General features: G+C 51.9%; 49 protein-coding genes (2 of these 49 only partly in view). 19 read left to right on the top strand and 30 right to left on the bottom strand.

The window, feature by feature from the left end; translation table 11 throughout:
• The 10 genes from AZF00_RS16165 to AZF00_RS16120 form a co-directional block, all read right to left on the bottom strand.
• Positions 1-1041 carry the beginning of an AMP-binding protein gene (locus tag AZF00_RS16165; protein WP_008252184.1) on the bottom strand. 1929 nt of this gene lie to the left of the window's left edge, so 1041 of the gene's 2970 nt are visible here — the first part of the coding sequence; it begins with the start codon at positions 1039-1041; the stop codon falls past the left edge of the window.
• 210 nt (positions 1042-1251) lie between these two features.
• Complete coding sequence (locus tag AZF00_RS16160) at positions 1252-1995, bottom strand: 4'-phosphopantetheinyl transferase family protein (protein ID WP_008252181.1); 744 nt, start codon at positions 1993-1995, stop codon at positions 1252-1254.
• A gap of 4 nt (positions 1996-1999) precedes the next feature.
• The gene (gene arsH / locus AZF00_RS16155; protein ID WP_008252179.1) at positions 2000-2707 is read right to left on the bottom strand and encodes an arsenical resistance protein ArsH; all 708 of its coding nucleotides are present in this window, start codon (positions 2705-2707) and stop codon (positions 2000-2002) included.
• Between the two features lie 87 nt (positions 2708-2794).
• Complete coding sequence (locus AZF00_RS16150) at positions 2795-3508, bottom strand: cupredoxin domain-containing protein (protein ID WP_008252160.1); 714 nt, start codon at positions 3506-3508, stop codon at positions 2795-2797.
• A 34-nt stretch (positions 3509-3542) separates the two neighbouring features.
• Entirely contained in the window at positions 3543-4439 is an 897-nt protein-coding gene (locus AZF00_RS16145; protein WP_008252158.1) for a PepSY domain-containing protein, read from the bottom strand.
• A 23-nt stretch (positions 4440-4462) separates the two neighbouring features.
• A complete protein-coding gene (locus AZF00_RS16140) occupies positions 4463-5065 on the bottom strand; it encodes an FMN-binding protein (protein WP_008252156.1) in 603 nt (200 codons plus the stop codon).
• A 22-nt stretch (positions 5066-5087) separates the two neighbouring features.
• Positions 5088-5549: a group I truncated hemoglobin gene (locus tag AZF00_RS16135; RefSeq protein WP_008252155.1), complete on the bottom strand. Its 462-nt coding sequence runs from the start codon at positions 5547-5549 to the stop codon at positions 5088-5090.
• Positions 5550-5590: 41 nt separating this feature from the next.
• Entirely contained in the window at positions 5591-6640 is a 1050-nt protein-coding gene (locus AZF00_RS16130; protein WP_008252154.1) for a DUF3034 family protein, read from the bottom strand.
• Positions 6641-7520: 880 nt separating this feature from the next.
• Complete coding sequence (locus tag AZF00_RS16125) at positions 7521-8567, bottom strand: DUF7802 domain-containing protein (protein ID WP_008252153.1); 1047 nt, start codon at positions 8565-8567, stop codon at positions 7521-7523.
• A 27-nt stretch (positions 8568-8594) separates the two neighbouring features.
• Positions 8595-9407: a sterol desaturase family protein gene (locus tag AZF00_RS16120; RefSeq protein ID WP_008252152.1), complete on the bottom strand. Its 813-nt coding sequence runs from the start codon at positions 9405-9407 to the stop codon at positions 8595-8597.
• A gap of 132 nt (positions 9408-9539) precedes the next feature.
• On the opposite strand from AZF00_RS16120, the gene AZF00_RS16115 reads away from it, so the two are divergent.
• The 7 genes from AZF00_RS16115 (at position 9540) to AZF00_RS16085 (ending at position 19954) form a co-directional block, all read left to right on the top strand.
• Positions 9540-10226, top strand: a complete 687-nt coding sequence (locus AZF00_RS16115; RefSeq protein ID WP_008252151.1) for a TetR/AcrR family transcriptional regulator — start codon at positions 9540-9542, stop codon at positions 10224-10226.
• A 35-nt stretch (positions 10227-10261) separates the two neighbouring features.
• Positions 10262-11281 (top strand): DUF2804 domain-containing protein, encoded by a 1020-nt coding sequence (locus tag AZF00_RS16110; protein ID WP_008252150.1) that lies wholly within the window; start codon positions 10262-10264, stop codon positions 11279-11281.
• Between the two features lie 287 nt (positions 11282-11568).
• A complete protein-coding gene (locus tag AZF00_RS16105) occupies positions 11569-13383 on the top strand; it encodes a S8 family serine peptidase (RefSeq protein WP_197465673.1) in 1815 nt (604 codons plus the stop codon).
• A 957-nt stretch (positions 13384-14340) separates the two neighbouring features.
• Positions 14341-15018 carry a c-type cytochrome gene (locus AZF00_RS16100; protein WP_008252148.1) on the top strand — a complete coding sequence of 226 codons (678 nt, stop codon included), beginning with the start codon at positions 14341-14343 and terminating at the stop codon, positions 15016-15018.
• Between the two features lie 15 nt (positions 15019-15033).
• A complete protein-coding gene (locus AZF00_RS16095) occupies positions 15034-16176 on the top strand; it encodes a cytochrome-c peroxidase (RefSeq protein ID WP_062384202.1) in 1143 nt (380 codons plus the stop codon).
• A 34-nt stretch (positions 16177-16210) separates the two neighbouring features.
• Positions 16211-17605 (top strand): parallel beta-helix domain-containing protein, encoded by a 1395-nt coding sequence (locus AZF00_RS16090; protein WP_008252146.1) that lies wholly within the window; start codon positions 16211-16213, stop codon positions 17603-17605.
• A gap of 78 nt (positions 17606-17683) precedes the next feature.
• Complete coding sequence (locus AZF00_RS16085) at positions 17684-19954, top strand: TonB-dependent receptor (RefSeq protein ID WP_008252145.1); 2271 nt, start codon at positions 17684-17686, stop codon at positions 19952-19954.
• A gap of 34 nt (positions 19955-19988) precedes the next feature.
• On the opposite strand, the gene AZF00_RS16080 is transcribed toward AZF00_RS16085, so the two are convergent.
• Together AZF00_RS16080 and AZF00_RS16075 are read right to left on the bottom strand one after the other, a co-directional pair.
• On the bottom strand, positions 19989-22565 hold the full coding sequence (locus AZF00_RS16080) for a PAS domain S-box protein (RefSeq protein WP_008252144.1): 2577 nt from the start codon (positions 22563-22565) through the stop codon (positions 19989-19991).
• Between the two features lie 21 nt (positions 22566-22586).
• Positions 22587-23183, bottom strand: coding sequence for a cysteine hydrolase family protein (locus AZF00_RS16075; protein ID WP_008252143.1), 597 nt, complete (start codon positions 23181-23183; stop codon positions 22587-22589).
• A gap of 298 nt (positions 23184-23481) precedes the next feature.
• Between AZF00_RS16075 and AZF00_RS16070 the strand changes: the two genes are divergently transcribed.
• From AZF00_RS16070 to AZF00_RS16060, 3 genes are read left to right on the top strand one after another with little or no spacing between them, the layout of a single operon-like run.
• Entirely contained in the window at positions 23482-24648 is a 1167-nt protein-coding gene (locus AZF00_RS16070) for a 1-acyl-sn-glycerol-3-phosphate acyltransferase (protein WP_008252140.1), read from the top strand.
• On the top strand, positions 24649-26772 hold the full coding sequence (gene dinG / locus AZF00_RS16065; protein ID WP_008252138.1) for an ATP-dependent DNA helicase DinG: 2124 nt from the start codon (positions 24649-24651) through the stop codon (positions 26770-26772).
• A gap of 5 nt (positions 26773-26777) precedes the next feature.
• A complete protein-coding gene (locus AZF00_RS16060) occupies positions 26778-27104 on the top strand; it encodes a YqcC family protein (RefSeq protein ID WP_008252137.1) in 327 nt (108 codons plus the stop codon).
• Here AZF00_RS16060 and AZF00_RS16055 read toward each other — a convergent pair.
• On the bottom strand, positions 27101-27718 hold the full coding sequence (locus AZF00_RS16055; protein WP_008252135.1) for a response regulator transcription factor: 618 nt from the start codon (positions 27716-27718) through the stop codon (positions 27101-27103). The two genes, AZF00_RS16060 and AZF00_RS16055, sit on opposite strands and share 4 nt — an antisense overlap.
• A 193-nt stretch (positions 27719-27911) precedes the next feature.
• Here AZF00_RS16055 and AZF00_RS16050 point away from each other — a divergent pair, with 193 nt between their 5' ends.
• The 4 genes from AZF00_RS16050 to AZF00_RS16035 all read left to right on the top strand — a co-directional run bounded on the left by AZF00_RS16050 (position 27912) and on the right by AZF00_RS16035 (position 33748).
• Complete coding sequence (locus tag AZF00_RS16050) at positions 27912-30971, top strand: cache domain-containing protein (protein ID WP_008252133.1); 3060 nt, start codon at positions 27912-27914, stop codon at positions 30969-30971.
• Positions 30961-32475 (top strand): response regulator, encoded by a 1515-nt coding sequence (locus AZF00_RS16045; protein ID WP_008252131.1) that lies wholly within the window; start codon positions 30961-30963, stop codon positions 32473-32475. The genes AZF00_RS16050 and AZF00_RS16045 overlap by 11 nt, the downstream gene beginning before the upstream one ends.
• 27 nt (positions 32476-32502) lie before the next feature.
• Positions 32503-33270: a M48 family metallopeptidase gene (locus AZF00_RS16040; protein ID WP_008252121.1), complete on the top strand. Its 768-nt coding sequence runs from the start codon at positions 32503-32505 to the stop codon at positions 33268-33270.
• A 124-nt stretch (positions 33271-33394) separates the two neighbouring features.
• Complete coding sequence (locus AZF00_RS16035; RefSeq protein ID WP_008252118.1) at positions 33395-33748, top strand: YkgJ family cysteine cluster protein; 354 nt, start codon at positions 33395-33397, stop codon at positions 33746-33748.
• An 86-nt stretch (positions 33749-33834) separates the two neighbouring features.
• Here the strand turns inward: AZF00_RS16035 and pip are convergent, their stop codons facing one another.
• Positions 33835-34818 (bottom strand): prolyl aminopeptidase, encoded by a 984-nt coding sequence (gene pip / locus AZF00_RS16030; RefSeq protein ID WP_008252116.1) that lies wholly within the window; start codon positions 34816-34818, stop codon positions 33835-33837.
• 85 nt (positions 34819-34903) lie between these two features.
• On the bottom strand, positions 34904-35551 hold the full coding sequence (locus tag AZF00_RS16025; RefSeq protein WP_008252114.1) for a TetR/AcrR family transcriptional regulator: 648 nt from the start codon (positions 35549-35551) through the stop codon (positions 34904-34906).
• A gap of 100 nt (positions 35552-35651) precedes the next feature.
• On the opposite strand from AZF00_RS16025, the gene AZF00_RS16020 reads away from it, so the two are divergent.
• On the top strand, positions 35652-37274 hold the full coding sequence (locus AZF00_RS16020; RefSeq protein ID WP_008252113.1) for a cholesterol oxidase: 1623 nt from the start codon (positions 35652-35654) through the stop codon (positions 37272-37274).
• Positions 37275-37276: 2 nt separating this feature from the next.
• Here the strand turns inward: AZF00_RS16020 and traF are convergent, their stop codons facing one another.
• Entirely contained in the window at positions 37277-38407 is a 1131-nt protein-coding gene (gene traF / locus AZF00_RS16015) for a conjugal transfer protein TraF (RefSeq protein ID WP_008252111.1), read from the bottom strand.
• A 187-nt stretch (positions 38408-38594) separates the two neighbouring features.
• Between traF and AZF00_RS16010 the strand changes: the two genes are divergently transcribed.
• On the top strand, positions 38595-39218 hold the full coding sequence (locus tag AZF00_RS16010) for a 1-acyl-sn-glycerol-3-phosphate acyltransferase (RefSeq protein WP_008252109.1): 624 nt from the start codon (positions 38595-38597) through the stop codon (positions 39216-39218).
• A gap of 224 nt (positions 39219-39442) precedes the next feature.
• Entirely contained in the window at positions 39443-40678 is a 1236-nt protein-coding gene (locus AZF00_RS16005) for a sensor histidine kinase (RefSeq protein WP_008252107.1), read from the top strand.
• A gap of 6 nt (positions 40679-40684) precedes the next feature.
• Here AZF00_RS16005 and AZF00_RS16000 read toward each other — a convergent pair whose 3' ends face one another.
• The 3 genes from AZF00_RS16000 to AZF00_RS15990 form a co-directional block, all read right to left on the bottom strand.
• Positions 40685-40945, bottom strand: a complete 261-nt coding sequence (locus tag AZF00_RS16000; protein WP_040803989.1) for an anti-sigma factor family protein — start codon at positions 40943-40945, stop codon at positions 40685-40687.
• Positions 40939-41553: an RNA polymerase sigma factor gene (locus tag AZF00_RS15995; RefSeq protein WP_008252106.1), complete on the bottom strand. Its 615-nt coding sequence runs from the start codon at positions 41551-41553 to the stop codon at positions 40939-40941. The genes AZF00_RS16000 and AZF00_RS15995 overlap by 7 nt, the downstream gene beginning before the upstream one ends.
• A gap of 104 nt (positions 41554-41657) precedes the next feature.
• A complete protein-coding gene (locus AZF00_RS15990; RefSeq protein WP_008252105.1) occupies positions 41658-42275 on the bottom strand; it encodes an HvfX family Cu-binding RiPP maturation protein in 618 nt (205 codons plus the stop codon).
• Positions 42276-42476: 201 nt separating this feature from the next.
• On the opposite strand from AZF00_RS15990, the gene AZF00_RS15985 reads away from it, so the two are divergent.
• Together AZF00_RS15985 and AZF00_RS15980 are read left to right on the top strand one after the other, a co-directional pair.
• On the top strand, positions 42477-42803 hold the full coding sequence (locus AZF00_RS15985) for an HvfA family oxazolone/thioamide-modified RiPP metallophore (protein ID WP_040804246.1): 327 nt from the start codon (positions 42477-42479) through the stop codon (positions 42801-42803).
• Between the two features lie 129 nt (positions 42804-42932).
• The gene (locus AZF00_RS15980) at positions 42933-43835 is read left to right on the top strand and encodes a DMT family transporter (RefSeq protein ID WP_008252103.1); all 903 of its coding nucleotides are present in this window, start codon (positions 42933-42935) and stop codon (positions 43833-43835) included.
• Here AZF00_RS15980 and AZF00_RS15975 read toward each other — a convergent pair.
• The 11 genes from AZF00_RS15975 to AZF00_RS15925 all read right to left on the bottom strand — a co-directional run.
• Positions 43798-45588 (bottom strand): BatD family protein, encoded by a 1791-nt coding sequence (locus tag AZF00_RS15975; protein ID WP_008252102.1) that lies wholly within the window; start codon positions 45586-45588, stop codon positions 43798-43800. The two genes, AZF00_RS15980 and AZF00_RS15975, sit on opposite strands and share 38 nt — an antisense overlap.
• Positions 45575-47542: a vWA domain-containing protein gene (locus tag AZF00_RS15970; protein ID WP_008252101.1), complete on the bottom strand. Its 1968-nt coding sequence runs from the start codon at positions 47540-47542 to the stop codon at positions 45575-45577. The genes AZF00_RS15975 and AZF00_RS15970 overlap by 14 nt, the downstream gene beginning before the upstream one ends.
• Positions 47539-48588 (bottom strand): VWA domain-containing protein, encoded by a 1050-nt coding sequence (locus AZF00_RS15965; RefSeq protein WP_008252099.1) that lies wholly within the window; start codon positions 48586-48588, stop codon positions 47539-47541. The genes AZF00_RS15970 and AZF00_RS15965 overlap by 4 nt, the downstream gene beginning before the upstream one ends.
• Entirely contained in the window at positions 48581-49099 is a 519-nt protein-coding gene (locus AZF00_RS15960) for a DUF4381 domain-containing protein (RefSeq protein ID WP_008252096.1), read from the bottom strand. Before AZF00_RS15960 ends, AZF00_RS15965 begins: the two co-directional genes overlap by 8 nt.
• Positions 49096-50052 (bottom strand): DUF58 domain-containing protein, encoded by a 957-nt coding sequence (locus tag AZF00_RS15955; RefSeq protein WP_008252095.1) that lies wholly within the window; start codon positions 50050-50052, stop codon positions 49096-49098. The genes AZF00_RS15960 and AZF00_RS15955 overlap by 4 nt, the downstream gene beginning before the upstream one ends.
• Entirely contained in the window at positions 50049-51005 is a 957-nt protein-coding gene (locus AZF00_RS15950; RefSeq protein ID WP_008252093.1) for an AAA family ATPase, read from the bottom strand. Before AZF00_RS15950 ends, AZF00_RS15955 begins: the two co-directional genes overlap by 4 nt.
• 92 nt (positions 51006-51097) lie before the next feature.
• A complete protein-coding gene (locus AZF00_RS15945; RefSeq protein ID WP_008252091.1) occupies positions 51098-52525 on the bottom strand; it encodes a wax ester/triacylglycerol synthase family O-acyltransferase in 1428 nt (475 codons plus the stop codon).
• Between the two features lie 180 nt (positions 52526-52705).
• Positions 52706-53566, bottom strand: a complete 861-nt coding sequence (locus tag AZF00_RS15940) for a putative RNA methyltransferase (RefSeq protein WP_008252089.1) — start codon at positions 53564-53566, stop codon at positions 52706-52708.
• 105 nt (positions 53567-53671) lie between these two features.
• Complete coding sequence (locus AZF00_RS15935) at positions 53672-55141, bottom strand: AAA family ATPase (RefSeq protein ID WP_008252088.1); 1470 nt, start codon at positions 55139-55141, stop codon at positions 53672-53674.
• A gap of 20 nt (positions 55142-55161) precedes the next feature.
• Positions 55162-56622 (bottom strand): WS/DGAT/MGAT family O-acyltransferase, encoded by a 1461-nt coding sequence (locus AZF00_RS15930; RefSeq protein ID WP_008252074.1) that lies wholly within the window; start codon positions 56620-56622, stop codon positions 55162-55164.
• A 58-nt stretch (positions 56623-56680) separates the two neighbouring features.
• On the bottom strand, positions 56681-57671 hold the 3' portion of the coding sequence (locus tag AZF00_RS15925) for an ABCB family ABC transporter ATP-binding protein/permease (protein ID WP_008252071.1). Its footprint extends 812 nt past the window's final position; 991 of the gene's 1803 nt are visible here — the last part of the coding sequence; its start codon lies off the right edge, out of view; the stop codon is at positions 56681-56683.

The following is a 57671-nucleotide window of genomic DNA, read 5'->3' as shown; positions in this document are numbered from 1 at the left end:
AATTTCCACGCCGGCACAACGGCCAACACTGCCCTTGCGCTGCGATTTCGATGTTAGTGGATTACTGCAAATAAGACCAGCGGCTTCGCTCATGCCGTAAATTTCGACGACGGGGATATTAAACAGAGATTCAAACTGAAGATGGGTAGCTTCGGGTAATGGCGCGGACACCGAACGACAAAAACGCAGGCTGGAGCTGAGGTCTGATTGCGCCATAAAGCGCGCTTCGCGGCACAGCTCGGCGAGCATAGTGGGTACACCTTGATACCACGTTGCTTGGAACTGTTTAAGACAATTAAAAAAAGTCGAAGCGCTTAAGTCGCGAGCAATAATGACACTGCCGCCACTTAATAGTGGGGCGAGCAGCAAGTCGAGTAACGCGCCGATATGAAATTGCGGCATCATATTTAATACAGTATCACGCTGAGAAAGCGTGAGTGACTGGATCAGGTTGTGGCATGAAACCAGTAAGTTTTGGCGGCTCAAGGGTACTGGTTTTGGTCTTGCGGTGGTGCCGGATGTATGCAGTAGCAAGCAGGTATCGGATGCGGCGTGAGGAATTTTGGTAGGCATGGTTTTTTTGAGATGTGGGCTATTCTTAACAAGTGAAAACTCGCCAGCGGGGCCGGTAAGCTTAGGAATTAAGTGTAGACATTGCAGTTTATTTTGCTTAGCGACTACGCCACTTGGGCGTTGTTCTTGCGAGGTGATCAGCAGTGCGATATCGAGTGGCGCTATAAGCGTATGTAATTCAATTTCATTTAACTCAGGATTTAGCGGCACACAGCAACAGTATTCCATCAGTGCTAGGCAGAGGACCGCATTTTCTGGCCCTTGTGGCAGAATAACTGCAACGCGATCCTCGCGAGCGATGCCCGCGAGTTGAAGCTGCTTGTGGGTGTATTGGAGTTGCTGGGCTAAGGCGGCATAGCTGAGTGGGGCTTGGTCGAGTGCAAATACGGCGGGATGTACGGCCCGCGCCGAAAGATGATGGTGTTCAAGTAAAGATAGCTTAGCTAATTCGTGTTCTTGGGTATTCATCCGACAGCATCCATACTCCGTTCGCTTTTCCTTTCGCATTTTAAGCTTTAAACGTTAGTGTTAAGTTTTAGTTTTTAATGCTCGTTATAAGATTTTGATTCTAAAGTATAAATATAGATGAACCCATTTTATTTCACATTGCACAAGCAGGATGGCTGCCTTTTAAGGCGAGTTTGGCCCGCGAGTGCGCAGTCAATAATAAAGGGTGATTTAAATTGTAGCAGAATAAAACTGCTGAGGGGTAAGAGATAGGTAGCTAAGAATACGTTCGCTGCCGTTACGGTAATAAACCTTTAGGGTTTGTTTGATGCCAAGTGGCGCGGCCAGTTCTGGTGCGAAATCAAATTCTAAGTATTGCTGCTCGGGGTTTATTGCGCAGAGCTTGGCGGCGCTAAAGCCAAAGAATTTTCTGATAAAAGGGTAGAGCGCTTTATAGATACTTTCCTTGGCGGAAAAGCACAGACTTAATCCGTAGTTCAGCTCGAAGCTCGAAGCGGCGATGATGTTGAATTCGTCGCGGTCGATAATTTTGAGCCAAAGTTTTTCGGCCTTGGCTGGGCTGAGAATCGCTTGGCAATCTATGCCAAGCGCGCTTAGTTCGCTGCTGGGGGCAAGGGCGCAGGCGGCAAAGTCGTCGGTGTGGCTAATGCTGCCAATGAATCCTTTGGGCCACTGGGGGCAGCGCTTGTCGTCGGCGAGCACGTCAAAATGTTCCACACCGTAGTGACGCAGTGCTAGTGCGGCAAGATAGCGACCACAAAAATATTCCGCCTTGCGTTTGCTACTGGCCCTGCTGATCGTGTCTGGTAGGTGGATCGCAGCTTGGCTAAAAAACGCGTCGTCAAATAGCTCAAGCTTGAATGATCCCGACATTAAAACAGCGGGATTTAGGCGCTGGTCTACAGGTGCAATACGGATAAATTCCGCGAGTGCCTTTTGCGGCGTTTTGCTCATGCTCTTAGCTGCGCACACTAAGTCGCTGGCGCAGGGCTTCGGCAGACTCAACCCGCTCGGAGTAGCGGTCGACCAATATTTCTTTTTTGTTTCTGAGTAGCAGCGTGAATTTCACTAGCTCTTCTATAACGTCTACGACCCGATTGTAATAGGCCGAGGGTTTCATGCGGTCGTTGTCGTCAAACTCCAGCCACGCTTTGGCAACCGAGGATTGGTTGGGAATGGTAAACATCCGCATCCAGCGACCTAGTATGCGCATTTGATTGACCGCGTTAAAGGATTGCGAGCCGCCGTTGACTTGCATTACCGCCAAGGTTTTACACTGGGTTGGCCGCACTGCGCCGATGCTAAGGGGTATCCAGTCGATTTGCGCTTTCATAATGCCGGTCATGGCGCCGTGACGTTCCGGTGAGCACCACACCATTCCGTCGCACCACTGTGCGAGTTCGCGTAGCTCGGCGACCTTTGGGTGGTCATCGCCGCTATCGTCGGGTAGGGGTAGGCCAGAGGGGTTGTATATTTTGGTTTCTGCACCAAAGTAGCGCAACAGCCGCGCGCACTCTTGGGCAAGCAAGCGGCTGAACGAGCGCTTTCTTAGCGAACCATAGAGGATTAAAATTTTTATTGGGCTGTCATCGCTGACGGGCTGTAATAATTGATCTGTGTCGATGGGGCTTAGGGCGTCGGGGTCGCAATTGACGATATCAGTCATAGTCTAGGGCAGCGTTGCAGCAATAAAGGCCTAAGTTTGCCCTAGCCTAGAATGTGGATCAACCACCGTGTTAATTGCGGTGGCAATTTACTTTACGATAATTTTTCCCGACATTTTATTGCCGTGAATACCGCAGATATACGGATACTCCCCAGGCTTGTCAAAGCGGTAGGAAAAGCTCGCATTGTGGCGTAATCGTGGGCTGCGGATATTGCCAACTTGAATAATGTGATTAGAGCCGTCATGGTTATTCCAAGTGACCTCGGTACCGGCGGTCACGGTGAGTACCTCGGGTGAAAAGCGCATGAAATCAACGATGGACACGGTATCTTTGCCCGCTGCAATGTCGTTTTGAACGGCTTTGGGGCGCGGTTGTGGGGTGGAAGTAGATGACATAGCAGGCATAGACTTCTCCGTGACAGGACGAGGTTTAAGGCTTGTAGGTATTGATGGCGATGTATTTCCCGTGCCATTTTCCGTGATGATGATCGTGCCTTTCATCGCTGGATGAATGCCACATTGGTAGTGATATTCTCCCGACGCTGAAAAGGTGTAATGATATTCGCCGCCTTTTCTTAAGCGTGGGCTTTCGTGGCCGTCGATTAGAATACTGTGGCTGGCGCTGTCGTTGTTGATCCATACAATTTCTTTGCCTGGTTGGCTAGTGATCGTCTTGGGACCAAATGCATAGCTTTGAATTTTTACCGCACCGCCATTGCCTGTCATCATATCGGAAGAAATTGCTGCACCCGCAAACATGATTAGCGCGGCTAACGACGTAAATAATAAATAGACTTTCACTTTTACCTCCACATCGACTCTTGGGAATCGGCGATTACTTTTTTTGACGAGCGTTGCGCATACGATTAGTGCGCCATGTCATCCAGATACCGCTAATCGATAATAATACGGCGGCCGCGCCAACAAAATTAATCAGCGTTGAGCCAATAGAGCCAAACAACCGACCGCTGTGCAGGTCAATTAAGACTTGTTCTAGGGCAACGGTAGGGTGGGCATAGGGCTCAACGTCGGATTTTGCTTTTTCATCGAGCTGAGTGAGTGACGACCAGTTTACGGCTGCGGTATTGTCAAATTCCTGCCAGCTTAAGCCGTCGGCACTAATATAAGTTCCTTCACCTTGAAGTGCTAAAAATGACGTATCTTGTTGTTCTACGATGCCAATGCCGCGAATATGGCCAACGGGGAGCATATAGCCGCTGAGTTCTTCAATGAGCACACCGGTGGGCGATAACAAGGTGAGTTTGTCATTGGTCGCAACGAACAAGAGTTCGTCGCCCTTGTTTTTGATGTCGACAAAACCCAGGGGTGAGGGAATGTGTCGGTCGAGGGCAATATCGTCTAAAACGGTATTTTCTGTTGTAGTAACGAGCCAGTGCCCAGCAGAAAAATAGCCGTTTTCCGGAATTGTGGTATGCAAACCATAAAGTGACATCAGCGTGCTGGACCCGACGCGAATAGCGTCGAGTCCCATGCTCACACTTTGATTAAGTAAAATGCCACTGAAACCTAACCAGCCCATAAATACAAAGGCAAATATGCCTAGGCGTTGGTGCCACTGGCGCAATAGTAATGATGTATTGCGCTTTGGGGCGCTTGGCTTTTTTTGTGCAGACGAGACGGGTTTGATGGCGACCTTTTTAACCGTTGGTGTTTGTGATTCATTGTAGGTCGCCCGGTCTGCTTCGGCGCGAAGGGCATGTTGCGTGTTCATAGAGCCTCCCAGAAGGCCATTTGTTAGTGACTTAAAGTATCTAAGGTGAGAGCGGTTCGTGCCATGCGTTCCATCATTTGTACCGACAACGTAGCGCCGGTAATATTGTCCACCTTATTGCTTAGCTTGTTTCCAGCGGCCTTTGCTCCTTTTAATTGATTAAGGAAGGACGGTTCTGCAACTTGTTCACCGCGAGATTCCCGGTAGATAAGGACACGAGCAGTCTCGATAGCGCCGTTGCTCACAGCAAACCCTGAGGTGGTCGGCACATAGCCCTCTTTACCTATATCATCAAAAACCCACACGGTTTTATTCGCGTCTTTCCAGTAGCGCACTCGCTGAGATGGAAAAGGGCGATTAAATACCGCACGTATCTCACTTTGTGCTTTGGCGTCTAAATTAAGCACAGTGGGTGCGGGCACCTGGTTGTTAAACATTTCGGCGAGAAAGACATCCGGTGTCTGAAATGTTTTATACAGTTCAAAGGCTTTTGCATTTCCTGAATAGAGGCTGCTAATAATAAGAAAAAACAATAATAAAATTATTTTTTCTGCATCTAGTGGGCGCCGCGCAACGGCATCTGAAGTAGATGCCGTGCCGCCCATTTTTACAAATGGATTGAGCATGTGTTCTCCGTAGTGCTACTAATTAGCGAGTTACAATCACGCGTTCATACGGCGCCAGAGCAGCGATTAGCTGGTTGCAAGCTTCGTAGGTCACGTTGATGCGTTCGCAGGCGTTGTATGCTGCTTCAACAACTGCATTAAATTGCGTCACGGTAATACCAAGGTCAGCGTGGGCCGCTGCCATACTGGCGCCCTGGTAATTAACATTGCCACCTAATACAAGTTGTTCTAGCTGTGTGTTTAAGAAGATCTGGCGCTCGATGTTGCCAAACTCGCGGAAAACATGATTAATCCGGTTGTCTAGCATAATGTAGTAAAACAAGCTTTCTACCCAGTTGCGTACGCCTTCTTCTCCGCCCCATTGTTCTAGTACGTCGTCGTCGAGGCCTGGCAAGGTTGGCGTTTTACCTGTTTGCGCAAAGCTCGGCAGAGCGGCAGTGCCTGCGAGAATTGCTATGGCGATAGTGCGAAATATCGGTTTCATGATGCTCTCCTGAGATCTAGTAGACTTAGCTAATACCGTGTTTAGAAGCTGGCCTGGAGTGATAGATAAAACCCGTGCTGGTCAGGCGTGATGGTTATGTCGCCGAGCATTGCGTAGGCAAAGGTCATTGACAGGTTTTTGTTGGGGAAATATGCAATAAAGGCGTCGTACCAGTCACTTTCATTCTGGGTAAGTGTTCCGGCTAAATTGCCAAGGCCAAGAGCTCCTAAGGTTGGTTGTAGTTCAGTTAGGTCTATGCCCGCAACGTCTACACTTTGACCACTAACGTTGTCGCCGTGTTTTGCCCACTCAACACCAATTACAGTGTCTTTGCGTAGCAAGTAGGCTAGGGATATCTCTGGCCGAATTTCCTTGTCATCGCCGTCTGGTCCACCAAATCCCGTCAGGCCGGTTTGGTTGGCTGCACTGTAACGCGCAGTAATGTTAACGAGTGTGTTAATGGGGAAGAAAATTTTAGTAGCCGAAATATATGCTTCCCAATCTTTGGTCTTGGCTGCTTTTAATGTGGTTAGTAGTTCATCGTTTTTATTCTTTTTGTAAAAACCACCGATGGCAACCTGAGGAATAAGATTATCAGAATCGTAGATAGCTTCGCCGAAAACCCGAACCTTGGCGCCAACGATATCCATTTCAATAGTGGTGTTGAATGGTTCGATGCCCGTATCGACTGGTACACCCGCTGATTCGTCGGTAAGGCCTCCCACAGTGTCAAAAACTAAGCCGAGGGTGTTGAAGGTTGAGCCAGTAGTGAGGCTACTTTTTGTATACGAGAGCTCAAAACGATCCCAAAAGCCAACCGCTGCACCGATCGAATGTAAGGTATAATTTGCGAGTGGTGCGTATGTGTAATGCACGTTTCCGTTAATGCCGTCACGAGTTGCATAACCCGTGATAGTAGCCCAAGGAGTGATACCACCACCGCCTGCGCCGTCGATCATGCTAACGCCGCCGGTCGCGAGTACCTTGCCGGTGTTAAACATTTCGGCCTGAGTTATATTGCTCGCAAGAATTGCGGCAACGAGGGCTGCGCTTTTAAAAAGACGCAAGCCGTTTTTTTTTGCTTCTTCCATCTTGATGCTCCTAATCAATAGAAAACTACCGTGCTTGAGTAAAGCGCCCCGCGTTTTGCAGAAATGTCTAGTAGTAGTGCCGGTACAATGGATTTTCATAGGAGATTGCCTTTCGACAAGCACTTATGCGCTCCAAATTGTTGCCGTTCTAAAACACGCTATCCGTCTTCTTAAGGGTGCATTACACACTTAGCAATGGGTGTGCCAGATGCTAGTGGTGATATTTTCGCTGCTGAGACTGAGCGATGGATGCATTTTATTGGTGCGATTTTTTTTAGGCTCCGCAAAAATATTGCTATTAAAGAGGGCGAAAATTGGGGTTTAAATTAGCGACGATTTATTTTGGAACAGTTTTTTAAATTGATGAAAATTTTCGGGCATTTTTATTTTTTTATTATTAGATCTGTTTTTTGAGTTTTTGAGGATGCATTAAAATGGTGATTTCCGCTATTGCACAAAAATGTGGCCATTTTACGACATTGAATTTCTTATGCTTGGCACAATTTGGGGCGAAATATTTGTTTTTGCCTGTTAATAGCAATAATCAGTTGGTTTTATGCAAATGAAAGGGCGCCGTTAAGTGTGATGAGGATCACTATTTTGAAAATGAGCGGGGGATGCGCGCGATAAGGTGTTGGCGGCGAGGCGTAATTAAGTAGGGGTAGCGCCACACTTATTCGCGCTTTAGTCGAAAAGTCCGGTCGATACTCGCGAGCTATAGGCAGCGAGTGAATTAATGAAAACTTGTGGTGCACATTCTAACTTGATGATTACTGTCGACTCCCACCGTCGACAGTAATATATCCGTAGCCCGTGTATTGACGCTGGGTGCGCCGCTCGTTATTTAAAATATATACCCTAATTAGCAATACAGATGGCTTTATATATCAGGTTTGTCGCTGGGGAGTGGGTGGCTGAGGAGTACGATAGCCGTCGACGCTATGATGGCAACTACCGCTGCAATGGGATTGCCGATTGCCAGGCCCTCTTGCGTAAGTCCGGTGGGGCTCAGTGAGAAAAATAGATCGAATTTGGCGATATACATATAAAGGTGGCCTGCTAAGTAGAGCAGGGGGAATAGGATAAGCACATTGTCGCGGGATTCTGCTGGGCGCCGGTAATTGAACAGAAACACTAGGCCGGCAGCAAAGAACGCAAGCGCGTGAGTGAGGGAGGCCAGACCAAAGTTGGCAGCCCACGGCGCCATGTCCCACGGTGGCATGTTCTTGGAAAAAATATTGTAGGGAATAAATAGGATGGCGCCGAGGACGATCGTGGCGACGGGGATAGCGGTAATACCGAGATAAATTGCGGTAGTGGACTTGCCCTGTTGCGGCCAGTCCCAACAGATTTTACGCGCCAAGAACGCGAATGCACCGGTAAAGAGAAAGAACCAATGGTAGCTGGTCAGCGGCACACTGCTGACATAGGGCCATGTTGTGGGGTTGCTGCGATCCCAGATCCACCAGCCTAATTGTGGCCCTAGATTGTCGAAAATCAGATAGCTTAGGCCCGCAAAAAAGCCAACGCTAATGGCCTCGACGCTAGGTTTAAAATTGTAGCGCCTAATGGTCATATAGGCGTGGTACATAAACGTGGGGTAGAACAGCGCGATATACAGGGGAAGGCGGTTGTAGAGGAACATCACCGTGAACTCACCGTGCCAAAAGTTTTCGACGGTGTAGTAAGAGATGATGTCCATTACTAAGCCATATAAAAATGCCGCCACTAGGGTGTATATCGCGGCGGGGCTGGCCGTTTTTTTGCTATGACGAATGGCGTGGACAACGGTTAAGATGAAGCCAATCAGCAATATCGCTTCAATGGCGAGAAAGCTCCAATCTTTGAGTGCCGACGGCGGATTGAAGTAAATAAAGCTATTGGTCGCCAGCTCGTTGCGCATGGCGTAAGAAATATGTTCGTTCATAGTGCTCTCTTATTATGTGGCGTTGGCTCAGTATTTTAGTGCGGGCCCCATGGCGCGCTCACCCAATGCTTCGGGTTTACGCACAATGCCTTGGCCACCATTAAAGGTCAGCTCGTCGTAGTGATGTCCCTCGCGGCGAGCGGTATCGTGAATGCGGTCAAACAAACTGCAGGTGAAGCCAAAGTTTACATGGAAGTATTTGTGGTGATCATCGTGAAATCGATTGGAGCCATGCAGGGGAATACGCGGAAACTTGATGCCGCAATGGTCCCAATAGCCCAGAATAAAGGTCATTGCCACCACGCTCATGTACACCCCGATATGCATGGGGATGATAAAGGCGGGCAGTGCTATATAAGATGCATGAGCAATCCACTCCAGTGGGTGCATTGCGGAGATCGTCCAAAAAGTTGGCGTGCTATAACGGTGGTGTATGTAGTGAAATCGTTTGTAGAACCAGGGTAGGTGTCCGCCAGCATGCATGTAATAAGCTGCAGCCTCTATAAATAGCCAGCACAAGAACAGGCTCAGTACCGTGTAGTCCCAGCCGTATTCGGCAAAGTCAAAATACAGGCGAGACCAGCCGTGTTCAAATACGCCCCAGGCCAGTGTTGCCATTACAACGGTGGCAAGATTGTAGTTGAAAATTCCCAGCCACATTGCCTCGCGATCAAGGCGTTTTGATAAAAATCGCTCGGGCTGGATTTTCCAGCGTTGGCTGTTATCGCGATTGCGCACGTAATACCACCAGTGCACGATGCCGCCGAGGCCAATAAAGAGGGCGTTGCCGCCTATTAAACCAATTAATAGGTACTGCCACATAGCCATGCCGAGTTGCATAGAGCGCTCCACCAGATTGACTGGTTTGCCTTAGAAATTAAGTTACATTGTAGTAAGTTATTTGTCTGTAACTTAATGCAGTGCGCGGGTTTTGGCAAGTAAGTTACATTGATGTAATTTGTTGGGTATTATGTGGCTTTGAATTATCCTGCGAATATTATGGCGACGCCCAACAAGCCAGTGACTACGAGTACTAAGTCTGCGACCTTGGTTGGTCGGCCTCGTGGCAGTAGCAAAGAAGACACCATAGCGCGTCTGCTTCCAGCGGCGCGGCAGTTGTTTGCTGAAAAAGGTTACGCGCAAACCACGTTTAAAGATGTTGGCGCCGCCATTGGTATTAGCCATGCGGCGCTATACAGTTATTTCCCCGCGAAACTCGATTTGTATTTAGCAACCTTGGCGGACACCCAAGCGCTGCTGCTTCCCTACTATTTAGATGCTATCGCCAATGGTGGCTCATTGCGTGAGCGCATTGTCGGCGTGTTATTGGCGTCGGCAGACGCCCATGATCGAGATAGCTCGATAACGGGTTTGCTGGCTGCGGTGCCCATTGAAATTCGTCGACATCCAGAACTGAATGAAGCCTTGATCGGCCAAAATAATGACGTTATTGAGGCATTGAAGGGCATTTTCGCTGAAGCCAAGCAAACAGGTGAGATTCAAACGGAGGCGTCATTGGATAATTTGGTAACGGCATTCCTTGGCGGTGGCGTCGGCGTCGCATTATTCCAGTACGGCATGCAAAATAGTGATTCTCTTCGTGAAGCGATGGACGTTTATGTGACGATGATTGAAGGCCTTATTTTTCGCGCCGAATAGCGAGTATTTAAAATTATTTTTTTAAGAGAATGTTTATGTCAGTAAAGTCGCGATTGATTAATAGTGCGGGTCAGCCGGAGTTCGGGCTGTTCCCGAGTGGTGTAAGCGAAATTAATTACCTCGACTACGACTTGCGCAGTCCTATGGGTCGCAAATTAAGCGCTTGGTCTAAAAAGTTTAAATTTAATCAATTTCAATTTGTCGCCCTAGTGAGCCCAGAATTGATTGTGGGTATTGCGATTGTCGATTTAAAGCTGGTTAGCAATGCCTTTGTATATCTCTACCGGCCTGCAGATGGCGCGTTTGATGAGTTCAGTTTTGTGCAGCCATTGGCGCTGAGTACCTCGATAGGCCTGTACCCCAATAACAGTGAGGCCGTATTTAGGAAAGGCGATAACTCGATAGCGATTATTGCGGACGAAAGTGCAATGCAGCGCCGAGTTTGTGTTTCCTTGTCGGCGGGTGTCGAGATTGATGCTTTGATAGATGAGTCGCACTGCGCGCCTTTGGCGATGTGCTCGCGTGCGGGCTATCAGGGGTGGGTGTACACGCAAAAGACCGCAGCACTGCCTTGTTTGGGGCGCGTGATTTGGCAGGGAGAGACGCGTGATTTAGCGGCAATGAATACGCTCGCTTCAGTCGACTGGACTGCGGGCTATATGCGAGGGGAAACTTTTTGGAACTGGGCCAGCCTGTCGGCAACCCTTGCCGATGGTCGGCGCCTGGGTTTGAATTTGGCGGCGGGTGTGAATGAAACCGGTTTTACAGAAAATGCTCTTTGGCTAGATGACCAGCTAATTAAGGTCGATACCGTGGACTTTCAGTTCTCTCGGTATCAACCCGAAAGTGAGTGGCGAGTTCGCTCCGCAGATGGCATTGTCGATTTACGTTTTACGCCTGCAGGCCAGCGTAAAGAAAAGTTAAATGCCCTATTGATCGCGTCCAATTTTACTCAGCATTTTGGTGTTTTTCAGGGCCAGATTCGCCTGGAGAATGAAGTAATAGAAATACAGCAGCAGTGGGGCTTTGCGGAGGATCACTATGCTCGCTGGTAGCTGTTGTTGCTCGAAATTGTTTGGGTGAGTAATAGCGACTAACGAATGGCCTTCGGCGCGGAAAATGGTGCATGAGCTCGCTCTTTTTACTTGCTGAATTAGAGCTTGGTCACACTTCGGGCTATTACTCACTATAATCACTTTGGTTACACTGTCATTACTTCCTTATTTCGCTATAGTCGCCCTTGCTTTAGCCTTGACACTAGTCGGCAAAAATAATTAATCAAAAAGGGGATGACTCGCCAATGGGTATTAATCTAAATCGACAGCATTTAATGAGTGGGTTTATGCTTCTGTCACTAGCTGCTTGCGGTGGCGGTAGTGGCGTAGATGCACAGCAAGTAGTTAATGACGTGACGGCAAATGCGGGCGCCATCGAAGCCTCGGTTTCAGACGCGTTAAGTTCTGGCGAGTTAATTGATGGGCAGTACATCGTACTACTTAATAAATTGGATGTTGCGGGCTTAGTTCCAGCGCCCTTAGATGAGGTAGTTTCAAGCTTGCTGGAAAGTGTTGGCGGTAATTTGTTGACGACATTTCAGCACACTTTGCGTGGTTTTGTAGCTGAGCTAAGCCCCGAGGCGGCGGCGTTGTTGGCGCAAAACCCGCTCGTCAAATTAGTTGAGCAAGATCGCACAGTGGCAATCGCTGCAACTCAAAATGGCGCGACTTGGGGCCTAGATCGCGTGGATCAGCCAAGCCTGCCTCTCGATGGCAGCTACCAATACAATGGCAATGGCAGCGGCGCCCATATTTATATAGTTGACACGGGTATGCGTAAATCGCACAGCGAATTTAGCGGTAGAGTTGGCAACGGTCGCAACTTTGTTTCTAGTGGTGTGTTGTTTGGCAGTACTGATCCAGCGAATACCGAAGACTGTAACGGCCACGGCAGTCATGTAGCAGGAACAAGCGCGGGCACTACCTGGGGCGTGGCCAAGGGCGCAACCCTGCACCCGGTACGGGTGCTCGATTGTAATGGTTCGGGCAGTAATTCTGGCGTTATTGCCGGTATCGACTGGGTAGCGGGCAACCATATTAAGCCCGCTGTTGCGAATATGAGCTTGGGTGGTGGCAATAGCGAGGCTTTAGATACCGCTGTGCGCGCCGCGATAAGTGCGGGTGTGACTTTTGTGGTTGCCGCTGGCAATGATAATACTGATGCCTGTACTGGCTCGCCAAACCGTGTTGCAGAAGCTGTTACCGTAGGTTCTACCAGTTCAAATGATGCGCGGTCTTCGTTTTCAAACAAAGGCAGTTGCGTTGATATTTTTGCGCCCGGCTCGGCAATTACCTCGTCGTGGTATCAGAGCGATACCGACACCAACACCATCAGTGGTACCTCGATGGCCGCGCCTCATGTCGCTGGCGCTGCAGCATTACTATTAGCGCAAAACCCGTCGGCAAGTCCTGCATCAGTATTTGCGAGCTTAATAAGCGATGGCGTTAACGGCAAGCTAAGTAGTCTCGGTGCGGGATCACCGAATTTGCTGCTACAGGTCGCGGCGGGTGGTGGCGGCACACCTACTGATTTCCCGCCGAATGCAGACTTCACGTATAGCTGCAGCGATCTGGCGTGTAGCTTTGACGGCGCTGGCTCAACCGACGATAACGGCATTACCCAGTACCAGTGGGCTTTTGGTGACGGTAGTGTTGCTAGTGGTGTTACCGCTAGTCATAACTACGGCGCAGCAGGGAGCTATAGCGTTACGCTCACCGTTAACGACAACGCCGCTCAGCAAAACAGCGTAAGTCAAAACGTGGTAGTAGATCTGCCGGGTTCCGGGCCTTGCCCCGAGTGCGAGCAAACCAGTGGCACCTTGGCTTCTGGCGCGCAAACTTACACCCCAAACAGCAGTGGGTTTAGTAGTAATGGCGGCGAGTTCCGTGGCTTTTTGCAAGGCCCCGCAGGCACTGATTTTGATCTATACCTAGAAAAGCTCGGTGGCTTTTTAGTGCAAAGCTGGTCGGTGGTCGCCAGTGGTGAAACCGCGAGCTCTGACGAAACAGTAAGTTACTCGGGCAATTCAGGCACCTACCGCTGGCGGGTAAAATCCTATAGCGGGGCTGGGGAGTATATTTTGTATACCGATAATCCCTAAGCGAGTTTATCGATAAACAAAGAACGGGCGCTAATGGCGCCCGTTTTTATTTATAACTAATACGGTATACCGATTAATTTACTATGCAGACACCGTTTTTGCATGGGAGCTGAGAACCCTAGTTTGGTGTTCATCTGCCAGCCACAAATAAACACAGGGTAGTGCCAGCAAAGTGAACAAGGCGCCAATAATCATGTCGGCAACCAAAATAATACCGATGCTATTTCGTGGCTAATTGGCAAGCGCCATAACCAATACGCTGTTCTTGGCGAGGAGTCCAACAGCCAATCTGGGAGTAGATGTTGATGCTGGTTTAGCTTAAAGGTGTGATGGTTACCTTGGAAATGTGAACTACTCCGCCAATTCTGAAATTTATGAAGGGGAGTAGATGCGATATCGGCGCTATATATGCTTTTTTGCGCATTGCTGGTCCACTGCGCTGTTGTTATAAAATCGTGGAGTAGAGGCGCTAATATAGGGCATCTCCTTGGTGGCCTAGATAGTCTTATTTCAGTGCTTGCACCAAGATGAAAAAAGTGTGGTTTCGACTGCGCAGGCCTAGAAAAATAGTCCGTTTTGAAGGTGTCCTCGGCGCGGTGGTGTTTTTGTTGTGTGCTAATTTGGGTCGTTTCTCCCTGTGTCTAGATGGGGTGGTCCTCGGCGGGGTCGTAGCGGGGTTACTCATTTAGGGCAATTGCGTCTTGGTCGCCAAAATAGCTGAAATTCAGTAAATGGCGATGAAATCACCAGTTTTACGCCGGAAATTACCCCATTTGACGTATTGATGACGGTGTAAACATAGGCTAGTCTGAATTAATTCACACTTATCATGGCTTGAGTATTTGGGTGCTAATGCGCTGTCGGCGGATGCGCGCTATAAGTCTCATTGCGGTGGCCGGTCGTTAAGGTCGAGTATCGATTGTATTCGGAGTTTAGGTCTTCCAAGGAAAATAAAGCATGAAATTACCGATTTTGCTTCTTAGTGTCGTCATGGTGGCGTGCAGCAATGATCCGGCGCCCAGTGCAAATAGTGAGCAGGCCGCCAGCGCTGCGGTTGCAGCGCTTCAGGGCAGCGGTTCCGCCTCAGGGAAGGATTTGTATGCCGCGTGTTCAGCTTGTCACGGTGCTAACGGAGAAGGTAATAAAGCCCTTAATGCACCGTCTTTAACTAATCAGCAGAGTTGGTATCTGGAGCGTCAGCTCCTCGGCTTCCGCTCTGGCGTGCGGGGCAGTCATCCCGACGATGCTTTTGGCGCACAAATGCAGGGGATTGCAAAAACACTGCCCGATGACGCAGCGGTGAAATCAGTCGTAGCTTATATTGATGGCTTCAAGGCGAAGCCTGCCGCGGCGACGTTGACAGGCAATGCGAAGCGCGGCGCTGATTACTATTCTAATCTTTGCGGTGCATGCCACGGCCCCAATGCGGAGGGCAATGACAAGTTGCAGGCGCCAGCGCTGGCCGGGGTCGATGACTGGTATTTGTTGCAGCAATTCGATCACTTCAGCAAAGGAATTCGCGGCAGCGATGAGTCAGACCGCTATGGCTACCAAATGTTTATGATGGGTAAAACCTTACCGGACGCCGAGGTTGCCAAGGATGTAGTGGTGTATATACAGAGTTTGGCAGACTAAATGAGGCCAGCGACGATGCGCGCCCTTCTGAGTGGCCTATTGTTGCTGCCGGTATTAAGTTCGCTTGCGGCTGAATGGCGCTTGAGCGAGGTTTGCCCTGCGGGATTTCGGCCTGAGCAAGGTCGCTGCTATCTGCAAAGTCTTTATGGCGAGTACGCTTCACTGCAAGACTCCGGGGTGGGTGGTTTGAAAACAGGCCTGCCGCCATTGCGGGAGGGTTTTACGCCCCAGCAAATTGACTTGGGTCGCCTCATGTTTTTTGACCCGCTGTTGTCGGGTGACGGCACATTAGCCTGTTCCTCATGCCATCAGCCCAGTAAGGGCTTCGCTGATGGTCGTGGCCTCAGTGTCGGAATTAACGGCCAGCTAGCGCACCGCTCCGCCCCAAGTTTGTGGAATGTCGGCTTTTTAAAACGCTTGTTCTGGGACGCTAGAGCCAGTTCGCTTGAAGAGCAAATGGAAGGGCCGCTGTATTCTCCAATTGAAATGGGCAATAGCCGCGAACATTTGCTTAAGAGCCTGAACGAGAGTGCTGCGTACCCAGCTTTATTCAAACAAGCCTTTGGCGATAGCGCGATTAGCTTAGATCGAATTTATACCGCCATTACTGCCTTTGAGTCGTCGCTGGTGTCTTTGAATAGCCGTTATGATTTATACGCCAATGGCGTGCATGAAGTACTGAATAAAGACGAAATAGAAGGTATGAATGTATTTCGTTCCTTTGTCGCGCGCTGCGCGGAATGCCATACACCGCCGACATTTACCAACCAGCAAATAGCGATACTGGGCACTCCCGAACCGGATGGTCACGCGTTTGACAGTGGTGTGCAGGCGGTGACGGGTGACGCCTCCCAGCGCGGCGGTTTTAAAGTACCGACACTGCGCAATATCGAATTCAGTGCGCCCTATATGCATTCTGGCCGCTTTGAAACCCTGCGTGAGGCGGTGGCATTTTATACTGGTGGTCGCGGGCACGCGGTACCCGAAGGCGAGAAACTCAATTTGCATTGGCATATTTGGGAACCGAATTTAACTGATCGTGAAATCGATGTTTTGGTCGCCTTTTTAAAAACCCTAAGCGACGAAAGTTTTATGCCGCCGCTGCCGAGTGCAGTGCCGTCGGGCTTGCGTCCGGTTGTCGATGTGAAGCCGAATTAATTATTTTGGAGCCTGGAAATTGAGGAGTGCAATAATGAAAAACCCGATTAGATTGGGGCTGCTGTGTCTGGGCTTGCTGTGCAGTATGCCAAGTCTGTGGGCGGCAGACATTCCGGTAAAAGACGGTGAGTCGATTCAGGACGCGGTGAATAAAGCCAGTCCGGGCGATGTGGTACTCATTTATCCCGGCACTTATAAAGAAAGTGTTTATATCGACAAAGACAATATTACCCTGCGTGGCGTCGTTGAAGAGGGTAAGTGGCCGGTATTAGAGGGCGAGGGCAAGCGCAATGACGCGATCCTATACTCTGGCAATGACTTTACCGTGGAGTGGCTGACCATTACCCACTACAAGGGCAACGCCATTATGGGGCAGTCTGGTAATAACTTTACCATTCGCTACAACAAAGTCATCGACACTGGGGTGTACGGAATTTTTCCCCAATTTGGTAAGAACGGCTTGATTGAATACAACGTCTTGAGTGGCATTGAAGATGCGGCGATTTATGTTGGCATGTGCGATAACGTCGATGTTCGTCATAACGAAGTATTCGACAATGTTGCCGGTATCGAAATTGAAAACACCCGCCACGCCCTAGTTGAGAATAATTACGCTCACGACAATACCGCAGGTCTGCTCGTATTCATTACGCCAGGCTTGCCAATTAAAACGACTTTTGATGTGATTTTGCGCAATAACTTTGTGGTGAATAATAATACCCCAAACTTTGGTGCGCCGGGTTCGATTGTATCCAAAGTGCCGCAGGGGATTGGCATTGTGGTGATGGCGGCCGACGATGTGATTGTCGAAGGTAATATTGTCTCGGGCAATAAAACGGCGGGTATCGTAATTACCGATTTGGCCTTTATCACCGATATTTCCAGCGACCCAGAATCTGAACCCAACCCAGACCGTTTGGTGTTTCTCGACAATCTTATGTTCGATAACGGCGCAGACCCCGTTGCCGAAGTTAAAGCCCTTATGCTGACCCAATTCAGTCGCACCGGCCCGGATATTTTAGCAACGCCAGGTTCCGCTCAAGAGCAGGACAACTGCATTATTAACCGCGAGCGCTACACCAGCTTTGGTGTAAAGAAATGGTCTGAGTGCGAGCGCAGGAACACCGCTGATGTGTTGAGCTACCGCATTCCCGGTGGCGCGCCGAGTGAGCCAGTGACGGCTACCAATCGCACTAAGCTGCTGTACCAGGGTATTTGCGCCGGTTGTCACGCTTATAATATGCGTATGATTGGGCCGCCAACCCTCGCTGTGCAAGCGCTGTATCGCAATGACGCGCAAGGTATTGCCGACTACATTGCCGAGCCACATAAGGTGCGCCCTGACTACCCAGCTATGCCGTCACAGGGGCATTTGTCTCCAGAGTTACGAAAAGACGTGGCTGAGTATATGTTGAAAGTTACCAAATAGTGTTGCCTTGTATTTGATGTGAGCGCAGTGGGCACCGCAAGGGTGCTCGCCAGTATTGATAGCGAGAGAGGACGGTTTATGACATCCAAAAGTAGAAGTCGCATAGCCTGTGCCATCGGGCTGGCAGTACTGGGCGCGCCTTTGGCGCACGCCGCTAAGAATCTGGCGCTAGAGGAAGTGGTGGTTACGGCCCAAAAGCGCGAACAGAGTGCGATGACGGTGCCCGTCACGGTTGATACCTTTACCAACCAAGATTTGGAAAACACCGGCGCCTTAACTATGGAGGATATTCAGGCCTATATTCCCGGCCTGAAAGTGGGAGAAGACGTGCGTGGTGGGGGGATGACCCAGTCGTCTTTTATTATTCGTGGTATTGAAAGCTCGAATATCAGCACTGGCGGCGACCCTTCGGTAGCCACTTTTCTGGACGGCGTGTACTTACCTCGCGCGGCGATTACCGTGCCATTTTCAGACATGGAAAGAGTAGAAGTACTGAAGGGTCCGCAAGGCACACTGTTTGGCCGCAATGCCGCCGCTGGGGTAGTGAACTTTATTCCCAATGGGCCGAGTTTAGAAGAGCGCGAAGGCTTTGTGACCGCCAAGCTGGGTAGCTACGATTTGTTTCGCGTTGAGGGTATGAGCAATATTCCGCTCACCGACAGCCTCGCTCTGCGCATGAATGTGATGCACAACCAGCGCGGCGCGGTCCTCGACATGCTCGGTCCTGCCAAGCCGGACCCCGGCGAGCAGAATAATCAATTTGCGCGTATGGCGCTGCGCTGGGAAACCACCGACCGACTCACCCTGCAAATGGCCTATGATATTGACCGCGTCGACAACGGCCCCCAGGCGCGGCTCAGCACCAGTGAAGAATACGCAACCCACCCTGACCCGACGGAGCGTAAATTAGAAACTGACGCTATCAATGGTGGTGAAACACGAGATATGCAGGGCATCACCGGCAAGCTTTGGTACGACATCAGCGATGTCACTACCATGAGCCTGATTGCCAGTTACCGCGCGTTTGAAACCTATAATTTGCAAGATGAAGATGCGACGGCAGATGAGTCAGTTTACGTCGATACCAATAATATTGAAGATTCCGATATTGCCTATTTTGAAGCGCAATTTAATGTATCGCTCGATTGGGTTGACGCAGTATTTGGTGCTAACTACAGCAAAGAAGATACCTATCAGCAAACAGCGCTTACTTTTAGTTATGGCGCGGTGGTGGAATTAGCCTCGGCGATGACGGGCCTACCAGCAGGCGTTTTAAATACACTGATTGGTGGTCCTATCGCGGGCAACTATGTCACCGAAACAATGACCAACGAGGGCGATTTTGAAACGTATGGCATATTTTCCGACCTCGATTTCACCATTAACGATTGGTTGAATATTATTACCGGCCTGCGCTACAGCAACGATAAAAAGGCCTTTAGCTGGCATGCCCCGCTCACCGATTTTGTGCTGTCGCAAGCACAGGGCGAAAATTTCTTTTTTAACTCAGACGGTCTTGAACAGGGCAGTGCTAGCTGGGACAAAATCACTGGTCGTGTTGTTGCCAACGCACAAATTAGCGAAGGTGCTATGGCGTTCGTGAGTTATTCAACTGGCTATAAGTCGGGGGGCTACGACTCCTTGAACACCAGCTCCCGCGAAGTGCCGCTGGCGCCGGAAGTGGTAACAAACGTCGAGTTGGGCCTGAAGGGCGATTTACTCGAAGACAAAATACGTACGCAAATTGCCTTGTTTAAAATGGTTATTGATGACCGCCAAGAGTCGATAGAGTCTAAAGGGCCAGACGATAATGGCGCGGTACCAACGGTGATTAGTACTGACGAAGATATTCAGGGTATTGAACTGACGGCCGACTGGCTGGTTAATGATAATTTGCGCTTTGGTTTGATTTACACCTATCGTGAACAGGAGTCCAGCCGCGCGGCCTACTACGATAAAGACGGTAATTTCCAAGAGGCTAACCAGGTGAATGCCACGGCGCCTCAGGAATACACGTTGACGATGGATTGGTCGCCGGAGTTTGATTACGGCTTGCTATTGCTGCATGTTGATTATATTTATGAAGAAAATGTCGAGCAATCCAATGAGGATCATCTCGATAAGTTTAATCGCGTTAACGGTTACGGTGATGACACTAGTTTGCTTAATGGCCGCTTGGCGTGGACCACGCCAAGCGGGAGCTATGAGTTTGCGCTGTGGGGTAAAAACTTGTTGCGCAATGAGCGAGTGTCGCAGCCCGGCGGATTGACTGGCGGCGAGTTAGGCACCTACCATGTGGGCATAATTGCGCCGCTGACCTACGGTGTTGATTTGAAGTTTGTCTTTTAATTTTTGCGCGATAATGCGTCGCGCTTCATATGTCTTAGTTATTTAACTGCGCGCTGGTTTTTTCGAGCAGCGCTTGCAGTAATTCTCGGGTGAAGGGTTTGGGCAGCCAGTCGTCAAAGCCGGCATCGCTGGCTTCTTTGCGGGCATCGGTGGTGACATCGGCTGAGGCGGCAACAATCATCGGGGTCGCATTCTGCAAATTTTCGCGAATGGCCTTCGCGGCACTTAAGCCGTCCATAACCGGCATGTGAATATCTAACAGAATTAAATCGAAATTATTGCCGTTGGCGGCATCGACCGCGAGCTGGCCGTTGTCAACAATCACAACGTGTTTATAACCTAATTGCTTAAGCATCGCATCGACAACCATTTGATTGGGGATCGAGTCTTCGGCAATTAAAATTCGCAGCGCGGACTCGCGGGGATCGGTTTGCGGTATAGATGGTCGAACCGATTGTTTGTCCAGCGCTTGAAGTTTACGCAGCAGCCGGTTGGGTGTTAGCACCGCGTAGTTCTGAGGTGAATTTAGGCTCAGAATATTGCCGTCTGCGGATATCAGGCTGAGGCTGCTGTCGGTATTGTCGACGCGCGCGGCTTCATATTGATAAGCCATGCAGTGTGCCAGCGACTGGCTTACTCGTTGAGCGCGCTGATCGAGGTTTATTCCGCGCAATGTATTTTTGCTCTGCGGCGCCGCAAACGTAATGGTGTTAAGAGGTAGCTGGCAGCGAAAACTCGTGCCCTTGCCAACGGTACTCGTGATATTTATCTCGCCGCCCATTGCCGTGCAAATTTGCTGGCAAATTGCCAAGCCAAGACCGGTGCCGCCATAGCGGCGAGTTGTTGATGTGTCTGCTTGAGTGAAGGCATTAAATAAACTGGAAATCCGATCTTCGGGAATACCGACCCCAGTATCAATAATATCGAGATGTAATGTGCCGTAATGGCTACTCATTGCCTGCCAGTCGAGGGTAATGGTGATACCACCTTGGGCGGTAAACTTTACGGCGTTGCCGAGGAGGTTGATTAATAGCTGCCGCATGCGGTGAGGGTCGCCAATGATGATTTGCGGGACGCTGGGTGTGCAGTGCATCGTTAGCGTGAGGTTCTTCTCCTCAACCCGCGCTGCAATAATATCGACGGCTTCCTCGCATACCTCGCCGAGATTAAATTCGATATTCTCGAGTTGAATTTCATCAGAATCTAATTTGGATAAATCGAGTACATCGTTTATTAAGGCCAGCAAGGCCTTGCCGCCATTGCACAAGGTGTCTAAATACCCCCGTTGCTCCGGTGTTAGATCGGTTTCTTGGAGTACAGAGCCCATGCCGAGAATGGCATTGAGCGGGGTGCGGATTTCGTGTGACATATTCGCCACAAAGCGGGTTCGCGATTTAGACAGCTCTTCGGCAGCGGCTTTTGACTGTAAAATGGCTTGGGTTTGCTGCCAGCGTTCGTCGACGTCGAAGAGTGCGCCAGTGAGGTGTTGGGTGCGCCCGCCCTTCGAGTGCCCGTTGCTCGATAGCAGTAGTTCAACTCGACGCCAGTTCTGGCGGCTGTCGCACAAACGTACCTCTTGGCGACTTGGCGGTAACCCAGCACAAATGTGGTCCCGCGCCTGCTCTAGAAACGGGATATCTTCTGGGTGAATAAAGTCGTGAAGATTTCGCGGAGCATCACTATTAATCACTTTGCCCGTCAGCGCTTGCCAGGCCGGATTAGCAAAGTGAATTTGTAGACCGGTGTCGCAGTAAAAAATAGGCTCGCTTACCGTGTTTAAGATATTTCGATAGTGCTGCTCGCTGTCACGCAGGGCTTGTTCGGTTTGTTTGCGCTCGGTGATTTCCCGCTCTACGGCAATGAAATTGACCAGCTCACCGTGTTCATTGAGTACTGGCGAGCAGTCGATCGCCAGCCAGTACGGGGTGCCATTTTTATTGAAATTAATGATTTCAACATTAAACCCTTTGCCTTGAGCGAGACCGTCACGCATCTGTTCGACGGCTCGGTGATCTGTTTGCGGTCCTTGTAAAAAAGACCCCGGCGATCTGCCGCGCACCTCTTGGAGGCTGTAGCCGGTAATGAGGGTGAAACTCTCGTTAACCCATTCGATAAGCCCCTTAGCGTCGGAAATAATAACGAGATTGTCGGTGCGACTTGCAACCAGGGCGAGTTTTCTTGCTTGCTCGCGGCTTTCTTCTAAAGCCCCCATGGCCAGATGCAATTCGGTGACGTCGTAGAGCGAGCCGTACCACGTATCTCCGCTGCGGCGCGCGCGCATACTAAACGTTTTAATGTCGCCAAATCGACTGGCGATACGCAATTCGCTAATCAGCGGTTCGCTGTCGTTGAGATTGCTACTTAATTGCGTAACAGCCTCGCTGTCGTCGATAAACTCCACAAAGCGGCGACCAATACACTCGTTTACTGGCCAGCCAGTTTTGCGGGTCCAAGCGGAGTTGAGCAGGGTTAATTTCCCGCTGTCGTCACAGCGGAAAACTACCTCTTCCAGTAAATCCGTTAGGGTTTGGAATTCTTGGTGCTTAGCCGCCAGCTCTTCTACCATGCGGTGTTGGAGCAAAAGCTCGCGCTCGCTGTCGGTGGCGCTCATTTACAGCCCTCTGATTTTCTTTTATGCCACCTTCAGTGTAGATGAACTACAGACGCTGCCATAGAGAGGGAACACATTTTCGCAGTAGAAATCCTGTTCAAAAATTGTTCGGCTCGACGTGCAGTCCGACAGAATCGTCACTTTAAAGCCGAGATCGGCGGCGTGGCGGCCCGTCGAATCTATGCATATCGATGTTACGGTGCCGGCAAGCACGAGATGCTCAATGCCGTTTTCCCGTAGTAGGGATTCTAAATGCGTATTGGAAAAGGCGTTTAAGCCCCTTTTACCGGGTATCTCGGTGATAACGTCTTTGTAGGCATCGAATTCAGGGATTGTTTTCGATCCGAATTGGCCCGCCTTAAAGGCGCCAACATCTTTTATCGTGCGGAGTATGCCAACAGGATCGACTAATTCGCTATAGCCGTCGGTAAACAGAATAGGAGTCGATATAATAAGGTCAAATTGCTCGGCTGATTCCTCAAGTAACGTAAGGGTATTTTGCAACACCCCGCTAACCCGCGAGGACTCTTCTATTACCGAGTGCAAAATACCTTCGTTGGCAAAGTAATCGTTTTGAAAGCCGATAAGTAGCAATGCGGTGCGTGTTGGGGTTTTCATGGCGCCTCCCTTGGGCTAATGCTGAATGCCTTGATCGTGATGTTTGCTAAGTTGCATATGTAAAAGCAACTTGCATTCCAAGGGTGTTTTTATTTTTAAGTAATTGATTTTTAATGATTTAGTGGTTTTAGTGATGTTTTTTCTTGCGTGGGGGCTTACCGTTTTTGCAATTTGCTTCTTAAATTGCCTTGCCTAGTGAGAAGATTTGGCAAATTGCCAGTTTGCGGCGGCGGGGAGATGACGCCTGCGGCTGAATCCTTTATTGTACGCCCCTTTATATTTGTGAGAGCACAGAGCAATGGATACCTTCGCTGAAATACGGCCCTACCACGACGACGAAGTGGCGCCGGTATTGGCGAAACTATTGGTTGATCCTGAGATGCTCAATATCATTGCCAGCTTGCGGATGCCGTGCTTAAGCAAGGCCCTGCCATGGCTAGTTCGACCGCTGTTACGCTGGTATTTAGGGCGTGAGATGAAGGGTATTGCCAATGTTGCCGATTTTCAGTGGGTCGTCAAAGGCTATATGGATGCCATGATTGAAGGCAGCACCACAAGCTTTCAAGTTTCTGGTCTAGATAACCTCAATTCAGACCAAGCCTATTTATACATTAGTAATCACCGCGACATTGCCCTCGACCCCGCCTTTGTTAATTACGCGTTATATCATCATGACCGCGATACCGTGCGTATCGCGATTGGCGATAATTTGCTCTCCAAGCCTTTCGCCGCCGATTTAATGCGGCTGAATAAAAGCTTTATTGTGCGTCGCTCTGCTCGTGGACCTCGGCAGATGTTGGCTGCTTTTCGCCAGTTGGCCAGTTATATTCGCTTTTCACTGCTAGAAGAGCGCAGTTCAATTTGGATTGCCCAGCGTGAAGGTCGCGCTAAAGATGGCAACGACGCCACCGAGGCGGCCGTTATCAAAATGATTGGCATGGCGCAGAATAAGCCTGATGAGTGTTTTTCTGACTACGTTAATAAACTCAATATCGTGCCGGTGTCTATTTCCTACGAGTGGGATCCGCTGGATGCCGCCAAAGCTCAAGAGTTGGTGCATATCGCGCGCGATGGCGCCTATCAAAAGGCTGAGCATGAAGATTTAAAGAGCATTGCCTCGGGGATTGTGGGCGACAAAGGCAATGTTCATGTTGCCTTCGGCGCGCCATTAAAGGGCGAGTTTAGTGATGCCGCCGAGGTCGCGGCGGCATTGGATGAAATTATTATTGATCAGTATCGCCTGCACCCAAGCAATATTATCGCGTATCAGCGGATTTATAATGATGACAAGTGGATGAGTTTAGCGCGTGTGCCAAAGCTCACCCAAGCCGATCATGTCGCCTTTGATCGGCGTTTTAGCCAGATGTCGGCCGAGTATCGCGAAAAGGCCATGGAAATTTACGCCAACCCTGTTAAAAACCAATTGCGTAGCGCGGATCTGCGGATTGTTGACAAGGCGGTATAGGTGCTCACCGACGAGCTGAAAAAGACCATTCAGGAAGCGTATCGGCAGTTTTTGGATGTAAAAAACCTCAAAGCCCGCTACGGGCAGCGGCTAATGATTGCCCATATCGCCCGAACCTTGGGTGGCATTAAGCGCAATCAGGAACACCAGCGCGGCGGTGGCGACCATCTCTGTGTAATTGAGGCGGGCACTGGTACCGGAAAAACCTTGGCCTACGCCCTCGCGGCGGTGCCTATCGCTAAGGCCTGCGATAAAACCTTGGTGATCTCCACCGCCACCGTGGCTCTGCAAGAACAAATTATCTACCGCGACCTCCCAGATGTGCTGACCAATAGTGGTCTGCACTTCTCCATTAGCCTGTCTAAGGGGCGTCGCCGCTATATTTGTTTGTCTAAGCTAGATCAATTGCTGTCTGGCGCGGATGCCAAAGTGCTGCCCTTGTATATTGACGAGCATATGGCCGCACCAGATGCGGAGAGTTTGTCGCTGTACACTGATTTTGCCAAGCAGATGGCCACCGGCAAATGGGCGGGTGACCGAGATGATTGGAAGACCGTCATCGCCGATGATAAATGGGCGCGAGTCACCACTGACCACGCCCAGTGCACTGGCCGACGCTGTAGCCACGTCAAACAATGCAGTTTCTTTAAGGCCCGTGAATCTTTGACCCAGGCTGACGTGATTGTGGCCAATCACGATCTGGTGCTCGCCGACCTAGCGTTGGGCGGTGGCGCAATACTGCCGCCGCCGGAGGAGTGCATTTACGTCTTTGACGAGGCGCACCACCTGCCCGACAAAGTGATTAATCACTTTAGCGCTAACTTCCGGCTGGCGGCCACCGAGCGGTGGATGGAGCAAATAGAGCGGGCGCTGAGCGCCATGATTGCGCTGCCGGTCATGGATAATAATATCCGCAGTGAACTAGAAAGCTTGCTGAGCCAATTAATTGCGGTGCGGCGGGGGCTTATTCCGTTGCGGCCCGTCTTGGAAGACTTACTTGACGGTGCGCAGGAGCGCCAAGGTATAAAAAGTGTGCGCTTTGCTGACGGCATAGTGCCCGCTATTTTGACGGAGCACGCCAAAAGCTTGTTGGCGGGTTTTAGCGAGGTCATTAAGCAGTCCGAGAAAATCATCGATAGTCTGCAAGACGGCATGGACAATAATGAGCTGAGCGGTAACCGTGAGGCTAACGAACAGTGGTTAACCACGGTGTCGATGGCGCGTTTTCGGGCCGAATCGGCTGCGGCGCTGTGGCGATCTTATGCCAGCGACGCGACCAAGGAAAAACCGCCTAATGCCCGGTGGATGGCGCTAGTAGAAGCCGGGCAGGGGCTATTTGATGTTGAGCTAAACGCCAGCCCGATACTCGCGGCCAATGCGCTTAAATCGGCCTTGTGGTCGCGCTGCTACGGCGCCGTGCTGACCTCAGCTACGCTGACTGCGCTAGGCAGTTTCGATCGCTTTAGTATGCGCGCGGGTTTAGATACAGACGCGAGCTTTGAAGTGGTGCCCAGTCCCTTCCGTCACGCGGAAGCGGCGGAATTGTATATTCCGGCCATGGATTGCGATGCCGGTAATGCCGAAGCGCATACCGCCGCCATCATCGAGATGTTGCCGACCTTATTAGATGCTGATGCGGGGAGCTTGGTGTTGTTCTCCTCCCGGAAACAGTTGCGCGCGGTGCGAGAGGGCGTGTCGGCCGAGTGGCAGGGGCGCATTCTCGCGCAGGACGATTTACCCAAACACGAAATTCTCAGCCGCCATCGCGAGTGCTTGGATGAGGGCAGAGGCAGTGTGATCTTTGGGCTGGCCAGCTTTGCCGAGGGCGTTGATTTGCCTGGTAAATACTGTAGTCATGTGGTGATTGCCAAAATTCCGTTTGCCGTGCCAGAAGACCCGGTTGAAGAGGCCCTGGCTGAGTGGATCAGCCGCAACAAGGGCAATCCCTTTATGGATATCACCGTGCCAGACGCCGCGGTGCGTTTGATTCAAGCCAGTGGCCGACTGCTGCGCAATGAAGCCGACACGGGCCGCATTACTATTCTTGATCGACGAATGGTGAGCCGCCACTACGGTCGCAAAATGTTAGCCTCTATGCCACCTTACCGCCAAATTATCGAGTAGGCGTGATGAGCCATTACCACCAAGTTGCGGAAGTGTTAATTGATATTGAAGCGGAGATGCGTCAAATCGGCTGTTGGGATGCCGTTGCACCTGCGCCGCAGGCATTGCGCAGTGAGCAGCCGTTTGCGGTGGATACGCTGAGTTTTGCCCAGTGGTTGCAGTTTGTCTTTATTCCCAAGATGCATTTTCTCGTGGCGGAGCAGCAGGCGCTGCCAAATGCATGCGGAATTACGCCAATGGCGCAGGAATATTTTCGCGGTCAACAGCTGCCGGTGGCTGGGCTGCTGAACGCGTTGGTGCGGATGGACGAGCTGCTTGGCGGCAAGCGCTAGCTGTTGTTCTCTTCTGCTGCCATTACCATGCGGACGAGGTGGGCCAATGAGCGCACGCCCATTTTCTCCATAACGCGGGCGCGGTGGATTTCGACCGTGCGCTGGCTAATGTCGAGGTCGTAGGCGATGACTTTATTCGCCTTGCCTTCAATCATCAGCTCCATAACCTGGGTTTCACGTGGAGTTAAATCGGTCAATTTGGCGCGAATTTTGTGCTTTTCTTCAAGATCTGCACGATTTTCAATGTCGGCGGTAATGGCTTGTTGAATCTTGCCGAGCAGTTCTTCTTCGCGATACGGCTTTTGTACAAAATCGACGGCGCCGCGTTGCATCGCATCAACTGCCATGGGGACATCGCCGTGGCCGGTGACAAAAATAATGGGCAAAATAGAGTTGCGGGCATTGAGTTGGCGCTGTAACTCCATGCCATTCATGCCTGGCATGCGAATATCCAGTACCATACAGCCAGCCATATCAACGCTGTAGTCTTCTAAAAAGGCATCGGCCCGTGAATAGCTGGCGACCTTGTGGCCGACCGATTCCAGCACCATTTGTAGTGAATCTCTTACCGCGTCGTCGTCTTCAACGAGGTATACCGTGGCTTCTGCTGTCATGATTCCGTCCTGGCGGTTACCGTATTATCGTGAGCTTAGGCTATCATGAAATCCTAAGCTATTGCTGTGCTTAATTAATGTATTCACGTTTTAGGTGAATGGTACTGGCGATAAGTGTTAAGACTGGATAAGCTTTCGTCTCAATAAATCGCAAGAAACACTTGCGTTCGCTATATAACAACAAGGGTTGCGCATGCGTACTAAGCGCAGTTTAGTACAGATATATCTCATAAGCCTAGTCGCTTTATCAGCGATTCCCTTGGCGATTCTCGGCTACATCTGGATTGCCAAGGAGTACGAGCGCTATACCCAGCAGAGTGAGGCCTGGCGTGATAGCTATATCGAGTCGCGCCGCGAGCTTCTGCGTCGCGAAGTCGATAAGGCGATGGAGTACCTAGAATTTAAACGTACCCAGCTTAATCGCCAGCTGTACAACGATCTGCGTCAGCAGGTTGCGGTGGGTTTGTCGTTAATCGAAACCACTCGCAAGGAGTTTGTCGGCGAGAGCCGCGCGGCGCAAATTAGCCGGTTGCGGGCAACCATGAGCTCCCTGAGCTTTCTCGATAACAAAGGTTTTTTCTTTCTGTTTGATGGCGCGGGTAAGTCAATTTTGGCGCCGAAGTATCCCCAAGGCAGTCAGCGAATATCAGATCGCGACGCACTGAATGCATTTTCTAGTCAGATTAGGGATTCGATTAAAGACAAAAATTACGATTTTTTAGAATACCGTTTTACTGACAGCAAAAATCGCGCAACAGAGCGTAATTTTAGCTTTGTTTACTACTACAAACCTCTCGATCTCTATATGGGGGCCAGTGTTTATCTGCGCGACGAAGTGAGTCGCTTGAAGCGCGAAGTCGTTGAGCGAATTGCGGCGGTGCCCATCGATCCTGACAACTCCATTATGTTTGTGGTCGACAACGACGGGCGGCAGCTGGTAAATGCCTATGATCCAGCCAGTGTCGGAGCGCTGATGCCGAATATCGTGCAAAAGAGCACGCAAGTCAGTGGCGCTGACAGCAGTCTATTCACCGAACTGAGTTGGCTTGACCAAAATGGCGAGAATAAGCCAGTGATCTCCTATATTCGCCGCTTTGAGCCCTGGGGCTGGACTTTGGGTTCAGGGGTGTTCTTAGACGAGCTGAATATTAAGCTGGGACAAGAGCATGCCGCGTTGCAGCTGCGCGTAAAAGAGCATATTCAATTTATTGTGATAATTGCGTTTGCCCTAATGGTGTTCTCAACCTTGACGGCACGTTGGTTGGCGCGTCGAAGTAAGTCGGGTTTTACCATTTTTCAACAGTTTTTTGCCGATGCGAGTAAGCGTTCAACGGCGATTGATGTTAACCGCCTGCCCTTTGCTGAGTTTCAAAAATTAGCTGAAGAAGCTAATTTTATGGTGGAAAAACGCACTCAGACCGAGCGTGCTTTAAAACTGAGCGAGCGGCGTTTTCAGCTCGCCCTCGACGCCGCACATAACCATCTTTGGGATTTAGATTTGCAGACCGGTTTGGTTACGGTGGGTGAGAGTTTTTTCCGCATGCTGGGTTACGACGTGCCCGCTAAACCTTATCCCGTTGGTGCATTTCAAAATATTGCTAATGATGACGATATGCAAATTATTGCCTCGGCGGTGGACAGTTGGCTGGGCTTGGCAACGGGGAATAGTGTCGAATTTCGGGTTAAAGATCGTTCAGGCAACGATCACTGGATATACAGCCGTGGCGATGTAGTAGAAAACGATGCCAACGATAAGCCGATCCGCGCGATGGGTATTATGACCGATGTCACTGATCGCAAGCGCATAGAGCAAGAGCTGGTGAACGCGCGTATAGCGGCAGAGGATGCCCTGCATGCCAAGAGCCAGTTTTTGTCGAGTGTTAGTCATGAATTGCGCACCCCCTTAAATGGTGTTTTGGGCTATGCCCAGTTATTGCAGCGGGACGCCGGTGTGCCCAGTGGCAGTCAAGAATATTTGCGGGCTATTGAAAGTTGCGGCAAACATCTGCTGACCTTAATTAACGACGTGTTGGATTTGGCCAAAATTGAAAGCGGTAATATTGATATTGTTCACCGCGCCAATGACTTGAGCGAAATTGTGTCCAGTGTCAGTGATATTGTCGGCCATCGCGCTAAATCAAAGGGCCTGGACTTTGTCGTGAATGTCGCGGCCGACGTCCCACATATAGTGCAAGCCGACGAAGTTAAATTGCGTCAGGTGCTGGTTAATTTGCTTGATAATGCCGTTAAATTTACGGCTAAGGGTCGGGTTGAGCTCAAGCTCGACGTTGATCTGGATCGTCACATATTACTATTCAGTGTGCGGGATAGTGGCATGGGGATTCCCGACGAGAAACTGCGGGACGTCTTTGAGCCTTTCCGGCAAGTAAACCCCCAAGACGGCAAAGGCACGGGCTTGGGCTTGGCCATTTGTCGTCGCCTGGTTGAGGCAATGGGCGGCAATTTAAATCTCAGTAGCGAGTTCGGCAAGGGCAGCTGTTTCTATTTTGATATCCCACTACTCGATGTGCCTAAAGCCAGTGAGCCGGGCGAAAAAATCGAGCTTACTGCAGAACCTGAACCAGATGTATTGGCGAAAGTGGCCGATAACCCCGCAATCATTGTCGCTGATGATGTCGCAGTGAACCGTCATGTTTTACTCGGCATGCTCGAAGATGTCAGCGACGACATCCGCGAGGCCGCTAATGGCCTTGAGGTAATCGCGCTGTTAAAAGAGCGCACCGCGCAATTGGTGTTGATGGATCTGCGCATGCCTGAAATGGATGGCATGGAGGCGACTCGGATTATTAAACAAGAACTTAAAATGACGGGGGTGTCGATCATCATGGCTTCGGCTACAACCGACGAAGACATGATGGCCGAGGCCGTCGAGGTGGGTTGTGATGGGTTTTTACCCAAGCCCATTGGCATTGATGATCTATTAAAAGTCGTTGCAAGTACCTGCGGAAGCGAGGCCCTTGTCAACACCGCTGACGTGATTGTGCCGGATGTGGAGGCACCGCGCTCGAGCGTGGTATTGCCCCCCGATTGCGATTTGCAGGAGTTGTTAATGGCGGTAGACCTAGGCGACGTGACAGGAACTCGAGAACTGCTAGGCCAACTGCGCCGTAATCGGCCAGAGTGCCTTGGTTTTGTTGAAGAAGCAGAAGAGTTTTTAAGCGAGTTTGATTTTGAAAATTTGGCGCGCCTACTTCGTCAAGCATCTGGTGAGGCAAGTTTGAATGGCGCATGAACTGGGTAGCGAGCAGGTTTTACTGGTCGATGATAATCCGACTAATTTGCAGGTTCTATTTAAAACCTTAGAGGGTAGCGGTTACCGCTTATTGGCAGCACGAGACGGTGAATCGGCACTGTATACCGCTAAGCGCGCGCACCCAGCCCTGATCTTGCTAGATGTGATGATGCCGGGCATGGACGGTTTTGAAGTCTGTGAGCGGCTTAAAGCCGACCCCGACACCGCAGACATCGCCATTATCTTTTTGTCGGCGCTCACCGATAGTCAATCCAAGGTTCATGGCCTGGCCATTGGCGGTGTAGATTATATCGCGAAGCCTTTCCAGACCGACGAAGTCTTAGCGCGGGTGCGCACTCACGTTAAAATACAGCGTTTAGAGCGCGCGCTCGCCCGTCGCAACAGTGAGCTTGAAGACGAAAATCAACGTATTTTGAATGCGGTTGAAGAAGGTATTTTCGGTTTAGATGTGCAGGGTAGAGTAACCTCGATGAATGCACGAGCCGCGGTGTTAACCGGCTGCGCCGTTGCAGATACCGTCGGTGAGTTGTTTGCCCAGCTAAAACTTTTTCCAAATGATAACGGATTGAATCAGGCGCTAACCTTGCTGTGTGAAGGCGGGGTTAGTCTGCGTAAAGAGAGTGCCAAATTAACTGCGCGTAACGGTGATGTTGTGCATGTTGCGCTCAGTGCTTCGCCGCGCAAAGAAGGCGGCGCCGTTTTGGTATTGCGCGACATTAGCGAATGGTTGGCTAGTCAAGCGGCGCTGGATTCAGCGCGCGGCGAGTTAGACAGCCAGCGCCAGCACCTCGCCCATATTGAGCGCCTTAGTACCGGCGGTGAGATGGCGGCGGGTATCGCTCACGAAGTGAATCAGCCGCTGACCGCAGTGACAAACTACGCGCGCGTGGCCCAGCGCTTACTGGTGGATATTCCCGAAAACAAACGGGAAAAAATGCACGATGTCCTAGGCAAGATCGCGATTCAGGCCGAGCGTGCCGCGGCGGTTATCCAGCGGATGCGCAGCTATGTTAAAAAGCCGACCGGTGAGAGTGAAGTGCTGGGATTAAACAGTGTTCTGGAAGATGTGCTGGCACTGGCAGAGGTCGATTCTCGCGTGAACGCGATACCGGTGGTTTTACACGGCGGGGAGAACCTGCCAGATATCCAGGTCGATGAAGTGCAAGTGCAGCAGGTCGCATTGAACTTGATTCGCAACGCCATGGAGTCCACCGCTAATGCCGGAAATGAGAGCCCGGTTGAAGTGCGAACTTACGCCAAGGGGGCAATGGTGTGCTTCAGTGTGAGCGATCACGGGGCCGGCTTGGCGCCTGAAATCGAAGCGCAGTTGTTTAGTCCTTTTGTGAGTTCCAAAGAGGGCGGCATGGGGATTGGTCTGTCTGTTTGCCAGTCGATTATGCAGGCTCATGGCGGCGGTATTCGTCATGAACATAATCCCGATGGCGGCGCGATATTCCATTGTGAATTTCCCGCCCACTCGTGAGGCGATCTCCTTTATGAGTTGCGGCAAATGAGCGCTTCGCTAAAGGATTTATTGCGCGGAAATGCCGAAGAAAGGACGCAGCGCAGCGTTTGTATCGGCGGCGAGCGCCTCAATGTTACCCTAATTCGCAGTCGGCGCCGCCGTCGTAAATTAAGTTTGCAGCTTGACGCCGAAGGTGGCTTGGTCGTGCGCGCGCCCTTTGCGGCGCGGCGCGAGGAAATCGACGGACTGATCTTTCGCAATAGCGACTGGATTGTTCAGCGTCGACAAGAGTTGCAAGAGCAGCCCCGCCATATTGGCTTTCGTTTTATTGACGGCGAAGCCCATTTATTTTTAGGGCGCAGCTATGTATTGCGCATTGGCGCAGACGTGATGCCCAACAGTCAGAAAGTCGCAATTGTTGACAGCGAAATGCTAGTTCAAACCCGCTCGCCCGATGTCATTAGCCGCTTATTGCAAAAATGGTATTGCCAACAGGCACAGCAGCATTTTCAGCAACGACTGGCTATTTTTTCGGTTCAATTACCTTGGGTAAATACAGTGCCAGCATTGCGTTTGCGACGAATGCGCTCGCGCTGGGGTAGCTGCTCTAGCAGTGGTCGTCTGTGTTTAAATACCCATCTGATAAAAGCCAGCGAGCGCTGTATTGACTATGTAATAGTTCATGAACTCTGTCACTTGCAGGAGTTTAATCACAGTCCACGGTTTTATGCCTTAATGGACGCCGCAATGCCTGAGTGGCGGGAGTGTAAAGCCGAACTAGAAGCCTGCGGCGGAGTGATTATTCGAGAGTGATTGTTGCTATTGCAATAGTAAACAAATTTAGGTGATGGTCCATGCGGTAATTAGGGGTCATTGAGAATTGGTATGCACTAGCGTTGCTCAAATTTGTTGGAATTCGCTGATAAGGCAGAAATAAATGTACCAAAATCGAGATATCATCGCGCGGCTGCGCGAGCGTATTCCGTCGTTTGAATGTGTGTCGGGTTGTCACGATTGTTGCGGCCCTGTTACGACGTCTTCTGAAGAGATGTCGCGGCTGCCAGTAAAAACTGATGCTGAACACGAGGCCGCTCTAAGTGAGCTGAGCTGTGTACACCTCGGGCCTAAGGGCTGCACGGTGTACGGCGAACGGCCTTTGATTTGTCGTTTGTTTGGTACTACCCCGCGTATGCCCTGCCCAAATGATCGCCGCCCAGTCGAGATGGTCGATCCCGAGGTTGAGCGGCAGGTTCATTACTACATCGCTAATACCAGGCAAGTTTTGGTGTAGTTGATCATTAGTTTTTTGATCTTCCTTGAATAGGTATAAGTTTGTCCGCGTGGATCAATAATGGCCGCGCTGATTTGTGAGGGACGCTAATTTAATTTTCTGATAAAGCGATCTGTGGCATCCACCAAGGCGGCAATCATCTTGGCTTCTTCTATCAGGTGGCCGGTGTCGGCGAGCTGAATAAATTCGCTATTGGTAATGCCGGCGGCAAGGGCGCGGGAGGCGGTGGGCAAACAGGTTTTGTCCAATTCACCATGAATAATCGTTACCGGCACCTTGGGCAGCTGGTGAAGATTGTCGAGTATTTGGTTTTCGGCGATAAAATAGCGGTGCTGGGCGTAGTGGGTTTCTATTTTAACCTTGCGAACGAGGGCGGGATCGGCCTGCCGCCGGGCGTCGTTTGTAATGACGTCGTTATTTGAATGTTTGTCGGTACGCTGGCCTAAATTATAGGTAGCGACTTTGCCAGACCAGGCCGACCAAATAGCGGCGTATTTTAACTGGGTATCCTTGTCGCCGTGATGCAGGCGCTGGTAATAGGCGGCGACCAGATCGTGTCTTTCGTCTTGAGGAATGTCTTGGATAAATGCCTGCCACGCTTCTGGAAATTTCTCGCTCGCGCCGTGCTGGGCAAACCAAAATAAGTCCTGCTCTCTGGCCAAAAAACTGCCGCGCAGAATCATACCGCTCACCCGCTGAGGATGAGCTTGGGCATATAGCAGCCCTACACTCGCACCCCAAGAGCCACCAAATACCAGCCAGCGTGCAATATTAAGATGCTCCCGAATGCGTTCTATATCGGCGACAAGGTGCTGGCTGGTGTTGTCAGATAATTCGCCGTGGGGCGTAGATAGGCCGCAGCCGCGCTGATCGAAGCAGGTAATGAAATAGTGCTCGGGGTTAAAGTAGCGGCGGTGATTATTATTGCAGCTCGATCCCGGCCCGCCATGCAAAAACACCACGGGAATCCCCAGTGGGTTGCCACTGGTTTCAATATAGAGCTGATGAACCGACTCGGTATTGAGGGTGAACGAGGTGCTGGCGTAGGCTGGATATAAGGTCGTTGGCATTGTGAGAACGCGTCGCTAATAGTGCGCTTACCTTGACGCTTGGCGACGCTGAATACAAGCCGTGATTGGCTCGCTACGTGAAGACTTATTGCGTGGCTGGTGAGGCGTAATTCGCGGTTGCCACAAATAGAAAGAGGCTGCTGCCAATTACGGCGTCGACGCTGTCTTGATAGTCTGTGAGCGCCCAGCGGCGGGCAATTTGAATTACCGCTCCCACTAAGCCCGCGTAAATAATGTCTTGGTTGGGTGTGTGCGCGATATCGGCCAGTCCTAGCGAGCTGGCGAGTGAGCGGATCAAAACCGCAAAGTCTTCCATTACCTCATAGTAAAGCCTGTCGATGGTGTCGCTAACACCGAGAATCTCAAACAATAATAGCCGAGCAACCGCCGGGTTTTGATGCAGGGTGTCAAAAAAAGCGTGTAGTCCGGCGTGGGCAAAGGCTTCGCTATTGCGCTCGGCGCGGGTAAACGCAGCCAGCATATTGGCTTTTAAATAGTCTGTTTGCGCCTGATAGATTTCGGCCAGCAGCGCTTCTTTATTCGCAAATGACTCGTAAAAATAGCGTTCAGTTAATCCGGCTGCGGCGCAAATGCTGCGCACGCTGCAGGCTTGGTAGCCGACATCACCAATAACGCTGAGGCCAGCGTCCAGGAGTTGTTGGCAGCGCTCGGCGCGCCGTTGGTCGCCGCTGGCGCCGCGATACCGGCGAGGTTTGGTAGGGGAGTTGGTCATTTTTTGATTTTGACATGAGGTGCTGTCAGATGTAAAGTGACACGAAGGCATGTCAAATTTGTCGGCGCGCCAGCGGACAATGCGAGAGAGTGAATAAAACGTGGACTACGATTTTGATTATCTGGTGATCGGCACCGGCTTTGGCGGTTCTACGGCGGCTCATCGCCTGACCCAAAAAGGCTATAGCGTGGGCATGATGGAAATGGGCCGACGCTGGAGCGCCGAAACTTATCCGCGTTCTAACTGGCATTTTCATCGCTGGTTGTGGCGACCCATGCTGGGGATGAAGGGCTTTTTTAATTTACGCTGGTTTAAGCACGTATTGGTTTTGCACGGCAATGCCGTGGGCGGCGGTTCGATTACTTATGCCAATACCTTGCTGGTACCCAAGCAAGAAATTTGGCAGCAGGGCAGTTGGGCGGGCTTAAAAGACTGGCAAGCTGAGATGCCGGCCCATTACGCCAGTGCGCAGAAAATGCTCGGCGTGACCGAAAATCGTATTCTTGGTCCTGCGGACCATTTATTAAAAGAAGCCGCAGATGATTGGGGCTGTGGTGAAAGTTTTTACAAAACCCAGGTGGGTGTTTTTTTTGGTGATGAGGGTGCAGCACCGGGCAAGGTATACCCTGATCCTTACTTTAATGGTGAAGGTCCTGAACGTAATAGCTGTATTGCCTGTGGCGGCTGCATGGTTGGTTGTCGACACAACGCCAAGAATAGCCTAGATAAAAATTATCTGTATTTTGCCGAAAAGCAGGGTGCGCAGGTTTTTGCCGAAACCAAAGTGATTGATGTTGTACCGCTAAATGGCAAGGTCGACGGCGAAGACGGTTATGAAATTACCACGGTATCGAGCACGTCTTTGCTGCGCCGCCATAAGCGGCGCTGGCGGGCCAAGTCGCTGGTGTTTGCGGCGTCGTCACTTGGTACCCAAGACCTGTTGTTTAAACTTCGGGATAAGGGTTCGCTGCCGAATATTTCCCCGGAACTTGGCCGTAGAGTCAGAACCAATGCCGAGTCATTAATTGGCGTGCGCCTGCCCGGCGAGCAAAATATGGATGAGGGTATTGCGATTGGCTCGGGTATTTACCTCGACGACAAAACCCATATTGAAGCCACCCGCTACCCCCGTGGCTCCGATGCCATGGGCTTGTTGGTCACCGCCATGACCCGTGGCAAGCCAAACTGGCGCCGGGTGTTTGTGTGGTTGTACACCATGCTGAAATTGCTATTTAAGGCGCCTAAACAAGCTGTCGCCTCACTGATCCCCTTTGGTTTGGCGCGGCAGACGGTCATATTTCTGTGTATGCAAACCCTCGACGGTCATATTGATATGCAGTATCGCCGAGCCTGGTATTGGCCGTGGCGCAAGCGCATGGTCAGTGTTGGCGAACCGATTCCCGCGCATATTCCTGAAGCGAGTGAATTTGCACTGCGCACTGCCCGCCGCCTTGGCGGCATGGCTGGCAGCTTGATTACCGAGGTCTTGTTCAATATTCCTGCTACCGCGCATTGTATGGGTGGTGTCGGAATGGGCAAAAGTCGTGAAGAAGGTGTGATCGACAGCCAAAACCGGGTTTTCGGTTACCGCAATATGTTGGTGTGCGATGGGTCGATGCTGTCATCGAATCTTGGCGTGAACCCCTCGCTCACCATTACTGCACTAACAGAGCATGCAATGAGCTTTATTCCGCAAAAAAACCAGGTCGTTGATGTGGTGTAAATCTAGAGTGGCAGCTGGAGATTAATACTGCCGCCCAGTTCATTGTTGCTAACATAGCTAAACTCGACATTGATATGCAGTAGCTGGTCGAGGCTGTAATGCAGGCCAATTGACGGGCTGTCGTCACTGTAGGGGTTATCTAGCCAGCGGTAGCCTAACAAGAGTGCTATCCGTTGGCTGAGCGGAATAGCGCTCCTTAGCTTGTAAACGCGCTGGGCGGGCATTTCGCCGAAAGCGGCCCGTGGCGTGAGGTCGGCATCAAATCGCCATGTCGCCCAGCTTGCGTGGTAGTCAATGTTGGCATTAACACGGCTGCGCTGCTGGTAAACCGTGCCAATTGTGCTCTCCATTTCTTGCTGATAAATATCTTTTATCGCCAGCCCAAGTACCCAGCTGTTTAGTCGATGGCTTATGCCAAGGTCGGCATTGAGCTGAAGGGTATGATCTACATCGCGGCCCGAGTCGAATAATTTTTCTTCTTCGTATTCAGATATGAGAATGCTGCGCTCAATGAGACTGATATTTTGGATTTTTGGGGTGATACCGAATTGGGTGTTGCTAAAACCATCAATGTTAAAACGGTAATTCAGGCCTAGGTAATTTGACCACAGCGCCGAGACCTCCATAGACGACTGTAATTCACCAAAGCTGAATAAGCCGACCAGCGTGGCGAAACGCAGGCGATTGGCGTCGTCTTCATCATAATTAAAGCGTGCGCTCCCGCTAAATTCTGAACCGCCAACAATATGCCAGGCTGGCGATGAGGTGCTTAGGGTGAAGTGACCGCCGGCGGCAAAGCTATTGGTGTCGTCACTCATTGCTTCTAGGCGTTGTACTAGTTCGGCCTCATCGCCGGGTATCACCAAAATGCCCCTGGAGCGACCCTGCAAAGCGCGGCCTTCGTCGTTAGCCTTTTTAAGGCTGTAAATTAGCTCGTCACTGTCATCAATGAAAATATAGCCGTCCATCTGCATAACAGTATCGCTGATGTCGTCGCGAAGGCTGAGCGATGCGGGGTTTTGCTGCAGGGTGGCGAGTTGATACGGCACGGTAGCGGCATGCGCGGCCAAGGTGAGGGTCTGTAGGCTAACGACAAATAAGCCGGAATATAATTTGCGAAGTGATAATGGCAAAAGTGGGGCTCCATTCTTATTAGGGCTGCACGTGCCCGCGCTGCTATTGGCCTCGGATACTGAAGGGCAGAATAGTGGAGCGTATTCCCCCGAGCAAGCGTATTACGTTGATTTTGTGTAATATTCGACCGGGTGCTATCTCGCCATAAGGCGTGACTCCGGTGTGCGGTAGGTGAGGTTTAACGAAATGTTGGTGACGGAAGTGGCTAATGGCCAGCGTAAAACCATTTGCAGTTACCCATGGCTGTTAAATTTAGTGAGGCGCGTCAGTGGCAAAATACTGACCTTGCGAGGGTGGCAATTACCCCACGGCCCCGCGACACCCGCGAAATATGTGCTAATACTTGCTCCCCATACCAGCAATTGGGATTTCTTTATTATGGTGGGTGTGGCGAGTGCCTTGGGGCGACAAATTCGGTTTATGGGTAAGCATCAGTTGTTTGTTGGGCCGCTGGGGATGTTATTGCGCTGGCTTGGCGGGGTGGCGGTGGAGCGCAGTCGCCAGCATAATTTTGTTGCGCAAATGGCTGATGTGTTTGGCGACACCGATGGCATGGTGTTGATTATTGCCCCAGAAGGCACTCGCAGTAAGGTCGCCCGCTGGAAGGGCGGCTATTATCACATTGCTGCGGCAGCCGGGGTGCCTATTGTTGCGACGGCTCTGGATTACGCAAAAAAATCCATTTCATTGTCCGCGCCGTACTTCCCCAGCGGAAATTATGCGGAAGACCAACTCCAAATCCAGGAGTTTTATCGAAATATAACCGCGAAACACCCGCATTTGGATTGCAGTTGCCCGACTAAAATCTAGGCAAACTCTGGGAAAGCTCCCTAGCCGACGATGACTTTAAGCAATAATGCACTATTATTAAAATTGTGGGGAGCGGCACTGCGTTCAGGGTTCATCTAGGTGAATTCCCCGGTTACTTAGCTTAGGGCTCCCTTGCTATAAAGGCTTTGGAGGGGGTAATTTCCCAAGTTCGTAAATTGCGCAATTGCGCAATTGAGCGCGTCATACACAGGCTCGGTTATATTATGGCTAATGAGTTTTTGAACAAATTACTGGGGCCGGAAATGCCGCCCCATGGGCATTGCTATTTGTGGAATGAAGATCTGGTTCGTCTTCATGTTATCAGTGATGTGCTGATTAGCTTGTCTTACTTCACCATTCCTGTCGCCCTCGTGTATTTAGTGCGAAAGCGCGATGACCTCAAGTTTAACTACATATTTGTGATGTTTGCGATTTTCATCTTCGCCTGCGGTGCAACCCATCTCGTCAATATCTTTAATGTTTGGTATGGCGCCTATTGGCTTAGTGGTGGCGTCAAATTAATTACCGCTATTGCCTCGGTGGGCACGGCGATTGTGGTTTGGCCGCTGATTCCCAAGGCCCTAGCTATTCCGAGTAATGTGCAGCTTATTGCTTTAAATCAACAGCTTAGAGAAGAGGCTGACGAAAATAGGCGCCAAAAGCAGCAGGTTGAACACTTAACGAAAGACCTAGAGGAATTGGTCGCGCAGCGAACTCAAGAGCTGGCAGAAACCCGTGTAATGAAGACCTTGCTGGAAAAAAATCATGCCTCATTGGAACGCTCTAATATTGCATTGGAGGAGTACGCCAAGGTAACGGCTCATGACATCAAGGAGCCGCTGCGCTCTATTTCGGTATTTGGTCAACTATTGAATGAACGCTTAGGTGAAACCCTTCAAGAGGATGAGTCGAAGTGGCTGCAGACCATGGTTGGGGCGACCCAGCGCATGACCGAGATGATCGATGATTTACAGCAGTACTGCGCCCCTCAATCGCTGGTTCCAGCGACGCCATTGGCCTTAGATGAGTGTCTCGACCGCGCGGTTGTTGAGCATGGCGCCGCCATGAAAAAATACGCCACCGAGCTGCATCGAAAGCCTCTGGGTACGGTGAATATGTCGCCGACTCCGCTATACCAGCTGCTATCGAACCTGCTCGATAATGCGGTGAAATTTAGCCGCGATCAAAAGCCGCCGGTGGTGGAAATCGGCCCCGTGGACGATGCCGGCGAGGACGAGGTGGGGTTTTATATCCGCGATAATGGTATCGGCATTGCCAGTCATTATCAGTCCCGAGTATATGGCGTATTTGAACGCTTATACCGAGAGGGTGACTACGAGGGTACGGGCATCGGCTTGGCCATTTGTCGGCGCATTCTTGATGAGTGTGACGGCCGCATTGATATTATTAGTGAGTTGGATAAAGGCTGTGAGTTCCGGGTGTATTTGCCCGCGGCATAGCCGTCATTAAGGCGTGCCGTCCCCGGTATCTTGCTTTGCCGCGGGCTGAAGGCGGGAGAAAATGTGCTCGCTGGAGGCACCGTCGATTTGCCAGAGCGTTTTTGCAAGCTCGGCGCCCGTGCGGCGGCTGCGGTCAAGATGACGATTGAAGCGGCGGCAGTGGCGACAAATGAGCAAATGCAGGCGAATATCAATACGCTTCCAGCCGTGGTATTGGGCGTCGAGGTTATCGCTGGCGAGATCGGTAAACTGTTTGCAATTTAGCATTCGCCGGTCTCCTGGTAGTGGTTAATCGTCATCATTAACCGTAATCTAGCGCGGTGTAGCAGTACCCGCACATTGGCCTGGCTGATTGCCAGTGTGTCGGCAATTTCATTCAAATCGATTTGTTCAACATCGCGCAATAAAAACACCGCCTTCTGGTTTTCTGGTAACACTGTTAACGTGTGCTCTATACACTGGCGCAGCTGATCTTCCTGCAGCATTAACTCTGGGGTATTAATATCCCAATGCGCGGGCGGGTTGCTCCAATGCCCACTGCTGTCAAAAGCGTCGGGGTCAACACCCTGACCAATATCACTGACATCACCATAACTGCTGTGGCGTTTTTCTCGCCGAAGTCGTGATTTGGCTTCATTGCTCACAATTTGAATCATCCAGGTCGACAGGCTGGAGCGCCCTTCAAATTTACCAATGGCCTTGTAAATAGATGCCCAGGCTTCTTGGGTGACGTCCTCTGCAAACACGTCGCCAGCAATGGCCCGCGCGACGATCAGCAATTTGTTGTGGTAGCTGCTGATGAGCGATTTAAAGGCGCTATTGTCCCCAGACTGCAGGCGCGCAATAAATTCAGGATCATTGATAAGTTGTGACACGGAGGCTTCCAAACCCAGATTATGTTGCTAGTGTCACTGATCCCGAGGTGCTGGCGCAAGCAAGTCACCGCCTTTTCACTATAAAGTTGTGCTTGTCCCCATACTTATACCTTAGTTGCTTGCTCAAATTTGCGTTTCAACCAATAGTCCGCGCTGACATAGCGGCCGCCACCTAGGGCCATTAAGGCCAGTAACATGAATAAGTATGTTGCCGCGAACTCAATGCCGTTGTTGAGAATAACAATATTGCCACTGGATGTTAGCCAGTCGTAATTGCCGTGCGCGTCCAGTAGTGAGCGAGCGGCGGCGAGCTTGTCTACGGACTCGGCGACTCTTGCATTAGCAAAGGGCGCGCTGGCATCGGCAATCGCCTGCCAGCCAAATTGCCAGTGCACGCTTAAGGCGGCAACAATCATCGTGACGGCGAGCGGAATGGCGATCCAGCGACTTGCGAGACCAAGCAGCAATAGACCCGCGCCCAGTACCTCGGTTGCGGTGGCGAGAAATGCCAGCACATAGGGAATGGGCAGTCCCAGGCCCCAGTCGCTATTGCCAAACCATTCTGCCGTTGCTGAAAAATTGGCCATTTTACTGCTGCCTGCCATCCAAAAAACCGGCACCAAGTAGAGACGTAGGCCTAAAGCTGGAATACCATCAAGATGCGTCAGCGTCGCGCCGATTTTGTTGTGGGTGCGGTGGATATAGCGAAAAAAATCTATCATTAACAGAACTCCGTAGAAGAGGGCAATGCGGTACTCGCCGATCGATTGGCAATGAGACGCAGAGTACGCAAACTTGTTACAGGGTAGGCCGACAATTTATTAGCACTGGCTTTGTAACACTCGGTAACGAGATTTCTCTAATGGCGAGTGTCGTCATTGGACGGCCAATTTAAAACTTCATTTATTAAGGGTGACGACAATATGAAAAAAACTGCGATGACTGCTTTCAGCGCTGCGATGCTTGCTTCTTCAATGGCCTCTGTTGCGGTAGCCGATACCAACCCCTTTGCTGCCAAGGTAATGAGCAGTGGCTACCAGTTGGCCGACTACGCCAAAGACGCTGAGGGTAAGTGCGGCGAAGCCAAGTGCGGCGCTGACAAAGCGAGCAAAGAAGGCAAGTGTGGCGAAGCGAAATGCGGCGCTGACAAAGCGACCAAAGAAGGTAAATGTGGTGAAGCCAAATGCGGCGCTGACAAAGCGGCCAAAGAAGGCAAATGTGGCGAAGCGAAATGCGGCGCTAAAAAGTAATACCGTCCACTGAGTGCTCGCCCAGCTGCTTGGTTTTGGGCTGGGTGAGTGCTGTCTCGCATCGATCTCGCTGGCCAATGCATCAAGGCCTCTTTATAGTGTGGCAGCTGGCAATATTGAGATCTGTCCTTGATTACTGTTTCTACCCCCAAAAAACAACTGCTCACTGGTCTGGCGCTGTCCCTACTGACTGTGTTGCTGTCGAGCACCGTCGCGGCGGTAGGTAAACACGTCTCCCAAGAGGTCCATGTTTCCGCTATTGTTATGGTGCAGTACGGCCTGAGTTTCTTGTTTGCTCTACCGTCGATAATGCGGGCCGGGCGGGGAAGTTTGGTCACTCGTCGTCCTGGCTTGCACCTTGTGCGGGGAGTTAGTGGTTGCGCTTGTTTCTATTTGTTTTATCTCGCCCTAAGTCATATCTCCTTGGTGGAGGCGACCCTCTTGCGGGCTTCAGCCCCCTTAATGGTGCCAGTTGTTATTTTACTATGGTTTAAACAGCGGGTAGGTCGCCATGCTTGGCCGCCGTTGCTCATTGGTTTTATTGGGGTGGTACTGGTGTTAAAACCAGGCTTTGCCGGATTCAGTGTCTGGCATGTACTGGCCCTGCTGTCAGCCTTGGGTTTAGCCGTGTCGATGATCAGTACCCGAGAGTTAATGCAGGGTGAGCCGCAAAACCGAATACTGTTTTACTATTTTTTGATCTCCGTCATTGTGAGCTTGCCCTTCTTTTTGTTTCATTATCAGCCAATTCCCCTGTCGGCATGGCCGGGCTTGGTGTATATGGGCGTGGTCATTTATTTGGGTTTTGTTCTTTATACCTTGGCATACCGTTATATATCGGCCTCGGTATCGGCGCCGATAAGCTATTTTGCGGTGGTTTTCAGTGGCGTTATAGATTGGTTGATATGGGATCATATTCCCGACCACCTAACCTTGGTCGGGATAATTTGCGTGGTGCTGGGTGGGGTGTTGGTATTGCGCAGCCCGCCAGAGCCTACGTCGACGGATACAGCGGGGCTAAAGGCGCGCTAGCGGCATTTTTGTGGGGTTTTGTGGCGCGTAGTTTTTTTACCGCATCTAGCAGCGCCTTGGCGTCAATTTCTGCATCGCGACCAGCGAAAAGCTGGGCATCCAACGCTTGGCAATAGTGTTCAAGTTCCTTGGCGCGTGCGCCTAACTGGCTAAGGCTTAGGGCTTGTTGGTAATAGCATTGCCCCCAGTTTACTAGCGCGCCGCGCAGGCTGCTGGCGTCAGCATTTCCTTGGACGCATTTTTTGAGTTTGCTAAATGCGGCGGCCTCACTCTCGTTTTCCGGTTTTACTCTGACGTTATTTTTGGCGCTTGGCGTCCCGTTGCGGTTACGCAGCCATGCTAGAGCAAAACCAATATTACTTAGGCTCAGCGCCGCAATGACCATCCAAAGCAGGGCGTTGGTCGTTGCTTGTTCGGGGCTGCTGGTGGCTGCCGAGGTATTATCGGCTGGGTTTGTGCTCAGGGTTTGATTTGATGCTGAATTGCTTGTGCTGAGTGGCGTGGAATTTACATTGTCCATCATGCCGGGCGCAACGGTGATACGGCGCTCTGGCAGCACTGCCACTTCGGGCTTATTGGTGGTGGTATTCCACCAGGGAATGCGCACTTCGGGTAACACTAGCTCACCGGCCTCGGTCGGAATAATTGCGACGGACTCACTGCGTACGCCGCTCCATTCTGACTGCTCATCGCCTTGTTCAATTTTGGCTTGATCTGGGTAGAGCTTGGCCTTGTTTAGGGTATAAGTCGGGAGTGCAGGCAACTGCGAGCCGAGTAAACCCTTAGCCTGAATATTCACTGTGCGAGTAATGGAGTCGCCTATCTGGATGCTGTTGGGGTCTTTGCTCCAGCTTTCGGCCAGGACTAGCTTCTTGGCGGGCAACCACACCGCGCCCTTAAATTCTGCTGGTGGCGGCTTAATATTGAGGTGGTGCTCTTGGCTGCGTTTTACCACCAAGCGGCCGGGGTCGAGCATTGATGGGCGGTAGCCCTCTACCCGCGCCTGCAAGGTGAGTGCGGGAATGCTTAGCTCGCCGCTGGTTTGTGGGTAAATGGAATAGCGGCGCTCAATCACTTGGTAGTAACGGCCATCGACGAGGGTTTGGTAGCGCTGTTCACCTGTGGCTTCCACCACGGCATTCTCCACTTCGGGAGCCTCAAGAGACGCGTCTAAAAAATTAATAGAGGTAAAAATTTTAACGGTGTATTGCAGCTCCGCCTGCACATAGGCAGAGCGGGGCGTGATGTCGGACTCTAAATACACACTGTCACCATTGGCGCCGCGAGTCTGGCGGTTGGCCTTGTCGACGGAAATGGTCAGCGCCCGAGTCTGAAATTTGCCCATCGGAATGGCGGGGATGGTTAGCGTGCCTTCGCGTTTTGGGGCAAGCGTGTAATCCCATTGACGGCTGCTGTTGACCTTGCCGTTGATAATATTTGTGCGGCTACTTTGCTGGCGATTAATAATATGAAAGTCTTTTTCTAGCGCGCTTACATCAGGTTCGCCAGAAAATAAAATACTGTCGGCGACCAGAGACAGCGTAAAGGTTTCTTCGCTAGAAATTTGTTGCCGATCTACGCTGGCGCGCACATTGGTTTCGGCAAAGGCGCTGGGTACCCAGCAGAGCAGGCTTAGCAGCAATATGCCAAGGGTGGCGGCTTTTAATTGGCGAAAGCCAAATTGATGAACATGCATGCTGGTGCCTGTATTGATTTTGTTCAGGGCAACTAGGCCGTGCTTAATAGGGCGCATAATTCTCTCGCTCAATTTGATTGCCACGTTGTTGACGCATTTGTTGCTGGTACTGAAATTTATTGCGCAGTAGATTGCCGGGGTTATCGGGAATCTTACGCAGCCACTGTTCTTTGGATTGGTCTTCTTCGCTCAGCGGTTTTTGGCTTTCAGCAAGCGAGGTTTGCTCGCTTTGCTCATCTGGCTTGGCGTCGTTTTTTGGCTCGGCCGCCGCAGATTGTTGCTCAGCAGCTTGCTTGGCGTAGTCCTCAGCTAATTCGGCTTGGCGCTGCTCGGCGTCCTGTTGTTCTTTTTGCGCCTTCTCTTGCTCGGCGCTGGATTCGCTTTGCTCCTGCGCTGAGGAATCGGGCTGCTCTTGATTTGGCTGCGTCTGGCCCTCTTTCTGGTCATTGGAATTTTGTTGTTCGGATTGATCTTGATCCGATTGCGGCTGACCTTGCTCGCCCTGTTGCTCTTGATCTGAGGGCGTTTGCTGCCCGTCTTGGCCCTGTTGATTTTCTTGCTCAGACGACTGGGATTGCTGGTCTTGGTCCTGCTTGTCGCCGTCGCCAGACTGCTCTTGGTTTTGCTGCTGCTCTTGTTGTTTTTTCAGGTCTTCGAGAAGTTTTTTATTACGCAGGGCATCGCTCATATTGGGCTCTTGCTTTAGCGCCTCGTTGTAGGCCGCGATGGCGTCATCTAATTTGCCCGCTTTGGCCAGGGCATTGCCGCGATTATAGGCTGCGTCGCTGCCGGGAAGTTTGGCGTAGCTTTCGGCTGCTGCGGCATAATCGCCTGCACGATACTGGGCGCTGGCTTTCCATGCGGGGTCTTTAAATTGTTCCGCTGCCGCTGCCGGATCGCTGTCTAATAAGGCGGCGCCGCGTTGATCTGGGGTTTGCCACAGGGCGTCGAATTCAATGGCATTGGCCTGCGGAGTTTGGCCTAGCAACAATAGCGGCAGTAATAGGCTGGGCAGCCAGCTGCGCCGAAAGCCGAGTAAGGCCAGTGGCAACAGTAATAAGGCCAGCCAGCCGCCAGCGTCTTTCCATTGGTCAAAGTGGCGATCTGAGGATGTGCTGGACGGATCTTGGCTGTTCTCGGCCAAGCTCGCGGCGTCTGGGTTTAAGGCGCGAATATCGCTGTCGTCTAAGCTTAGCTCCCGATACTCGCCGCCACCGGCGCTGGCAAGGGCTTTTAATTCTTTGCTGCTCAGCGCGGGAACAATAATATTGCCACTACTATCTTTGGCAAAGCCGCCGTCAGGCAGGGGAATGGGTGCGCCGTCGCGACTGCCAACGGCGAGCACAGAGAGCGTGTAAGGGCTGTCTTTGAGGAAGCTTTTTAAACCTTTTAGTTGCGCCTCATTAACGCCGTCAGTTATTAATAAAATTTTGCCATTGCCGCCGCTTTGATCCAATAAGTCCTTGGCCTGTACTAGCCCTGCCAAGGGGTTGCTGCCGGTTTGCGGCATCATTCCGGGGTGTAGGCCCGGGATCAGCGTGAGTAAGGTGTTGACGTCGTCAGTAAGTGGGGCGACCACAAACGCGTCCGCAGCAAATACCACCAAGCCAGTTTGACCGTCTTGGCGGAGCTGCAGGAGGTCTCGAAGTTTAAAACGGGCTTGGCGAATCCGCGAGGGCTGAATGTCTTCGGCGAGCATCGACGGTGATAAATCCAAGACCACCACCAGGCCTTCATTGTTCTTGTAGAGCGGTGTGGGTGCTTGCTGCCATGCGGGGCCGAGCAGTGCCAGCCAAGCGAGCAGCGCCGCCAATAGTAATAGTGCGATGGAGCGCGCCGGTTTGTCGCTGCGTTGACCGTCGAGCAAATAGGGCAGCAAACTAGGGTCAATATGCTTGTGCCAGGCACCCTGTTGACGACTTTGGCGGGCCAGAAGCAGCGCGGCAATGAGCAGCGGAATAATGGTCCACAGTAAGTCGGGGCGAATCCAGTGCAGGCTGGGCAGGTTCATTGCGCGGCCTCATTTTTTGTGTCATCGGCATTGCTACGCACAGGCAGCGCAGGCAAATTCCGGCCAAGGCCCAAAAGTAGCCAAAGACCGGCGGCGGCCAATAGTGGCCAGTGCAATAGCGAGCGCTCAGGCCTGAGCATTTCCTGCTCTTGCTCTACCGGTTCTAAGGCGGCAATGGCTGCATAAGCAGCTTGTAGCTCGGCGGGATTTCGAGCGCGGTAATAGGCGCCGCCGGTGGTGTCGGCAATACTTTGTAAGGTGCCTTCGTCGAGGTCGGCGGAGGGGTTAACGGTGCGGGCGCCAAAGTTGCTGCCGAAAATACCGGGCACGCGCATCTCTGTGGCGCCAACGCCAATAGTGTAAATTTTAATTTTTTCAGCGGCGGCTAATTTGCTGGCTTCGAGGGGTTTTAAATTGCTGGCGGTGTCGGCGCCGTCAGTGAGCAAGACCACTACGCGGCTATTTTCGGGCCGCTCGCGCAGGCGTTTTATGGCAAAGCCAATCGCGTCGCCGATGGCCGTTTGTTTACCGGCAAAGCCGACCTGAGCCTCGTTCATTAAGGTGTTAACTGTGTCTAGGTCGAAGGTCAGCGGCGACTGAATATAGGGTTGCGAGCCAAATAAAATCAGGCCGAGTTTATCGCCCCGACGCTGCTCCACAAATTGGTTTACAACGGCTTTTACCACCGTGAGGCGGGGCAGGGCCTCGTCTTGGATGATCATATCTTCCTGGGACATTGAGCCAGAAATATCCACGGCGAGCATTAAGTCGCGGCCATTGGTGGGCATGGCAACGGCGTCGCCAATCCAGATGGGTCTGGCGCAGGCGCCGAGCAGGGCCAGCCACAGCAAACTGAGGAGCAGTAAATGAAATTTATTGCCGTTGACAGCAGGGGTGTTTTGTTCGCCACTTAGGCTGCGCAATTGGGCAAAAAACGGCACCCGCAGTGCGGCGCCGCTGGCGCGGTTCTGGGCTTTTGATAGCCAGCGCACCAGTATGGGCAGCGGTAGCAGAACAAATATCCATGGCCATTGAAACTCAAACATACTGGCTCCGGTGACGACGAATCCATAGCCGCGCTTGCCCTAAAAGCTGCTGACGGTCTAGCGCAGGACATTGGCTTTGGTAGGCGGCGGCGACAAGTGCGTCGAGCGTGGTATTGGTAAACGCGGGCTTGGCGCCGCAGCTATTGAGCAAAAAATTCTGCCATTGCTCACCGCTTAGCCCCGCTATAGTCGGCGCAGACGAACTTGCCGACTGACAGTGAATAGCTACTCGGCGTAATAGTTGGTTGAGTTGGCGAGCAAATTCGGCATCGTCGGCGATAGCCTGAATACGCGTTAATTCTAATTGGGCTGCGCGGCGGTAAGCACTGCGCTGGCGATAGCGCCGCCACAGCCAAATACCAGTGGCAATGAGGCCAATGGCTAAAATCAGTAATGCCCACCAGCCGGGCGCCCAGGGAAAACTAGGCACCGCTGGCGGAAGATGGATATCCGCTAGCTGGTCTAGGGGGCTTGCGCCGCCTGGCGGCATTGTTGGGTTTGGCGTATTCATTTGCCCATCATGCCCCGCTGTAAAAGATCAAAAAACGGCGCGTCGGTTGTTAGGCCAATGTGATGAATGCCCGCGCGACGAAAGCTGGCTTTTAAGGCGGCTTGGCGCGCTTCGCTGCGGTCGTGAAACTGTTGACGGATGCCAGAGTTAAGCATCAGTTGCAGGCGCTCACGGCCATTGCTTACCGGGTACATGCCGGAGCTCGGCAGGTCTTCCTCTAGTGGGTCGCTGATGGTAATCGCGATGACATCGTTGTGGCGCGCGATTAAATGCAATTGCCGCTCGGCGTCTTGTTCGAAACCGTTAAAGTCGCTGACCACGTAGACTGTTGAGCCGGGCCGAGTGATACGTCGCAATTCTTCGAAGGCGGTGGCGAGGCTTTGCGGCGGTGCAATACTGTCGTCGGCGCTGGCTGAGGTGTCGGCCAGTTGCTGATTGTAGTCGGCGGCAGTGTGAATAAAATTCAATACCGCGCGGTGGCTGCGCCGAGGCCGAACTTCGCGGTGCCCGCTGTCGGTAAATACCAGGCCGCCAACTCGGTCGTTATTGTCTAGCCCCGCCCAGGCGAGGGTGGCGGCAACATGGCAGGCGAGTACCGATTTAAAACAGTGGCGACTGCCAAAGAACATGGCGTGGCGCTGGTCTAAGCAGAGCACTACCGGGCGCTCTTTTTCTTCTTCAAAAATCTTGGTGTGCGCTTTCGCGGTGCGGGCGGTGACTCGCCAGTCAATGTGGCGAATTTCATCGCCACCCTGATATTCGCGCACATGGTGAAAGGCCAAGCCGCGCCCTTTAACCGGCGAGGCGTGGCTGCCGCTCTGCTTGGCAAAATGTCGCCGCTTGGGGGTGGCGCGCAATTGCGCACCGGCAAAACGGGTGTGGATCAGCGTTTGCTGATCCACAATGGCGCCCCGTACTGGTGCGCTAAAATTGCCCCGGGGCAGGCTGCTCATGCCACCGGCACCACCTGCAGGAGGCGGTCGATAATATGGTCTTTGCGAATGCCGTCGGCCTCGGCTTCAAAGCTGAGAATTAGGCGATGGCGCAACACGTCGTGGGCAACAGCTTGAACGTCGTCGGGGCTGACGTAGTCGCGGTCGTTGAGCCAAGCGTGGGCGCGGGCGCAGCGGTCGAGGGCAATGGTAGCGCGGGGGCTGGCGCCCACTTCTAGCCAGCTCGCCAATTCCGCGTCGAGGCGAGCGGGTTCGCGGCTGGCAATCACCAGCTGGACCATGTATTCCTCAACAGCTTCGGCCATGTGCAAGTTGAGAATTTGTTCCCGCGCTGCGAATAAGATGTCTTGGCTCAGTGGCTCGGGCTGGTGAATTTCACCCTTGGCTTCGGCGCGCACCCGGCGCAGGATCTCCAATTCCGCCGCGGCGTCGGGGTAGGCGACATTGACGTGCATTAAGAAGCGGTCGAGTTGGGCTTCAGGCAGGGGGTAGGTGCCTTCTTGCTCTAAGGGGTTTTGGGTGGCCATTACCAAGAACAGGGGTGGGAGTTGCAGTGTGTTGCTGCCCACGCTGACTTGGCGTTCGGCCATGGCTTCAAGTAGCGCCGACTGCACCTTGGCGGGGGCGCGGTTAATTTCGTCAGCCAATACTAAATTATGAAAAATTGGGCCGGGTTGAAATTCAAAGGCGCCGGTCTCTGGCCGGTAAATATCGCTACCGGTGACATCCCCAGGAAGTAAGTCGGGGGTGAACTGAATACGTTGAAAACTCGCGGCAATGCCGTCTGATAAGGTTTTTATTGCCTTGGTCTTGGCTAAGCCAGGTGCACCTTCGACCAGTAAATGGCCGTCGGCCAAGAGGGCGATGAGCAGGCGGTCGACTAGGCTTTGTTGGCCAATAATCTGCGAAGTCAGCCAGTTGCGTAACTGGCCAATAGCGTTTTTTTCCGTCATTGCGGGCGGTCCCTTAGCAAGCGAGTTTAGTGTTGCCGATATGTGACACTAGAAATGGGGATTTGATCGCTTATTTCAAGACCAAATTGGGATTATGTCTTATTGGCCTGTCGTTGCATGGCTTGATCCAGTGCAGAAAAGGACGCCTTCAAGCAGCGTTGATAAAGCGCTGGGTCTTGTAGGGTTTTGGGGCTGCTAAGGACCGATAGGCTAAGTACGCCGTTATAACTCATGGCAACATGAAATAAGCCGACATGATCCATGATTAGGCCAAGGCCAAGCATGTCGACAAGTTTGGCGTCGTTAAAGTACAGCGGTATAGGTGGCCCAGGCACATTGCTGACAAAGGTGCAGGCCGGCAAGGGAAGACCGCCTGGCCAGTAGGCAAGGGCCGATAAGGTGCGCAGCGCCGCCGCTTCTACGCTGCTGGGCAGCGCTCGAAAAATATTGCTCAAGCTGCTGCGACCAATATTGTCGTTGCGCTTTTTGGCCGACGTGGCGGCGTCGCGCACCGCCACTAAACGTTGCAGCGGGTCTTCGATGTCGGTGCGCAGATTGCTAATCAGCATGCTGATGGCATTGCCGCAGTTGTCGAGATCTTTGCTGCGCACGTTCACTGGAACAAGGGATGCCAGCGGATTATTTGGCAGTGCATTGCGTTGAATGAGGTAGCTGCGCAGTGCGCCGCCGACGATGCAGAGAATGACATGGTTCACCGTGGTGCGTGGGTAGGCGCGGCGGATGGCGCGCAGGCGTGAAAAGTCAAAGCGCACCACAAACACCTGACGCTGGGCGTCGATGCGGGTATTAAATGGCGATTTCTGCCAACTGACCCCCGGTGTGTGGTCGCTGCCGTGTTCTTGTATTTCTTGACGGAGCTTGGGTAAGAGTTGGCGAGCCTGGCGGAACAGTTGCAGCGGCTTTTGCAGGTTATTCTTATAAGCGTTGCGGCTTACCGCCCACTGGGATGGTGGGGTTTCACCGGCCCAGGTGTCGGGGAGTGCGCCGGGTTTAAACGCAAGCGGTTCTATACCGTGCAGCGCAGCGAGGATATCGGTGCCGGAGACGCCATCCAAGGCGGCGTGATGTACCTTCATGTAAATGCCAAAGCTGCCTTTGCTGTAATTCGACAGTCGGCCGAGGCCGTGAATAACATGGGCTTCCCATAGCGGGCGGCTCATATCCATTGGCTGGGCGTGAAGCGTGGCAATAAGGGTGTGGAAATCCGCTTCACTACTTTTGGCTGTTAGCTCGTGGCTGTGAATATGCTTGTCGATATTGAAGGTTTCATCTTCAAGCCAGTAGGGTTGATCAAGATTGTAGGGGACGGTTAACAGGCGGCGTCGAAATACCGGCGATACCGATAGGCGTTGTTCAATGCTATTGCGGACTTCCTGTAGGCGAAATTTTTTGTGCTTGGTGGTTTGCGGGGTGTATACCATGAGCGCGGCAATATGCATGGGGGCATGCTGGCGTTCATTATGGGCGAAGAGGGCATCGAGGCCATTGAGTTGCTGCATTGCGAATCCATCCATTATTGTGTGCAAGCACGCCTTGTTATTGCGCGGTGCGCAGGCGCTGATAGCCAGAATACAGATAGAAAGTGACGGTGCTGTTGCGCCGCAACGCGGGACTGGCTGTCACTAACTTAGTCCTTAAGTGACAGCAATAACCGGGCCACGTTCAACGTGGCCCGGCGCTCAAGGTTGGTGGCTGAGGACGCGTATGCAGACGTCGACGGTGAGCGCGAGCTGCTCAAGTTTGGCAGCGCGCTCCCGACCGGCTTTGCTGGCGCGGTAGAGGTGGGGGGTCATGATTAGCAGTTGCTCAAATAAGGCTGCACTGAGTATTGGGGTACTAAAGCTAAGCGCGGTTTCGCTGCTCTGCTGCCACTCTGAGTTAATGCCTGCGGCCAAGCTTGCCGGGGGCGAGCGTCGGATCTCGTCGTAAATTTGCTGGCGCAGTTCGATCAAATGCTCGGGGCCGGGGTCGACCATAATAATATGACCGCCAGGCTTAACGACTCGCTGAAACTCGCTAAACACTGGAAAGCCAAAGGTGCAGAGTAGGATATCTTGGCTGTTGTCGGGCAGTGGAATTTGCCGGTTGCTCGCCACCAGTCCATTGATACCCGCATTGCGAATGCGGGTAGCGCGCACCGCCCATTTGGAAATGTCTAAGCCGGTGGCGGTGAGCGCAAGTTCGGCTTGGGCGGCGAGCAAGCTGTTGCAAACCGTGTTGAGGTAATAGCCCTCGCCGCAGCCGGCATCGAGAATGGCAAGGTCATTATGGTCTTTGCATAAATCGGCAACCGTCGTCGCGAGCGCTTGGGCGAGGGGGGCGTAGGCGCCGCTATCCAGAAACTGGCGGCGGGCCTGAATCATTATTTGGCTGTCGCCGGGGTCTAGGGACTTTTTGTTCTGTACCGGCAGTAAATTAACATAGCCCTGCTTGGCAATATCGAAGCAGTGGTTGTTGCTGCAGCGCCAAGTTTTACCGTCGCGGTGTAATGGGTATTGCTCTAAGGGGCAGAGCATGTGTTCTAGGGCGAGCAGGGGCATGGCTGGTCCAAGTTGAGGTGAGATGGCAGAACAAACGCAGCGGGGTAACCCCAGCGGCTTGTTCGCTATTATGTCACTTTGCCGAGGTCGATGAGGCGATATTTCTTAGTCGGCCGCGACGGCGCGGGTTTGGCACCAGGCACGGAGGGCATCGAGCTGCTCGCTCATGGTCACCGACAGCGGCACGGTGGCGTCGATTTCGGCAATGATATGGGCGGTGCACAGCTCTTCATTGCGAGCCTTGGCGGAGTAACGAGCGGCGACAATTGCCTGCTCTATTTCGGCGCCGGTAAAGCCAGCGCTGGCAGCGCTGAGTTCGGCGCAGCGGAAATTGGCCAAGGGGTAGTTGCGCTTCTCAAGGTGAATGGCAAAGATCTGTTGGCGCACTTGCTCCGAGGGTAGGTCGACAAAGAACACCTCGTCGAGACGGCCTTTGCGTATTAATTCAGGTGGCAGGCGCTGAATATTATTGGCGGTGGCAACAATAAATACGGCGTGCTGGCGTTCTGCCATCCAAGTGAGGAGGGTGGCTAAAATCCGCTTGGAGGTGCCGCCGTCGTGGTCATCGCTGCCAATGCCTTTTTCAATTTCGTCTATCCACAATACGCAGGGCGCCATGGTTTCGGCCAGTTTTAAGGCCTCGCGAACATTGCGTTCAGACTCGCCAAAAAATTTATTGTAGAGCGCGCCCATGTCCATGCGTAATAGCGGCATGCCCCATAGGCCGGCCACCGCCTTGGCGGCTAGGCTTTTGCCGCCGCCTTGCACGCCCACCATCATAATGCCCTTGGGCGAGTCGGCGCCGCCTTGCTGAAATGCCTGTTCGCGTTTGCCCAGCCAGTCCTTGAGCTTGCTTAAGCCGCCGACATTGGCAAAGTTTTCGGTGTCGTATTCAAAGCTGAGCACACCGTCCATGTCGAGTAGCTCGAATTTGGCCTTATTGACGCTGCTGAGGTCGGAATGGGTAATGGCGCCGTCTTGAATAATGGCACCGCGAGCGAGCTTGCGGGCGTCTTCTAAGGGTAGCCCGCGCAAATTGTTGATCAGCTTGTCTAGCGCGTCGCGGTCGGTTTTAACTTTGCGGCCGGTGGTGTTACTGAAGTTTTGTGCTTCTTTGTAAATGGCGGCGCGAAGTTTGTGGTCTTCGGGCATAGACAGGTTAAAGCGGGCGCTGTGACGTTTGAACTCGCTGGGAATATTGAAGGCATGGCTGATAAACACCAAACTCTTGCCGCTGTCTTCGGCTTGCATGGCAATTTCTTTGATTAAACGAATATTGCGAGGCTCGTCGTTGAGGTAGGGATGAAAATCACAAAGGGCGTATAGCCCGGCACTGCCGGTACTGCGAATATGTTTTAGCACGGCCTCGGGTTCGGCGGTAAGAGGCTGGTTGGGCGCCTGATCAAAATCGGCGCGGCGCAGGCCGTCGGTCACCGACCACGAGAACACCGGCAGGCCCTGCTGAATACCGAGCTTAGTCAGCAGCGACAGCGCGCGGCGCTCCTCCCAAGTTTCAATGATAATCACGGGGATTCGTGATTCGATAATTAGGCGGAGATCGTGACTGTCATTCATGCCTGCGAGCTACTCCCTAGCTATTGGTGTACTGAGTCTAATGCTGGGCTTGCTGTTTTAGTGCTGCCGAGGGTGGCCGCCTTTAGCTCGTCAAACGACGCCTGCAGGCACTCGGAATAAAATTCGGGGTCTGGCAGCATTTTACGGCAAGCGGTAAAGGAAATAGAAATACTGCCCACTTTATTCAGCACTGAGCTGTAAACAATGTGAAACAGCCCAACATTGGGTAATAAGGGGCCGAAATTCATGCCGTCGACCAATTTGGCACCGCAAAAATACAATTGCTGATTGGGTCCAGGTACATTGGTGACCACGGTATTGAAGATCACCGCAGATTCGGTCAGGCCGGTGGACGCAGCTGCGCGCAAGGCCAGCGATAAAACGCCGCCGGGCAGGACATCGGTCACATTGACCGCAACGCGGGGGCCGAGGGCTTCGGCATAGGCTTTGCTGCTCATGGAGGCGTCGTGAATTGCGGCCAGCCGCGCTTTGGGGTCGGCAATGTCGGAGCGCAGCGACACGGTCATAAAGCCCACCATATTGCCGCCGCCACTGCGCTCTGCATCGCTGCGAACATCAATAGGGCAGCCGCTCACGAGGGTCTTTTCGGGCAGGGCTTGTTTGGCGCTTAGGTATTTGCGCAGAGCGCCGGAAACCACGCAGAGCATGGTGTCGTTAATGGTGGCGCCAGGTACGGTGTTTTTTATGGCGCGCAGCTCTTCAAAGGCGAAGGGCACGGCGTCGCAAACTCGGTGGGGGGATATTTTGCCCTGAAATAAGGTTTTTTGTTTGTCGTCGAGGCTGACAAAATCCTGCTCTTTTTTGCCCCGGCGAATGCGCTGCCAAGCGGGAATTAAACTGCCAGCGAGGTCAAAAAATTGCTTGGGTTTTTTTAAATTATTGCCCACGGCGCGACTTAGCATATGCCAGTTATTGTATTGCTGTACGACCCGTTGGGGCGCTGTGCCAGCATCGCCAACATCTGGGCTAAGGTCGTGAATCATGGGAATAAACTGAGCGCCAGTGGCGCCGTCCATGGCGGCGTGGTGAATTTTAATCATCACCGCAAAGCAGTTCTTAGGCAGGCCGCGAACGCTGTCGAGGCCTTCAATGACATACATCTCCCACAGTGGTTTGCTCAAGTCCATGGGGCGGGAGTGAATGCGTGAGGCCAGAATGCAGAGTTGGCGCCAGTCTCCGGGCTTGGGCAGGGCGATATGATGAATATGACTTTCAATGTCGAGGTTTTCGATGTCTTCCCAATAGGGTTGGTCAAGACCAAGGGGAACCCTGCGCAGCTGGCGCTTAAATATGGGGGAGAGGTGGGCGCGGCTCTCGATTAACTGCAATATTTGTTTGAAGCGGACAATACCGTCGGCGCTTGTGGATTGATCGTAAATGCTGAGGGCACCGATATGCTGTGGTATACCGGTGGCTTCAGTGTGAATGAACATGGCGTCCTGACCAGAGAGCTGCTGCATATTATTCTCATTTTGTGTTGGTGGTCTTCAGACTATAAGAGTCTGTTAGCGCAGGCAATCATTCTTCTGCAGTAGGGGCTATGCTGCGCTCGCGCTGCTGCATCAGCCACAAGTGGGCGTATTGGCCTTGCTGGGCCAATAGCGACGCGTGATTGCCCTGCTCAACAATTTCGCCTTGATCGAGCACTAAAATATGGTCGGCATCGACTACCGTTGACAGGCGGTGGGCAATCACCAGCATGGTGTGCTCCCGAGCAATATCTTTTATGGCCTCTAAAATAAGCCGTTCCGAGGCGCTGTCTAATGACGAGGTGGCCTCGTCAAAAATCATGATAGGGGATTTCTTGAGCAGGGCGCGGGCAATGGCGACGCGCTGTTTTTCGCCGCCCGACAGTTTTAAACCGCGTTCACCCACCAAGGTGTCTACGCCTTTGGGCAAGCGCGCGATGAAGTCGCTGAGGTGGGCCATGCGAATGGCCTCGTAAATATCCTCGTCGCTGGCGTCGATGCGGCCGTAGCGAATATTTTCAAGTATCGACATATTAAACAGTACTGTGTCTTGGGGGACGATACCCAGTGCGCCGCGCAGAGATGCCTGACTGACCGTTTTGATGTCTTGGCCGTCAATGAGGATTCGGCCGCTGCTGGCGTCGTAAAAGCGAAACAATAATTTAAGCAGGGTGGATTTGCCCGCGCCGCTGCTGCCAACAATAGCGACCTTTTGTTTTGCGGCAACCGTAAAGCTGATGTTGTTTAAAATGGGGCGGTCGCTGTGGTACTGAAAATTGAGGTCTTGTACTTCAATGCAACCGTCCTTCAGCGCCAGCGTTGGGGCTTGCGCGGCGTCATTAATACTGGGCCGCTGGCGGAGTAGCGCAAACATGGCTTCAATATTGGCCATGGAGCCTTTCATCTCGCGGTAGACAAAACCGAGAAAATTAAGCGGCATAAAAATCTGCATCATAAAGGCGTTGATCAGTACAAAGTCACCGAGGGTCATTTTCTCGGCCTGTACCTGGCTGGCGGCCAGAATCATGGCAGCGGTCATC

The sequence above is a fragment of the Zhongshania aliphaticivorans genome (assembly GCF_001586255.1).
GTDB lineage: Bacteria > Pseudomonadota > Gammaproteobacteria > Pseudomonadales > Spongiibacteraceae > Spongiibacter > Spongiibacter aliphaticivorans.
The sequence above is the reverse complement of the archived record's forward strand: the minus strand, read 5'-3'. Positions and strand labels throughout refer to the sequence as shown.

Coding starts and splice junctions, on each gene's coding strand:
- AZF00_RS16125 (WP_008252153.1), bottom strand. CDS start 8,567: ATGAACGAACATATTTCTTACGCCATGCGCAACGAGCTGGCGACCAAT.
- AZF00_RS16045 (WP_008252131.1), top strand. CDS start 30,961: ATGGCGCATGAACTGGGTAGCGAGCAGGTTTTACTGGTCGATGATAAT.
- AZF00_RS16025 (WP_008252114.1), bottom strand. CDS start 35,551: ATGACCAACTCCCCTACCAAACCTCGCCGGTATCGCGGCGCCAGCGGC.
- AZF00_RS16000 (WP_040803989.1), bottom strand. CDS start 40,945: ATGCTAAATTGCAAACAGTTTACCGATCTCGCCAGCGATAACCTCGAC.
- AZF00_RS15955 (WP_008252095.1), bottom strand. CDS start 50,052: ATGAGCAGCCTGCCCCGGGGCAATTTTAGCGCACCAGTACGGGGCGCC.
- AZF00_RS16040 (WP_008252121.1), top strand. CDS start 32,503: ATGAGCGCTTCGCTAAAGGATTTATTGCGCGGAAATGCCGAAGAAAGG.
- AZF00_RS16160 (WP_008252181.1), bottom strand. CDS start 1,995: ATGAGCAAAACGCCGCAAAAGGCACTCGCGGAATTTATCCGTATTGCA.
- AZF00_RS16105 (WP_197465673.1), top strand. CDS start 11,569: ATGCTTCTGTCACTAGCTGCTTGCGGTGGCGGTAGTGGCGTAGATGCA.
- AZF00_RS16080 (WP_008252144.1), bottom strand. CDS start 22,565: ATGAGCGCCACCGACAGCGAGCGCGAGCTTTTGCTCCAACACCGCATG.
- AZF00_RS16135 (WP_008252155.1), bottom strand. CDS start 5,549: ATGAAACCGATATTTCGCACTATCGCCATAGCAATTCTCGCAGGCACT.
- AZF00_RS15950 (WP_008252093.1), bottom strand. CDS start 51,005: ATGACGGAAAAAAACGCTATTGGCCAGTTACGCAACTGGCTGACTTCG.
- arsH (WP_008252179.1), bottom strand. CDS start 2,707: ATGACTGATATCGTCAATTGCGACCCCGACGCCCTAAGCCCCATCGAC.
- AZF00_RS16050 (WP_008252133.1), top strand. CDS start 27,912: ATGCGTACTAAGCGCAGTTTAGTACAGATATATCTCATAAGCCTAGTC.
- AZF00_RS16055 (WP_008252135.1), bottom strand. CDS start 27,718: ATGACAGCAGAAGCCACGGTATACCTCGTTGAAGACGACGACGCGGTA.
- AZF00_RS16075 (WP_008252143.1), bottom strand. CDS start 23,183: ATGAAAACCCCAACACGCACCGCATTGCTACTTATCGGCTTTCAAAAC.
- AZF00_RS15940 (WP_008252089.1), bottom strand. CDS start 53,566: ATGCCCCTGCTCGCCCTAGAACACATGCTCTGCCCCTTAGAGCAATAC.
- AZF00_RS15990 (WP_008252105.1), bottom strand. CDS start 42,275: ATGATAGATTTTTTTCGCTATATCCACCGCACCCACAACAAAATCGGC.
- AZF00_RS15970 (WP_008252101.1), bottom strand. CDS start 47,542: ATGAACCTGCCCAGCCTGCACTGGATTCGCCCCGACTTACTGTGGACC.
- AZF00_RS15960 (WP_008252096.1), bottom strand. CDS start 49,099: ATGAATACGCCAAACCCAACAATGCCGCCAGGCGGCGCAAGCCCCCTA.
- AZF00_RS16130 (WP_008252154.1), bottom strand. CDS start 6,640: ATGGAAGAAGCAAAAAAAAACGGCTTGCGTCTTTTTAAAAGCGCAGCC.
- AZF00_RS16060 (WP_008252137.1), top strand. CDS start 26,778: ATGAGCCATTACCACCAAGTTGCGGAAGTGTTAATTGATATTGAAGCG.
- AZF00_RS16100 (WP_008252148.1), top strand. CDS start 14,341: ATGAAATTACCGATTTTGCTTCTTAGTGTCGTCATGGTGGCGTGCAGC.
- AZF00_RS15985 (WP_040804246.1), top strand. CDS start 42,477: ATGAAAAAAACTGCGATGACTGCTTTCAGCGCTGCGATGCTTGCTTCT.
- AZF00_RS16110 (WP_008252150.1), top strand. CDS start 10,262: ATGTCAGTAAAGTCGCGATTGATTAATAGTGCGGGTCAGCCGGAGTTC.
- AZF00_RS16005 (WP_008252107.1), top strand. CDS start 39,443: ATGGCTAATGAGTTTTTGAACAAATTACTGGGGCCGGAAATGCCGCCC.
- AZF00_RS15945 (WP_008252091.1), bottom strand. CDS start 52,525: ATGCAGCAACTCAATGGCCTCGATGCCCTCTTCGCCCATAATGAACGC.
- AZF00_RS16010 (WP_008252109.1), top strand. CDS start 38,595: ATGTTGGTGACGGAAGTGGCTAATGGCCAGCGTAAAACCATTTGCAGT.
- AZF00_RS15935 (WP_008252088.1), bottom strand. CDS start 55,141: ATGAATGACAGTCACGATCTCCGCCTAATTATCGAATCACGAATCCCC.
- AZF00_RS16095 (WP_062384202.1), top strand. CDS start 15,034: ATGCGCGCCCTTCTGAGTGGCCTATTGTTGCTGCCGGTATTAAGTTCG.
- AZF00_RS16090 (WP_008252146.1), top strand. CDS start 16,211: ATGAAAAACCCGATTAGATTGGGGCTGCTGTGTCTGGGCTTGCTGTGC.
- AZF00_RS16120 (WP_008252152.1), bottom strand. CDS start 9,407: ATGCAACTCGGCATGGCTATGTGGCAGTACCTATTAATTGGTTTAATA.
- AZF00_RS16070 (WP_008252140.1), top strand. CDS start 23,482: ATGGATACCTTCGCTGAAATACGGCCCTACCACGACGACGAAGTGGCG.
- AZF00_RS16035 (WP_008252118.1), top strand. CDS start 33,395: ATGTACCAAAATCGAGATATCATCGCGCGGCTGCGCGAGCGTATTCCG.
- pip (WP_008252116.1), bottom strand. CDS start 34,818: ATGCCAACGACCTTATATCCAGCCTACGCCAGCACCTCGTTCACCCTC.
- AZF00_RS15930 (WP_008252074.1), bottom strand. CDS start 56,622: ATGCAGCAGCTCTCTGGTCAGGACGCCATGTTCATTCACACTGAAGCC.
- AZF00_RS16145 (WP_008252158.1), bottom strand. CDS start 4,439: ATGAACACGCAACATGCCCTTCGCGCCGAAGCAGACCGGGCGACCTAC.
- AZF00_RS15975 (WP_008252102.1), bottom strand. CDS start 45,588: ATGCGCCCTATTAAGCACGGCCTAGTTGCCCTGAACAAAATCAATACA.
- AZF00_RS16085 (WP_008252145.1), top strand. CDS start 17,684: ATGACATCCAAAAGTAGAAGTCGCATAGCCTGTGCCATCGGGCTGGCA.
- AZF00_RS15965 (WP_008252099.1), bottom strand. CDS start 48,588: ATGTTTGAGTTTCAATGGCCATGGATATTTGTTCTGCTACCGCTGCCC.
- AZF00_RS16140 (WP_008252156.1), bottom strand. CDS start 5,065: ATGCTCAATCCATTTGTAAAAATGGGCGGCACGGCATCTACTTCAGAT.